The 56,012-nt window shown below is 66.2% G+C and carries 51 protein-coding genes, 1 tRNA gene and 1 pseudogene (2 of these 53 cut by a window edge); 20 read left to right on the top strand and 33 right to left on the bottom strand.

The annotated features are described in order from the left end of the window. The 3 genes from NGM29_RS04965 to NGM29_RS04955 all read right to left on the bottom strand — a co-directional run. Positions 1–294, bottom strand: the 5' portion of a protein-coding gene (locus tag NGM29_RS04965; RefSeq protein ID WP_254159326.1) for a DUF7853 family protein. 3 nt of this gene lie to the left of the window's left edge; 294 of the gene's 297 nt are visible here — the first part of the coding sequence; the start codon lies at positions 292–294; its stop codon lies beyond the left edge, outside the window. Positions 295–386: 92 nt separating this feature from the next. Continuing rightward, complete coding sequence (locus NGM29_RS04960) at positions 387–953, bottom strand: NUDIX hydrolase (protein ID WP_254159325.1); 567 nt, start codon at positions 951–953, stop codon at positions 387–389. Positions 954–1,047: 94 nt separating this feature from the next. After that, entirely contained in the window at positions 1,048–2,031 is a 984-nt protein-coding gene (locus NGM29_RS04955) for a diacylglycerol/lipid kinase family protein (RefSeq protein WP_254159323.1), read from the bottom strand. A gap of 53 nt (positions 2,032–2,084) precedes the next feature. Here NGM29_RS04955 and NGM29_RS04950 point away from each other — a divergent pair, with 53 nt between their 5' ends. Beyond that, complete coding sequence (locus NGM29_RS04950; protein WP_254159321.1) at positions 2,085–2,786, top strand: PHP domain-containing protein; 702 nt, start codon at positions 2,085–2,087, stop codon at positions 2,784–2,786. A gap of 16 nt (positions 2,787–2,802) precedes the next feature. Here the strand turns inward: NGM29_RS04950 and NGM29_RS04945 are convergent, their stop codons facing one another. Beyond that, positions 2,803–3,216: an Lrp/AsnC family transcriptional regulator gene (locus NGM29_RS04945; protein WP_254159320.1), complete on the bottom strand. Its 414-nt coding sequence runs from the start codon at positions 3,214–3,216 to the stop codon at positions 2,803–2,805. Positions 3,217–3,318: 102 nt separating this feature from the next. Here NGM29_RS04945 and carA point away from each other — a divergent pair, with 102 nt between their 5' ends. After that, positions 3,319–4,398 (top strand): glutamine-hydrolyzing carbamoyl-phosphate synthase small subunit, encoded by a 1,080-nt coding sequence (gene carA, locus NGM29_RS04940; RefSeq protein ID WP_254159319.1) that lies wholly within the window; start codon positions 3,319–3,321, stop codon positions 4,396–4,398. Positions 4,399–4,526: 128 nt separating this feature from the next. After that, positions 4,527–5,159 (top strand): annotated as a pseudogene (locus NGM29_RS21410) (maltose acetyltransferase domain-containing protein). Here NGM29_RS21410 and NGM29_RS04930 read toward each other — a convergent pair. The 5 genes from NGM29_RS04930 to NGM29_RS04910 all read right to left on the bottom strand — a co-directional run bounded on the left by NGM29_RS04930 (position 5,160) and on the right by NGM29_RS04910 (position 11,269). Then, on the bottom strand, positions 5,160–6,941 hold the full coding sequence (locus NGM29_RS04930) for a hypothetical protein (protein WP_254159318.1): 1,782 nt from the start codon (positions 6,939–6,941) through the stop codon (positions 5,160–5,162). Continuing rightward, positions 6,938–8,212 carry a DUF58 domain-containing protein gene (locus tag NGM29_RS04925; RefSeq protein ID WP_254159317.1) on the bottom strand — a complete coding sequence of 425 codons (1,275 nt, stop codon included), beginning with the start codon at positions 8,210–8,212 and terminating at the stop codon, positions 6,938–6,940. The genes NGM29_RS04930 and NGM29_RS04925 overlap by 4 nt, the downstream gene beginning before the upstream one ends. Next, positions 8,209–8,892 carry a DUF7269 family protein gene (locus tag NGM29_RS04920; protein ID WP_254159316.1) on the bottom strand — a complete coding sequence of 228 codons (684 nt, stop codon included), beginning with the start codon at positions 8,890–8,892 and terminating at the stop codon, positions 8,209–8,211. Before NGM29_RS04920 ends, NGM29_RS04925 begins: the two co-directional genes overlap by 4 nt. After that, positions 8,889–10,679 (bottom strand): DUF4129 domain-containing protein, encoded by a 1,791-nt coding sequence (locus NGM29_RS04915; protein WP_254159315.1) that lies wholly within the window; start codon positions 10,677–10,679, stop codon positions 8,889–8,891. The genes NGM29_RS04920 and NGM29_RS04915 overlap by 4 nt, the downstream gene beginning before the upstream one ends. 119 nt (positions 10,680–10,798) lie before the next feature. Further along, a complete protein-coding gene (locus NGM29_RS04910) occupies positions 10,799–11,269 on the bottom strand; it encodes a TRAM domain-containing protein (protein ID WP_254159314.1) in 471 nt (156 codons plus the stop codon). Between the two features lie 214 nt (positions 11,270–11,483). Between NGM29_RS04910 and NGM29_RS04905 the strand changes: the two genes are divergently transcribed. From NGM29_RS04905 to NGM29_RS04895, 3 genes are all read left to right on the top strand, one after another. Beyond that, positions 11,484–12,269 (top strand): electron transfer flavoprotein subunit beta/FixA family protein, encoded by a 786-nt coding sequence (locus tag NGM29_RS04905; protein ID WP_254159313.1) that lies wholly within the window; start codon positions 11,484–11,486, stop codon positions 12,267–12,269. Beyond that, positions 12,266–13,222, top strand: coding sequence for an electron transfer flavoprotein subunit alpha/FixB family protein (locus NGM29_RS04900; protein WP_254159312.1), 957 nt, complete (start codon positions 12,266–12,268; stop codon positions 13,220–13,222). Before NGM29_RS04905 ends, NGM29_RS04900 begins: the two co-directional genes overlap by 4 nt. 203 nt (positions 13,223–13,425) lie before the next feature. Beyond that, the gene (locus NGM29_RS04895) at positions 13,426–14,370 is read left to right on the top strand and encodes a formyltetrahydrofolate deformylase (protein WP_254159311.1); all 945 of its coding nucleotides are present in this window, start codon (positions 13,426–13,428) and stop codon (positions 14,368–14,370) included. Between the two features lie 55 nt (positions 14,371–14,425). Here the strand turns inward: NGM29_RS04895 and NGM29_RS04890 are convergent, their stop codons facing one another. Continuing rightward, complete coding sequence (locus NGM29_RS04890; protein WP_254159310.1) at positions 14,426–15,826, bottom strand: MATE family efflux transporter; 1,401 nt, start codon at positions 15,824–15,826, stop codon at positions 14,426–14,428. 394 nt (positions 15,827–16,220) lie between these two features. Here NGM29_RS04890 and ilvA point away from each other — a divergent pair, with 394 nt between their 5' ends. Beyond that, positions 16,221–17,432, top strand: coding sequence for a threonine ammonia-lyase (ilvA, locus tag NGM29_RS04885; RefSeq protein ID WP_254159309.1), 1,212 nt, complete (start codon positions 16,221–16,223; stop codon positions 17,430–17,432). Positions 17,433–17,518: 86 nt separating this feature from the next. On the opposite strand, the gene NGM29_RS04880 is transcribed toward ilvA, so the two are convergent. Then, a complete protein-coding gene (locus tag NGM29_RS04880; protein ID WP_254159308.1) occupies positions 17,519–18,514 on the bottom strand; it encodes a radical SAM protein in 996 nt (331 codons plus the stop codon). A gap of 252 nt (positions 18,515–18,766) precedes the next feature. Here NGM29_RS04880 and NGM29_RS04875 point away from each other — a divergent pair, with 252 nt between their 5' ends. Beyond that, positions 18,767–19,021: a DUF5789 family protein gene (locus NGM29_RS04875; protein WP_254159307.1), complete on the top strand. Its 255-nt coding sequence runs from the start codon at positions 18,767–18,769 to the stop codon at positions 19,019–19,021. Here the strand turns inward: NGM29_RS04875 and NGM29_RS04870 are convergent. Next, complete coding sequence (locus NGM29_RS04870; RefSeq protein WP_254159306.1) at positions 19,000–19,212, bottom strand: hypothetical protein; 213 nt, start codon at positions 19,210–19,212, stop codon at positions 19,000–19,002. The two genes, NGM29_RS04875 and NGM29_RS04870, sit on opposite strands and share 22 nt — an antisense overlap. A 48-nt stretch (positions 19,213–19,260) precedes the next feature. On the opposite strand from NGM29_RS04870, the gene NGM29_RS04865 reads away from it, so the two are divergent. Then, positions 19,261–20,445, top strand: a complete 1,185-nt coding sequence (locus NGM29_RS04865; RefSeq protein ID WP_254159305.1) for a sugar phosphate nucleotidyltransferase — start codon at positions 19,261–19,263, stop codon at positions 20,443–20,445. Beyond that, the gene (gene glmS, locus NGM29_RS04860; RefSeq protein WP_254159304.1) at positions 20,445–22,250 is read left to right on the top strand and encodes a glutamine--fructose-6-phosphate transaminase (isomerizing); all 1,806 of its coding nucleotides are present in this window, start codon (positions 20,445–20,447) and stop codon (positions 22,248–22,250) included. Before NGM29_RS04865 ends, glmS begins: the two co-directional genes overlap by 1 nt. Before the next feature lie 233 nt (positions 22,251–22,483). Here glmS and NGM29_RS04855 read toward each other — a convergent pair whose 3' ends face one another. The 4 genes from NGM29_RS04855 to NGM29_RS04840 all read right to left on the bottom strand — a co-directional run bounded on the left by NGM29_RS04855 (position 22,484) and on the right by NGM29_RS04840 (position 28,093). Further along, complete coding sequence (locus NGM29_RS04855) at positions 22,484–24,685, bottom strand: dipeptide ABC transporter ATP-binding protein (RefSeq protein WP_254159303.1); 2,202 nt, start codon at positions 24,683–24,685, stop codon at positions 22,484–22,486. A 2-nt stretch (positions 24,686–24,687) separates the two neighbouring features. Next, complete coding sequence (locus NGM29_RS04850; protein ID WP_254159302.1) at positions 24,688–25,593, bottom strand: ABC transporter permease; 906 nt, start codon at positions 25,591–25,593, stop codon at positions 24,688–24,690. Continuing rightward, positions 25,590–26,540, bottom strand: coding sequence for an ABC transporter permease (locus tag NGM29_RS04845; protein ID WP_254159301.1), 951 nt, complete (start codon positions 26,538–26,540; stop codon positions 25,590–25,592). Before NGM29_RS04845 ends, NGM29_RS04850 begins: the two co-directional genes overlap by 4 nt. Before the next feature lie 218 nt (positions 26,541–26,758). After that, positions 26,759–28,093, bottom strand: a complete 1,335-nt coding sequence (locus tag NGM29_RS04840; protein WP_254159299.1) for an aminotransferase family protein — start codon at positions 28,091–28,093, stop codon at positions 26,759–26,761. A 176-nt stretch (positions 28,094–28,269) separates the two neighbouring features. Here NGM29_RS04840 and NGM29_RS04835 point away from each other — a divergent pair, with 176 nt between their 5' ends. Further along, positions 28,270–29,739: a CoA-acylating methylmalonate-semialdehyde dehydrogenase gene (locus tag NGM29_RS04835; protein ID WP_254159297.1), complete on the top strand. Its 1,470-nt coding sequence runs from the start codon at positions 28,270–28,272 to the stop codon at positions 29,737–29,739. A gap of 40 nt (positions 29,740–29,779) precedes the next feature. On the opposite strand, the gene NGM29_RS04830 is transcribed toward NGM29_RS04835, so the two are convergent. The 9 genes from NGM29_RS04830 to NGM29_RS04790 all read right to left on the bottom strand — a co-directional run bounded on the left by NGM29_RS04830 (position 29,780) and on the right by NGM29_RS04790 (position 41,947). Further along, a complete protein-coding gene (locus NGM29_RS04830) occupies positions 29,780–30,301 on the bottom strand; it encodes an Lrp/AsnC family transcriptional regulator (RefSeq protein ID WP_254159295.1) in 522 nt (173 codons plus the stop codon). A 78-nt stretch (positions 30,302–30,379) separates the two neighbouring features. Then, positions 30,380–31,165: a hypothetical protein gene (locus NGM29_RS04825; protein WP_254159293.1), complete on the bottom strand. Its 786-nt coding sequence runs from the start codon at positions 31,163–31,165 to the stop codon at positions 30,380–30,382. Then, positions 31,162–32,127 carry a hypothetical protein gene (locus NGM29_RS04820; RefSeq protein WP_254159291.1) on the bottom strand — a complete coding sequence of 322 codons (966 nt, stop codon included), beginning with the start codon at positions 32,125–32,127 and terminating at the stop codon, positions 31,162–31,164. Before NGM29_RS04820 ends, NGM29_RS04825 begins: the two co-directional genes overlap by 4 nt. Further along, on the bottom strand, positions 32,120–33,385 hold the full coding sequence (locus NGM29_RS04815) for an ArgE/DapE family deacylase (protein WP_254159290.1): 1,266 nt from the start codon (positions 33,383–33,385) through the stop codon (positions 32,120–32,122). Before NGM29_RS04815 ends, NGM29_RS04820 begins: the two co-directional genes overlap by 8 nt. Before the next feature lie 2 nt (positions 33,386–33,387). Next, on the bottom strand, positions 33,388–34,137 hold the full coding sequence (locus NGM29_RS04810; protein ID WP_254159289.1) for an SDR family NAD(P)-dependent oxidoreductase: 750 nt from the start codon (positions 34,135–34,137) through the stop codon (positions 33,388–33,390). Positions 34,138–34,275: 138 nt separating this feature from the next. Further along, a complete protein-coding gene (locus NGM29_RS04805; protein WP_254159288.1) occupies positions 34,276–35,865 on the bottom strand; it encodes an ABC transporter substrate-binding protein in 1,590 nt (529 codons plus the stop codon). Positions 35,866–36,052: 187 nt separating this feature from the next. Continuing rightward, complete coding sequence (locus tag NGM29_RS04800) at positions 36,053–37,534, bottom strand: aldehyde dehydrogenase family protein (RefSeq protein WP_254159287.1); 1,482 nt, start codon at positions 37,532–37,534, stop codon at positions 36,053–36,055. Positions 37,535–37,676: 142 nt separating this feature from the next. Further along, positions 37,677–40,322, bottom strand: coding sequence for a heavy metal translocating P-type ATPase (locus NGM29_RS04795; protein WP_254159286.1), 2,646 nt, complete (start codon positions 40,320–40,322; stop codon positions 37,677–37,679). A gap of 188 nt (positions 40,323–40,510) precedes the next feature. Next, complete coding sequence (locus tag NGM29_RS04790) at positions 40,511–41,947, bottom strand: hypothetical protein (protein ID WP_254159285.1); 1,437 nt, start codon at positions 41,945–41,947, stop codon at positions 40,511–40,513. A gap of 466 nt (positions 41,948–42,413) precedes the next feature. On the opposite strand from NGM29_RS04790, the gene hisG reads away from it, so the two are divergent. The 4 genes from hisG to NGM29_RS04770 all read left to right on the top strand — a co-directional run bounded on the left by hisG (position 42,414) and on the right by NGM29_RS04770 (position 46,636). After that, the gene (gene hisG, locus NGM29_RS04785) at positions 42,414–43,268 is read left to right on the top strand and encodes an ATP phosphoribosyltransferase (RefSeq protein ID WP_254159283.1); all 855 of its coding nucleotides are present in this window, start codon (positions 42,414–42,416) and stop codon (positions 43,266–43,268) included. 109 nt (positions 43,269–43,377) lie between these two features. Next, a complete protein-coding gene (locus NGM29_RS04780) occupies positions 43,378–45,036 on the top strand; it encodes an MATE family efflux transporter (RefSeq protein ID WP_425499226.1) in 1,659 nt (552 codons plus the stop codon). A gap of 45 nt (positions 45,037–45,081) precedes the next feature. Next, positions 45,082–45,154, top strand: a tRNA-Arg gene (locus NGM29_RS04775). Positions 45,155–45,439: 285 nt separating this feature from the next. Then, a complete protein-coding gene (locus tag NGM29_RS04770; RefSeq protein ID WP_254159281.1) occupies positions 45,440–46,636 on the top strand; it encodes a sensor histidine kinase in 1,197 nt (398 codons plus the stop codon). Positions 46,637–46,734: 98 nt separating this feature from the next. Here the strand turns inward: NGM29_RS04770 and NGM29_RS04765 are convergent, their stop codons facing one another. After that, the gene (locus NGM29_RS04765; RefSeq protein WP_254159279.1) at positions 46,735–47,052 is read right to left on the bottom strand and encodes an AzlD family protein; all 318 of its coding nucleotides are present in this window, start codon (positions 47,050–47,052) and stop codon (positions 46,735–46,737) included. Beyond that, positions 47,045–47,779 carry an AzlC family ABC transporter permease gene (locus NGM29_RS04760; RefSeq protein ID WP_254159277.1) on the bottom strand — a complete coding sequence of 245 codons (735 nt, stop codon included), beginning with the start codon at positions 47,777–47,779 and terminating at the stop codon, positions 47,045–47,047. The genes NGM29_RS04765 and NGM29_RS04760 overlap by 8 nt, the downstream gene beginning before the upstream one ends. Positions 47,780–48,091: 312 nt before the next feature. On the opposite strand from NGM29_RS04760, the gene NGM29_RS04755 reads away from it, so the two are divergent. The 4 genes from NGM29_RS04755 to NGM29_RS04740 all read left to right on the top strand — a co-directional run bounded on the left by NGM29_RS04755 (position 48,092) and on the right by NGM29_RS04740 (position 50,957). Then, a complete protein-coding gene (locus NGM29_RS04755; protein WP_253432329.1) occupies positions 48,092–48,730 on the top strand; it encodes an Era-like GTP-binding protein in 639 nt (212 codons plus the stop codon). Positions 48,731–48,732: 2 nt separating this feature from the next. Further along, positions 48,733–49,131, top strand: a complete 399-nt coding sequence (locus NGM29_RS04750) for a DUF2073 domain-containing protein (protein WP_254159275.1) — start codon at positions 48,733–48,735, stop codon at positions 49,129–49,131. A gap of 9 nt (positions 49,132–49,140) precedes the next feature. Next, entirely contained in the window at positions 49,141–50,070 is a 930-nt protein-coding gene (locus tag NGM29_RS04745; RefSeq protein WP_254159273.1) for a Zn-ribbon domain-containing protein, read from the top strand. 71 nt (positions 50,071–50,141) lie between these two features. Next, positions 50,142–50,957: a CPBP family intramembrane glutamic endopeptidase gene (locus NGM29_RS04740; RefSeq protein WP_254159272.1), complete on the top strand. Its 816-nt coding sequence runs from the start codon at positions 50,142–50,144 to the stop codon at positions 50,955–50,957. An 18-nt stretch (positions 50,958–50,975) separates the two neighbouring features. On the opposite strand, the gene NGM29_RS04735 is transcribed toward NGM29_RS04740, so the two are convergent. The 3 genes from NGM29_RS04735 to NGM29_RS04725 form a co-directional block, all read right to left on the bottom strand. Continuing rightward, a complete protein-coding gene (locus NGM29_RS04735) occupies positions 50,976–51,602 on the bottom strand; it encodes a DUF7411 family protein (protein WP_254159271.1) in 627 nt (208 codons plus the stop codon). A 1-nt stretch (position 51,603) separates the two neighbouring features. After that, the gene (locus NGM29_RS04730) at positions 51,604–51,981 is read right to left on the bottom strand and encodes a DNA-binding protein (protein WP_254159270.1); all 378 of its coding nucleotides are present in this window, start codon (positions 51,979–51,981) and stop codon (positions 51,604–51,606) included. Between the two features lie 155 nt (positions 51,982–52,136). Next, the gene (locus NGM29_RS04725; protein ID WP_254159269.1) at positions 52,137–52,592 is read right to left on the bottom strand and encodes a 30S ribosomal protein S19e; all 456 of its coding nucleotides are present in this window, start codon (positions 52,590–52,592) and stop codon (positions 52,137–52,139) included. A gap of 151 nt (positions 52,593–52,743) precedes the next feature. Between NGM29_RS04725 and thiL the strand changes: the two genes are divergently transcribed. Then, positions 52,744–53,694, top strand: a complete 951-nt coding sequence (gene thiL, locus NGM29_RS04720) for a thiamine-phosphate kinase (protein ID WP_254159268.1) — start codon at positions 52,744–52,746, stop codon at positions 53,692–53,694. Between the two features lie 75 nt (positions 53,695–53,769). Here thiL and NGM29_RS04715 read toward each other — a convergent pair whose 3' ends face one another. The 3 genes from NGM29_RS04715 to NGM29_RS04705 all read right to left on the bottom strand — a co-directional run. Then, on the bottom strand, positions 53,770–54,894 hold the full coding sequence (locus NGM29_RS04715) for a site-2 protease family protein (protein ID WP_254159267.1): 1,125 nt from the start codon (positions 54,892–54,894) through the stop codon (positions 53,770–53,772). A 394-nt stretch (positions 54,895–55,288) separates the two neighbouring features. After that, positions 55,289–55,528, bottom strand: a complete 240-nt coding sequence (locus tag NGM29_RS04710; RefSeq protein WP_253432306.1) for a DUF7123 family protein — start codon at positions 55,526–55,528, stop codon at positions 55,289–55,291. 236 nt (positions 55,529–55,764) lie between these two features. After that, a protein-coding gene (locus NGM29_RS04705) for a molybdopterin synthase (RefSeq protein WP_254159266.1) crosses the window boundary here: on the bottom strand, positions 55,765–56,012 show its 3' portion. It continues 586 nt past the right edge of the window; the window shows 248 of its 834 coding nt (coding positions 587–834); the start codon falls outside the window, past its right edge; the stop codon is at positions 55,765–55,767.

The raw sequence follows: 56,012 nt of genomic DNA, 5'->3' as shown, positions 1-56,012 counted from the left end.
GACCAGCGCGGCCTCGAGTTCGACGAGCACGCCGTCGACGGCCTCCTGGTCCGCGTCCGGAATCGAAACGCAGTCACCCCGGAGGAGCGAGATGAGTTTCTGGCCCTGTCTGACCGTAATTGTGTCGTGGTCGGCCTCGATGCTCTCGACGACCTGGACGAGCCACGCCGGGACGGTTCGCTCGTCCTCGAGATACGTGTCGGCACGCTGGACGAGGGCGTGGTGAACGACCCAGCGCTCTTCACGCGTGAGGTCGACAGTGCGGCTATCGGCTTCCTGTGGAGGTGTACTCATCGTGTCACGGGTCGGCTCTACCGACCGCTGGCCGACAGTAAGTCCCGTCCCCTAATAAGCCTTGTCAGTTGTTAACATACCTTTCTGGTCAATCACCGGGTGTCCCGTCGCATCGCGATCTCGAACCAGGGACACAGGCGAAGCTGTCGGTACCACTCGGGATGGGTCGAGAGTCGCTCGTACGGCACCCACATGAGCCCCGCGACCTCCTCCTCGTCCGGATCGAGCGTCGTGTCGTGGAGCGTCACCTCGAGGACGGCACAGACCTCGTGCTCGACGCCCGCGTTCTCGAAGTATCGCTTGTACTCGAAGCGGTCGGTGAGGCGGACGTCCTCGTACTGATCCGGTGTGATGCCGAGTTCCTCCTCGAGACGCTGGCGCGTCGCGTCCTCCTGGCTCTGGCCCTCGACGGGGTGGGAGGCGACCGTCCCGTCCCAGTAGGTCCCCCAGAGGCGCTTTCCGGGGGCTCGCTGGGCGAGCAGGATGTTGTCGTCCTGGTCGAACACGAGCGACGTAAAGGCCCGGTGGCGCGTCCCCTCGCCGGTGTGGGCCTCGAGGCGGTTGACCAGGCCGAGTTCGGTGTCGTCGGCGTCGACCGCGATCACGTCCTGGGCGGCGTTCTTGTGTGGCAGTTCTTCGGAATCCGTCGAATCGTTCATACGACAACTGAACGGGGCGTCCGTAAAACCAGTATCGGCTTTCGAGAGGAGGAATCCCTCGAGATTTGAGGAGAGGAGACCCTCGAGGCCGACCCTACAAGCCCGCACCCTCGGCGTCCGGGTTCGACTCGTAGTCGTCGCCCACGACGACCGAAATCGCCCCCGGGAGGGTCTCGAGATCGAGTTCCTCGGCCGCGAGCACCTCCCCGTCGAGGCTGTAGGTGATCGGCTCGTCGTGGAGACTCTCGATCGTTACCCGCGGCACGCGGTGACGGACGATCCCGTCTGCATCCAGGTCGAAGAGGTGATCGAGCGCCGTCGCGCCGACCATCGACGGCATCGATGCGTTCTCGACGAGGGTCACCTCAAGCAACCCGTCCTCGGCGTGGGCCTGCGCCTGGCGCCGGCCGAACCGGCGACAGTTCCCGATGAACGCGAGCGCGACGTCCCCCTCCCAGACGACGGACGTCGCGACGTCGGCGTTCTCGAGGGTGACCCGCAACGGCGCCCCGTCGTAGTTCGTCGCCGTCTCAATCGTCTTGAGCACGTACGCGAGCACGCCGAACCGCCGTTTGCTCTCGGAGTCGGTCTCGAGGCTGGCTTCGGCGGTCAGCCCGCCGATACAGGAGTTGAGAAACGCGCGGTCGTTGGCTCGACCGAGGTCGAGGCGCCTCCGTCGGCCTGATTCCGCCAGCGAGAACGCCTCGCCGATGCTCTCGATGCCGAGGTTCGACGCGGTGTTGTTCCCCGTTCCGGCAGGGACGATCAGCAGCGTCGGCCAGTCCTCGACCCCGGAGTCGACGAACCCGTCGACGACCTCGTTCACCGTCCCATCGCCCCCGGCCGCCGCGACGAGTTCCGTCCCACTTTCCGCCGCTTCGCGAGCGTATTCGCGGGCGTCGCCTTCGGCTTCGGTCACGCGCAATTTCCACCCGCCGTCTGCCGCGAGGCCATGAACCTGCTCGAGGTGGTCCTCGCTCCCGCTCACCGGGTTGCAGATCACGACTCTGTCGGTCGATTCGGCGGCCCCGGAACCGTCTGCTCGGACCGATCCAGGAGGGACCATCGGGACGTGCATGCCAACACAACCTTTCCCCAAAACAAAAACCCTCCCCCATCGTTGTCCAGAGTATGTTCGCCGTCGATTTACACGCACACACCCGGTTCTTCCACGGGCATCGAGGGCTCGGGGACCGATACGATCCAATCGGCGTCTCGCTCCTCGCTCGAACCGCCCGCTGGCGGGGACTCGACGGCGTCGCGACGACCAATCACGACTATTACACACCCTTCGAGCGCGAGGCCGCCACGATCGTCCCCGGCATCGAGGTCACGACGACGCGCGGCCACGTCCTCGTCGTCGGTCCGGATCCGCCAGAGGAGACGGTCCCGCTCGAGTACACCCCCGCGGAGGTGGTCGACATGGCCCACGAGAGAGGCTGTGCGGCCATCGTCGCCCACCCGTTTCGAAACAGCACGGTGACCGACGTCCAGGACCTCCCGTTCGACGCCATCGAGATCAACGGCAAACACCCGCGGACGCAGCCACTGGTCGAGCGGCTCGCGACCGAACACGACGTCCCGCTCGTCGCCGGGAGCGACGCCCACTACCCGGTTGAAGTCGGGCGAGCGTACACGCGAATCGACGCCGACGAACTGACGCCCGAGTCGGTCGTCGAGGCGATCCAGGACGGTCGGGTCGAAGCGGTCGTCGACCGACGGCCAGTCGACCGATTCATTCGACGCTGGTACCGAGCAATCCACAGCCGAAAGCACCCGAACGATCTGCTCTCGAAGCCGACGCCCGGCGTCGGTGAACCACCGCAGAGTTAGTCTGGTTTCTCGAGGATTAGCCCAATTTCTCCTCGAGAATCAGCCGCGTCTTCGTACTCACGACCTCCTCCTGCTCGCGCGCCTGCGTGATGAGTTCGTTGACGCTGCGCGTGTCGGCGGCGTCGACGACCAGCACGACGTCCTGTTCGCCCGAGACCTGCCAGACGAAGTCGACTTCCGCCCACTCGGCCATGCGCTCGGCGATGCTCGCGGTGTCGACGTCGACGGCGACGCTGATTTCGATCATCGCCTTGACGTTCCCCGTGCGCGTGGTGACGGTGAATCGTTCGATCACGCCGTCGGCGTTCATGCGCTCGACGCGGTTTCTGACGGTCCCCTCGCTCGTTCCAACCTCCTCGGCGATCTCCGTGTACGGCGTGCGGGCATCTCGCCGGAGAATGTTCAGGATGTGTCGGTCGAGATCGTCCATTGAGATCTAACCGTTCGTGCGGCACCTACTTGGCGATTACGAATTTCGTAACAATACTTCGAAGGCAACACTTATGGTGGGCCGTACAATACGTATCTCGTAATGAACCCGGCCTACGTTGCGCTGGAGAGCGGTCACGTACTCGAGGGACGTGCTCGTGCTCCGGGTACCGCACGCGGGGAACTGGTTTTCACAACAGCATACACCGGCTACGAGGAGAGTCTCACCGACCCCTCCTACGAGGAACAGATCCTCACCTTCTCGTACCCGCTGATCGGCAACTACGGCGTCCGCGAGGACCGCTTCGAGTCCGATCGAATCCACCCGCGAGCCGTCCTGGCCCGCGAGCTCACCGACGACGTCGCCGACTGGCTCGCGTCCGAGGGCGTTCCAGCCGTCGACCACCTCGACACCCGCGACGTCGTCACCGATGTCCGCGAGGGCGGCGCCATGAAGTGTGGCATCGCCGTCGGCGAAGACATTACCCCCGACGACGCCCGCGCGGAACTCGAGCAGTGCGAGGCGATGAGCGACCACACCGAGATCGGCGCCCAGGTCAGCGTCGACGAACCCGTGGTCCGTGGCGCCGACAACGACGGCCCGACCGTCGCGCTCGTCGACTGTGGCGCGAAGGGATCGATCGTCGACTCGCTGCTCGCCCGCAACGCCACGGTTCACGTCCTCCCCCACGACGTGAGCACCGCCGACGTCGAGGCCGTCGACCCAGACGTCCTGTTCGTCTCGAACGGCCCCGGCGACCCGGTCAACTTCGAGGCCGCGATCGACCTCGTCCAGGCGTTCGTCGAGGACACGCCCGTGGCCGGCATCTGCCTCGGTCAGCAGATCGTCGCCGAGGCCCTGGGCGGGGTCACCGAGAAGATGACCTTCGGCCACCGCGGCGTCAACCAGCCCGTCCTCGACCTCGAGTCCGGACGGGTCGTCATGACGACCCAGAACCACGGCTACACGGTCGCCGAACCCGGCGATCACCTCGAAGTCACCCAGATCAACGTGAACGACGACACGCCCGAAGGTCTCGACGGCATCGAGTACGACGTGCTGACCCGTCAGTACCACCCCGAAGCGAACCCCGGCCCCGAGGACACCCTCGACTTCTTCGACGACGTCCTCGCGATGGCGACCCCTCGACGCTCCCCTCGTGCGATCCCGGCTGACGACTGAGCGACCTCGTCAGCCGTAGGTCGGTTCGCCCCCGCCGAACCGGTCACGACGACCGTATTCTGAACGCCTAATCGCCGTACACAGACACCGTATTCTGGTCACCGTCGAATCGACGTCCACACGACAGTATGCCTACTGAAAAGCAGAAGATGGTAGCCGGGGACCTGTACGACCCCGCCGATCCCGAACTCGTGGCCGACCGCGAGCGCGCTCGAGCGCTCACGCGTCGCTACAACCGGATGGCCGAGAGCGGTGGCGACGACGGTGACGGCGACAGCGACGGGACGGCCGACAGCGACGACGGCAGCGGCCACCGACGACAGGTACTCGAGGAACTCCTCGGATCGACTGGCGACGAGTGCCAGATCTAGCCACCTTTTCGCTGCGATTACGGATACAACGTCCACGTCGGCGAGGGCTTCTTCGCGAACTACGACTGCGTCGTCCTGGACGTCTGTCCCGTGGAGTTCGGCCGAAACTGCCTGCTCGGGCCCGGCGTCCACGTCTACACGGCGACACACCCGCCCGAGGCCGCCGTGCGGCGGGAGGGCCTCGAGTACGGAAAGCCGGTCGCGGTCGGCGACGACGTCTGGATCGGCGGCCGGGCGGTGCTCACCCCCGGCGTGACGGTCGGCGACGGCGCCGTCGTCGCGGCCGGCGCGGTCGTGGTCGACGACGTGCCGGCGGGCGTCGTGGTCGGTGGGAATCCCGCGCGGGTGATCAGGGAGGTGCCGTCGGCGGAGGGAGCGGAAGAGGAGTAGTCACTTGCGAAGGACCCAGGCGACCAGCACGACCGCCAGCAGCGCTGCCCCGAGCGCCGCCGCCGCGAGACGACGGTCGACGACGAGGACATCGCTCGCCGCCCAGCGGTAGAGGCCAGCGGTCCCGAGTGCGACCGCGGCACCGGTCGCGACCGCGCCGAGCGCGTGGACGAGTTCGGCCCGCATCATCGCCGCGTCCCGTCCGAGTTCGGCGCGGAGCCCGTCCGCGTACTCACCGACGTCCCAGACGACGAACGCGCTGGCGGCCGTCCAGATTGCCGCCTCCGGCCGGCCGATGACCGCGAGCGAGCCAGCGAGGCCGAGGATCGCCGTCGCCGCCAGCGCCGAACCGATCGCCCGCGGCGGCAGGAGCCGAATCGCTCGAAGCAACGAGACCGTCCCAAACAGCGACGAGAGCATCCCCAGCGCGACGAGCAGAACGGCGACGACGAGCGCGATCGGCGGGAACTCGAGCAACAGGTCCGCGACCACCTGCGGTTCGATCCGGCGAACCAGGGCCTCGAGCGACGCCTCGACGGTGGGCGTGGCGAGCACCGACGCAAGCGCGAGCGTCAGCACGACCCCGCCGACCATCGGAGCCAGGACTCGAGCGAGTACCGCGGCCAGGCCGCGGCGCAACGCCCGTCGAGTCCACTCGAGGGCAGCCACGAACGCGGCGACGGCGAAGACGACGAGCAAGAGGGTTCGGAGCTCCCGCGCGATGACGACCGTAGCCAGCGCCTCGCCGGCCGGTGCCGGCACGGTCGCCGTGAGTTCCCGGGGCGAGAGCGGAACGTCCGAGAACTGCTCGAGCAGCGCCGGAAGCATCACGGCCCCGGAAAGACCGACCAGCGCCACACGGATGGCGACCGAGTTGCCGTGGCGAACGGTACCGACGGCCCGCGAGACGGTCTCGCGCCGATCGGGCGGGGCGAGGCGTTCGATCGGGACGTAGCCGACCGTCACGAAGACGGCCCCGGCCGTCGCCAGGACGAGCCCGAAAAACGAGACGGTCGCCAGGGTCTTGCCTGGCTCGAGGAGAACGCCACTGGCGGCCCCCGTCACTTCGGCGACCGCCGGCCCCGCACGCTCCCTGACGCCGGCCTCGGGGAGCACGCGAACGACGACCACTACCACGACCCCGAGCGCGGCGAGCGTCGTGGCCCTGGCGGCCGCACGGACCCCGCCGTCGCCCAGTCGGTCCCACGACGCCAGCGTCCCAGCGAGGGCGGCGACGACGAGCGACCAGACGGTCACCGCCGCGAACGGGCCAAAGCCGGCGACGCCGACGGCGAACGCCCAGGCGACCGTCACGGGAACGGCGACCAAGACGGCCGCGGGGACGGCGAGCGCTCCGCCGACGGCGCGACGTACCGGGCGGTCGCTCCCGAGCAGGATGGCGACCAGCGCCGCACCGACGCCGCCGACCGTCGCGACGGCCGCGAGTCGGGTGCCGATCAGGGACCCGCCGACGGCGAGACAGATCGCGAGCGTGAGCACGAGGGTTGCGACGTCACTCGTCGTCGGCTGCGCCAGGGCGCTTCGAACGGTCCCGAGTACGGCACTCGTTCCACGTTTTCCGACCGAGCTCGCCGCGTTTCGGGCCGACTCGAGGCGCGAGTGGTCGCGCGTCCCGTGGTCGTCGCTCGAGACAACGGTCGGACCCGAGCGCGGACTGCCGACTCGAGTCGACGAACCTGGTTCGGTTCCGCCGTCCGACCGAAACGGCGTCGACTTCTGGTCGCGTCCGTCCGTTCCCGGTTCCGGGTCGGACGCCGTCATCGGGCACCCCCCATCGCGCGGATCGCCCGGGTCAGCTCGACCGACAGCGGATCGGCCAGGTCCCAGTCGACGACGACCGAGCCGAGTCCCTGGAGGTCGTCGACGCGATTCCGGCGCTCGATGCCGGCAATTGCCGTTCCCGGCGACAGGTCGCCGCCGGACACGCTGGTCGTCATGTCCGGGCTCACGACAGTCACCGTCCGCCCGCGGAGGCGAAGCTGTTCGACCAGGTCGACCGCCGCGTCGTCCGTGAGCGGGCTACAGAGGACCACCTGCGCGTTCCGGGGGAGACGCGTCTCGAGATCGGTCGCGAGCCTCCCGCCGTCGGCGGCAAGGCCGGTGGGGGTGCTGTCGCCGGCCGATTCGCCGACCGCGTCGTCCACGCGACGGCGAACGTCGTCGCCTCCGCCGGGGTCGATCCACACGTCGTCCTCGAGCGTCGCGAACCCGGTCCGGTTGCCGTCCCCGAGCGAGGCGAGTACGCCGCGCGAGGCGGCGTACAGCGTCAGGTCGTGCGAGTCGGGGCCGCCGGAGCGCGACTCGCGGTAGACGTCGGCGCGGTCGTCGACGAGGAAGACCATCGTAACGGCTCGCTCCTCGCGGTGTTCGATCGTCGCGAGATCGCCCGTCCGAGCGAGACGGTGCCAGTCGATCCGGTTGATCGGATCGCCATGGCGGTACTCGCGGGCGGCGTAGAACTCGATCCCGCTCCCGCCCTCGTCCGTCGGCGTCCGCCCGACGAAGCGGATCGTCCGGTCGCGAACGGCGAACGAGTCCAGGAGCGTCTTGCAGGTTAGCGAGCCGTCGCCCTCAGCGTCGGGCTCGAGCGTCTCGAGCGCGCTCGCGGCCAGGTTCCGGACGCGAACGCGGGGTGTGCCGAACGCGTACTGGCCTCGAGGCGGCAGCACCTCGTACTCGTGGCTGACGGTTTCGCCGGGCCGAATTGCGGTCGCGAACGCGCTCGAGCCGGCGACCACCGGCACGTCCTCGGGGACGGCATCGACGATTCGTACGTCGGGGAGCACCCGGTCGCCCTCGTTGGTCACCAAGAGGGTGACGGAAACCGGCTGGCCGGGTCGCGGTCGATCGTCGTCGAGGGTCCGCTCGACGGCGAGGTCGGTCGACGGCGCGCCGCTCGAGACGCCGACCAGGACGTATCCCAGCGGAACGACGGCCACCACGAAGAGCGCGGGCGCGCCCAGCACCACGGCGAGGAGGCAGATGGCGAGGGCGACGACGACCGCACCCTGCCAGCGGGGGACGCGACTCATCGCGGGCCCTCCCATCGCTCGCTCTCGAGGGGATGCTCTCGAATCGCCTCGACCGCCTCGATCGCGTGCTCGAGCCCGCGCGTGAAGGGATCAGCCGTGCTGCAGAGGTCGATCAGCCAGAGCGACAGCGGCGTCGACGGGCCGTCCTCGTCGGCGAGGAAGGCGGCCGCTCGCCGGTCGTCGGTCCAGGTACCCGCCCGGATCGCCGCCAGCGCCTCTGTCCGGTCCAGTCCGGCACGAGTCGCGTAAGTGTCGGCCGCGAGCGAGCGAAGCGCCTCGACGAATTCCGTCCGGGCCTGGTCGCGAACCGGGCGAGGCTCGTCGTCGTACGCCGTCGCGCGGTCGATCCAGTCGTCGTAGACCGCACCAGGGAGTCGAGGCGAGGTATCGGCCAACGAACGCGAGCCGGCGAACGGCTCGGTCGAACTCGCACCGAGTGGCCGCACCGCGTCAGTCCGGAACCGGCCAGCGGCCGTGATCGTCGGGGCGACGATCAGGAGGACGAGCGCGAACGCCAGCACCAGGTGAGTCGGGTCCAGCGTCGAGAGCGCCGCCTCGAGTTCGGGAACCGCCTCAAGCACGGTCGCCGGGCGGTACAGCAGGCCCGCACCGAGTGCGAGCAGTCCGGTCGCGAGGGCGGTTCCGGCGAGCAGGCCGAGCGTCGACGGGCGACGGCTCACGGGTCACCCGTCGGGTTTTCGTTCGCGTCGTCCACCGATTCGTCGTTCGTTGCGTCTTCCGCAGAATCGTCGTCCGCCACCGACGACCGAATCGTCGCTCGAGCGGCCGTCGTTCGCTCGAGTCGCCGTTCCGGATCCCGGCCGCCGTACTCGACGTCGCGGAAGGCGTCCGTAATGGTCTCGACCGGTTCGGCGGGCACGCCCCGGGCCTTCGCCCCCTCGGCGACGTCCGTGGGGGTCGCGACCCGCAGTCGGGACACGGTCGAGACCGTGGCCACGTCCGCGAACGCCTCGCGGATGCGTATGCGAGCGGTCGGTCGGTCATCTGGCGTGGCGGTCCTGGCGTCGGTTCCGGTTGCCTCGTCGCCGACGAGCGGGAGCGACGCTCGCACGGAGCGAGCTTTCGTCCTCACCCCGGCGAGGATCCCGGCGACCGCTCCGAGGAGGAGTCCCGGCAACTCGGCAATCGATCGAAGGCCGCACAGCGCCTCGTAGGCCCGCTCGAGCGCCCGCGAGCAGGCGACGACGACGCCCATTGCGAGCGCCAGCAGGTGACTAGGGAGTGCTCGGAGTGTCGCGATTGGATCGTCATTCCGCAGGAAGACGTAGCCGACGACGACCGCCAGCGCGACGGCCAGGAGCGTCAGGATCGGTCGCTCGCCGGCCGGTCCCAGCGAGTCCTCGAGCGAGTCGGTCACGCTGTTCGTCTCTTCCTCGTCGCTGTCCGTTCCGTCGTCTTCAGCGCCGTTTGTCTCGTCATTCGAAGCGTCCGAAGCGTCGGTAGCGCCGGTGGCGTCGCTCGCGCTCGAGTCTTCGGTTCCGCCCGGCGTCTCGGCATCCGACTCGCCGCCGCCACGACTCGCGTCCAAGTCGTCGGTTGGAGCACCGCTCGAGCCGTCGTCGGGAACAGCACCCTTGTCCCACGCTCCGTCGTCGGCGTTCGCGTCGAACCCGTCGCCTGTACTCGAGCCGTCGGTCGCCTGGTTGGCGCCCCACGGGGACTCGCTATCGAGGCTTCCACCACCGTGACTTTCGCTGTCGATACCTCCCTCAAAACCGTCCACCGCCCTCTCACCGCCGGCCGCATCGCCCTCGAGCGAAATCGACCGGGCACGCTGGTCGGTCACGAGATCGCCGTAGCCGCCCTCGAGTCCGTTCGCCGAGGTCGGGACGTCGAGCAGTCCGCCGGACGTCGTCGGCTCGTCGACCGTCGTATCCGCGTCTTCCGGAGCGGTTCCCTCGAGGTTCTCGGGGTCATCGAACGCATCGGGATCGGAACCGAAATCGGAGCCGGGACTGGTTCCGGGATCGGAACCGGCGGCACCGGCGGCGAAATCCCCCGGTGACCCACCGATGACGGCGTAAATACCCGCGAGTCCGAACAGCGCGTCGCTCACGGCGGGGTTCGTCAGGAGGTCGTGCTGGCTCTCCATCGCCGAGAGAGCCCCCGCCTGTACGAGTTGGTTGTCGAGGGCGCCAGTGCCAGCACCGGCACCTCCACCACCAGAACCACCCATTCCGGGGCCATCGCCGTCCCCACCGGCTGTTTCGAGTTCGCCAGCCCGCTCGGCCAGGTCTCCGTCGCCCTCCGCGGCCGCCTCGAGCATCGCCTCCTGGATCGCCCGGTCGCGCTCTGCACTCGTCTCACTGTCGCCGAGCGCGGTCGCCACCGGAGAATCCGCGGCGAGCATTGGCATCGCGCTCGCGGCCAGGACGATCCCGCCGATGGCACAACCGACGGCGAGAACGGCGAGGAGGCGAGACGTTCCGTCCGATCCAATCGTCATTCACGTATGACATACCAGCAGGTCTACTTACGTCTTATTGCAGTTTGCAGCGTGCAAGCGACGACCGTAGAATACGTGGCGACGGCTCTGCGAAGGGTCTGTCCACCCTGGCGGCCCGCTCAGGAGCCCCAGAAGTTCTCGCGACTGCCGAGTTGCTCGCGCTGTGGGCGACGCCCGCCTCGCTCGGAAGCGTCTTCCTCGTCGTCGGCGTCCGCCTCGTCGTCATCGTCGCTTTCGTCGTCGGACTCCTCGGGCTCGAGTGGCAATCGCTCAAGGACGTCCGCGCGTGCGTGATTGCTGTGGACGCGGGTAATTTCGGCTTTGACCCGGGCCTCCGGCAGGACGCCGTCGATCATGACGATGAACCCGTCCTCGGTTCGACCGACGCCGGCGCCGCTCTCGTGCATGTCGACGACGTCGACGACCACTTCCTCGCCGGATTTGACCGGCTGGGTCTTGAGGTCCTGGATCGGCTGGTTGTAGTGGTTACACCACTCTTTGCCGCCGCGGTCGCCGTAGTGCGTACACCCCATTCCGCTGATTCGCTCGGTAAAGCTGGGGCAGTCGTCTGCGAGTGGACAGTCCGCCATGGACCCTAGTACCTGTGGTATCGTTAAACCGCTTCCGGAACCGGCTTCCAGAATCGAGTCGAACGCCGGGAAAACCCACCGTAGACGCGTCCGGAAGCGTGATACTCTCGGGTAGTGAGAGACCGTCACGAGTCCAGGCGATCCTGAATCAACTGAATGCCCGCGACGCGCGGTTTCGAAAACGTTTACGCCCGGGGGAGCGCAACCAACGATGATGAAGGTACTCGTACCGGTCAAGGAGGTTGCGACCGTCGAAGACGAGTTCGAAATCGACGGCACGACCATCGACGAGCGGTATCTCGGCGCCGATCTCAACGAGTGGGACGACTACGCCATCGAGGAGGCCGTCCAACTCGAAGAAGACGGCGTCGTCGACGAGGTCGTCACCGTCACCATCGGCAACGAAGAGACCGAACAGACCATCCGCCAGGCGCTCGCGAAGGGCGCCGACCGCGCCATCCGCGTCTGGGACGACGCCCTCGAGGACGTCGACCTCCTGGACGTCGGTGCGAAAGTCGCCATCCTCGAGGCGGTCGTCGAAGCCGAGGACCCCGACCTCGTTTTGACGGGCGTTCAGTCGGGCGACGACAGCTTCGGTGCGACGGGCGTCGCCCTCGCCGAGGCCGTCGGCTACCAGTGGGGCGCCGTCGTCAACCAGCTCGACCTGGAGGGAGAGACCGCGTCGGTCCACCGCGAACTCGAGGGCGGCATCGAGGAGCTGACCGAAATCGACGTCCCCGCGGTGTTGACGATCCAGACGGGGATCAACGAGCCCCGCTACGCCAGCCTCCGGGGCATCCGGATGGCCCAGCGCAAGGAGCTCGACCACCAGACGCTTGCCGACCTGGGCGTCGAGGCCGACGCCGTCGCGGGCGACCTCCGACTGACGGCGATGTACGAACCCGAGAGCGAGAGCGACACCACCGTCTTCGAGGGCGGGGCCGACGAGACGGCCGCGCAATTAGCTGATCTCCTGCGGGAGAAGGGGGTGGCCCAATGAGCGATATTCTGGCCGTCGCCGAGCACCGCCAGGGCGAGCTTCGGGACGTCAGCCGCGAGGTCGTCACCGCGGGCGCCGAACTCGCCGGCGAAACCGGCGGCGACCTCCACGTAGCCGTCGTCGGCGGCGACGTCGAGACCTTCGCCGACGCGCTGAACCTCGAGGGCGTCGACACCGTCCACACCGTCGCCTATGGCGAGGAGTTCAACCACGATGTCTACACGCAAGCGATCACCCAGCTGGCGGACGCGCTCGAGCCCGCCTACCTGGTGATGCCCAACAGCGTCAACGGGCTGGACTACGCCCCTGCGGTCGCCACGCGACTCGATGTGCCGCTCGTCACCGACGCCGTCGGTCTCGCGACCGAGGGCGACACCCTCGTCGGCACGCGCGAGATGTACGGCGGCAAGGTCGAGACGACCACCGAGGTCGACGCTGACCAGGTTGCCATTACGATCCGCGGCGCCGAGTGGGAACCCACCGAGGCGGCGGGCGACGCCACCGTCGAGGCCTTCGACGCTGACATCGACGAGGACGCTATCGGCTCGACAGTGACGGGCTTCGAGGAAGTCGCCGGCGGCGACGTCGACATCAGCGAGGCGGACCTGCTGGTCTCCATCGGTCGTGGTATCGAAGAGGAGGAGAACCTGGACCTGATCCGCGAGCTGGTAGAGGCGCTGGACGCGACGCTCTCGTCGTCGCGACCGATCGTCGACGCGGGCTGGCTGCCCGCCAACCGCCAGGTCGGCCAGTCCGGCAAGGTCGTCACGCCCGACGTCTACATCGCCATCGGCATCTCCGGCGCCGTGCAGCACGTCGCCGGGATGAAAGGCTCCGAGACCATCGTCGCGATCAACACGGATCCGAACGCGCCGATCATGGACATCGCCGATTACGCGATCCACGACGACCTCTTCGACGTCGTGCCAGCGCTGATCGAGCAGTTCTCCTGAGCACCCGCGCGAGCGATGCGGTTTAGATCGAGCGCGATTTTTCAGCTCGTATTAAAATTACACTTACTATAGCGTGAACTCGAGTTCGCGACCCGACGTCACCTCGACCGAGACCAATATTACGCGGATGGCAGGGCTTTTCCCCGCTCGAGACGTGGAGGAGAGGTAATGTCTACTGCAGTTCTCGAGCGGTGGTGGTGTCGATGACGACCGATCTGACCGAAATCACGGTCGTCGGAGACGACGACACCGGCCTGATCGCCAACGTCACGACGCTCCTGTTCGAGCGCGGGTGCAACATCGAGGACCTCGACCAGGCGGTTCGCGACGGCGTCTTCCGGATGAACCTCGCCATCGACACGTCGGGGATGGTCTGTACGGAGGCCAAACTGCGCGCCGACCTCGAGGACCTGGGCGACGACCTGGGACTGGACGTCCAGGTCCGGTTCCCGACAGACCGCGACAGCCAGCAGATCGCCGTCCTGGTCACGAAGGAGAGCCACTGCCTCGAGGCGCTGTTCGAGGCCTGGGCCAACGACCGCCTGGGCGCCGACATCGGCGTCGTGATCGGCAACCACGACACCCTCGAGCCCCTGGCCGACCACTACGACGTGCCCTTCCACGACGTCGGGACGGAGAACGGCCAGCAGGACGAAGACCGGTTGCTCGAGTTGCTCGCCGAGTACGACGCCGACCTAATCGTCCTCGCCCGGTACATGCGGATCCTGAGCCCCAACGTCGTGTTCCGCTACGAGGATCGCATCATCAACGTCCACCCCTCACTGTTGCCGTCGTTCCCCGGCGCTGAGGCCTACCGACAGGCCATCGAGGAGGGCGTCCGGGTCGCCGGCGTCACCGCTCACTACGTTACGACGGACCTCGACCAGGGGCCGATCATCACCCAGCGGGCCTTCGACGTCCCCGACGACGCCGACCTCGCGGAGATGAAAGCACGCGGGCAGCCACTCGAGGCCGAGGCGCTGCTCGAGGCCGTCCAGCTCCACCTGAACGGCGACGTCTCGGTCCACCGCGGCCGGACGACGGTGCGGGAAAACGGCGACGCCTATCAGCTCGGATTGCCCAGGGAACTCGAGGACGTGACGCCCGACCGCCCGGTCGACGGGATCACGAGCGCGCTCGACGACTGAGACCACCGTGAGTCGCGTTCGGTTCTCCGTCACTCGTCACTCGTCACTCGTTCGCTCACTCACTCGAGCGACTGCCGCGCTCGGCCATCATCCGGGCCGCTTTGGCCGCCCAGTCGCGCTCGAGGTAGGCCCAGGAGACGACACACAGCGCCCAGAGGTAGTACAGGAAGACGCCGGCCGCGACGCCGAGGACGCCCCAGTCAAGCGAGATGGCGGCGACGTAAGAGAAACAGAGGTAGAACAGGAACAGGCCGCTCGAGCGCGCCAGCAGGGGGTAGATCGTCTCGCTCGCACCCTGGAGCGCGCCCGCGATGGCGACGTAGACGACGAGGAACGGCGCACTGAGGCCGTAGGCTCGAGCGAAGGTGACGGCGTGGCTCGCCGTTTCCGGATCGTCAGTGAAGATCCGGACGAACTGGGGCGCGAAGACCGCGAGGAACAGCCCGATGACGCCGACCGTCGCCAGCCCCAGGCCGGCGATCGCCCAGCCGTCGTATCGAGCCGTGTCCGGATCGCCTTCCCCGAGGTGCTGGCCGACGACGATACTCGCGGCGACGTGATACCCCCGGGAGAGAGGACTCGAGATCTGCTGGTAGACCCGACGGCCGATCTGGTAGGCAGCGTTGGCCTCCGTGCTGATCAGGAGGAGGATCGAGTTGAACGGGAACTCGATGGCAGTCGCGATCAGGCCCTCGGCGATGCGCGGCGCGCTCACCGCGAGCAGTTGCTTCGCGACGATCCAGTCGGTCGGCCTGACGAGCGAACTCTCCCGCCAGGGGCCCGCAAGTATCCCTAACAACGCCAGGGCCGTGAACACGTTGGCGCCAGCCGTCGCGAGGCCGACACCGACGACCTCAAGGCGCGGAGCGCTGAGCAGGCCGAGTCCCAGCACGACCGACCCGGTCACGTTGAGGACGTTGGCGAGGACGTTGACGACCATCGGCGAGATCGTGTCGCCGGTCCCCTGGAGGGCTCTCGCGGCGATGATGCCGACGTGGCGAGCGGGCGCCGTGGCCATGATGATCGCGAGGTACACCGATCCGTACGTCACGACCGCCGATTCGGCGCCGAGGACCGCGATCGCGTACTCGCTCAGCAGGACGCCGAAGAGCACGAACGGGACGCCGGCGACGGCCCCGAGAAGGATCGCCTGAGTGATCGCCTCGTCGCGGGTGCCGGTCGCACCGCTGCCGGTGTCCTGGCTCGAGAGCGCGATGGCGCCGCCGCCGAGACCGAGGCCGATCCGGAGCGGCAGGCGGGCGTAGAGGTCCGCGAGGCCGATGGCGGCGATGGCGGCCGGCGAAAAGAGGCCGGTCACGATGATGTCGACGGTCCGCATCAGCGTCCGCGTCGTCTGCTCGGCCATGATCGGCCACGCGAGTGCGAGGACGCGTTTCCAGACCGAGAGCACCCGCTCGCGCCCCGATGGTTCACCTGCGGAGCCGCTCGCGCCCATACGGCCGAACCGTTCCCGGGACCGTTTATACCTCCGAAAGGAGCAAGCTGCGCGATATTTAGTTCACGCGGTAGAAGTGGCAAGAAGGGGTATCTGACGTGTCACCGAGGCACGAACGACAACCGTCTGCTACCCGTCAGACGCCAGTTTCACCTCGCTCCAGTCTATCGATTACACTTTCGCTCCGGCTGCATGAGATTTATATATCTCCGGTCCTCCTATACAGTCGCACGTCACACGCCGTGCATACCCTGTATTCCCTGTCGTGCTGTCGCTTCTGACAGCACGTTTTCCACACGAGACCAGCAGCACTGCTGTGCCTATCCCCGCTGAGTGAGTGCTCGCCCCGTCGCCAACAGCAATCCTTTACAATACTTGCCCGATACTCGCAGGTATGCTCGAGCTTGCTGACGTCCTCGAGGCCCGCGAACGGGTTCGAGAGACCTCGCGTCACACTCCGCTGACGTACTCACACACCTATTCCGACATGACCGGCGCAGCGGTCCACCTGAAACTCGAGAACTTCCAGCGGACCGGTGCGTTCAAGATTCGCGGGGCGACCAACCGCGTTCAGACGCTCTCGCCCGAAGAGCAAGCCGCCGGCGTCGTCACGGCCAGCGCGGGCAACCACGCCCAGGGCGTCGCGCTCGCAGCAACGCGAGCCGGGGTCGACTCGAAGATCGTCATGCCCGAGCAGGCTCCGATCGCGAAGGTCAAGGCGACCCGGAGCTACGGCGCCGAGGTCGTCCTCGCAGGGGCCGACTACGACGCGGCCGCCGAGCGCGCTCACGAGATCGAACGCGAGGAGGGACGAACCTACGTCCACGCCTTCGACGACGAGCACGTGATGGCTGGCCAGGGGACGATCGGCCTCGAGATCCTCGAGGACTGTCTCGACGTCGACACCGTGGTCGTCCCTATCGGCGGCGGCGGCCTCATCGCCGGCATCGCGACGGCCATCAAGGCGAAGCGACCCGACGTCCGCGTGATCGGCGTCCAATCGACGGGCGCCTCGAGCGCCGCGGCGTCCCTCGAGAAGGGATCGGTCGTCACCATCGACGGGGTCGACACGATCGCCGACGGAATCGCGACCAGGAGCATCGGCGAGAAGACGTTCTCGGTCATCCAAGAGCGCGTCGACGAGGTCGTCACCGTCACCGATGAACAGATCGCGATGGCCGTCGCCCACCTCCTCGAGCGCTCGAAGACCGTCGTCGAGGGTGCGGGCGCCGTCCCGCTCGCGGCGATCCTCTTCGAGGCGTTCGACTACGACGACGGGGAGGTGATCGTTCCGCTCCTCTCGGGAGGGAACATCGACCTCAACATGCTCACCACGGTAATCGTTCGTGGGTTGATCGAAACCGGCCGCTACCTGAAGATTCAGACCGTGCTCAAGGATCAGCCAGGAGCACTCGAGGAACTCCTGGCGATCATCTCGGGCCACCGGGCGAACATCTACGCGATCCAGCACGACCGCACCTCCCGGGACATCAAGATGAGCGACACTGAAGTCGAGATCGACCTCGAGACGCGCGGCCACGACCACGTCGAGGAGTTGCTCGAGGCTATCGAGGATCACGGGTATGCGGTCGAGGTTCTGGTGTAGTCCCGCCAAAAGGGAATCGGCGTTCGAGGCCCCCGATCCGTTCACCAGGAGACTCGCCTCGAGGGGGTCGACGGCGTGTTGAACACCTACGCTAGCGGCGTCCGCTCGACCACCTGGCCGTCGTATGTCGGATACTGCTCGACAATCTCGCCGTCGTCGACGTCACCCGCTTCGATCATCTCCTCGAGCAGCCACCAGGCGACCTCGACGTGGTTCGACTTCACAGTGTAGAACTCCTCGGGGACCCCGAGCGCCTCGAATCTCGAGGGGGCGACTCGCGTCTTCCCATAAACCAGGGTCCCGTCGTCGGTGACGTCGTCGAACTCGCGGCGCACCGTCCGGGCCATCCGCTTGAGTCGCCGCCGGTGCTGGGCCGCGTCCTTGAACACCGAGGTGCAGAAGTAGACCTTCGGGTGGTCGCCCATCACCTCGAGGATGCCGTCCCGGTCGTTGTCGACGGCGCTCATGTGTCCCTCTTTGAGTTCGAACCCTTCCGCCTGCATCCGGCGGTAGTTGCCGTGGGACATCTCAAACTCGTTGACGTTACAGAAGTCGGCGGCGCCCTCGTCCAGAAAGTCGAGGAACTCCGTCTCGGGGCGAATGCCGGGGATCTCGAACGCCGGCGTCAGCCCCTCCTCGCGGGCGACGTAGAGGATGCCCTCCCACTCGGTGCCGTGGAGGTCCCCCCACTGCTCGAGCGGTGGGTGGAAGCGAATCTCGTCCAGGCCGGCCTCCGAGAGTCGTCGCATGTTCTCTCGTCCCCCCGGAATGCCGGTGTAGAGGTGAGTATGGTGGTCCTCGCCGAACTCGTCTTTCAGCAGGGAAAGGTAGTGACAGGTGCGCTCGAGGGCCTCCTGGGGTTCGCCGCCGGTGATCGAGGTGCCGAGGGCGTCCATCCGGTGGGCCTCGGTGAGCACGTCCTCGTCGGACTCGACGAGGCGCTCGTTGGCGTAGACGTCCGTGACGTTCTTGCGGTTCTCGCCGAGCGGGCAGTAAAAGCAGTCGCGCTGGTCGCAGTAGCCGTAGACGAATAGTACCATCTTGCCGCCTTTCGCACACTGCTCACAGCCCTTCGAGATCATTCGATAGCACCGATTCGGTCTCGAGGGCCAAAAGCGGTGCGAATCGCCGCGTGCGAATTGTTCTCGTGCATTCTCCACAATCTTACCGACCGTCTCCGGGAAGAGAGTCGAGCGGACCGACGGGAGGTTTGGCCGACGTACATCGTGAATTTCGCGATTTTATCAACTACCGTGTCCACGTTCGCGTCACTCGAGCGGACACTCACCGAAAACCTCGCAGAAATTCAAGCCGTTCGCCGATGTCCGAGGCGTATGGAGGAAGTCAAACTCAGCCGCGTCGAACACGAACTCTCGGAGCTCTCGTACCCGATCACGCGAGCGGACGCCGCCGTCGAGTTGAACGACGTGACGCTGTTGCTCGCCGACGGGGAAGCCAACCTCGGGTCGCTCGTCGAGGACACGCACAGCGAGGAGTACGACTCCGCGGACCAACTCGAGGATTCGCTGTACAACGTCCTGCCGATGGAAGCCGTCGGTGAACCTTATCAGTCCGAGGGGGAGGGATAGATCGCTCCGTCCTGGTTCCCGCTTCCGCTCTCGTCCGCCGTCGCTCCCGTCCACGTCCGGTGTTCGCGTCCACGTCCGATCACCCGCTCGCACACCGCCGACTCGAGCCCACTGGACCCGCCGAATCGGGGACGCTCGAGGACGACTCGACACCCGCCGTGAGAATCGACCGAGATACTAAAACCGTGCAAATGAGTACATCCAAAAGACTGACGTCGCCAGACGGAGGTTCGAATAGTATGACCGAACGTTCCGCGATCGTGCTCGCGGCCGGGGAGGGAAGCCGTCTCAGACCGTTGACCAAACATCGGCCGAAGCCGATGTTGCCGGCGGCGACGAAGCCGATCCTGGAGCACGTCTTCGACGCGCTGATCGACGCGGGCGTGACCGAGATCACGACCGTCGTGGGCTACCAGCGAAACCGCGTCCAGTCGCACTTCGGGCCGACCTACCGCAACGTCCCGATCAAGTACGTCAAACAGGAGAAGCTGCTGGGAAGTGGCCACGCGCTCCTGGCCGCAGAAGACGACCACCGGGACCACCAGGGGCCGACGCTCGTCGTCTACGGCGACCAGCTCGTCGACGGCGACATCGTCGCGGACGTACTCGAGTCCCACGACGAGGACTCGGTGGCGACGCTCGGCCTGATCCCGACCGACGACGTCGGCGAGTACGGCGGCGTCCTCACGGACGACGGCGAGGTGACCGAGATCGTCGAACACCCGTTCGACGACCGCGAGTACACCCTCAACGCCGGCGTCTACGTCTTCGACGACCTGATATTCGAGGCGATTCGCGGCGTCGACCCGCGTGTGGGTGAACAGTCCCTCATCGATGGCATCTCGAGCCTGGTCGACGACGAGACCGCCAGCGTTCGGGGCGTCGTCTCCGACGGCCTCTGGGTCGACGCGACCTACCCGTGGGACCTGCTGACTATCGCTGAAGACCTCCTCGCCAGGGGCGGCGTCGACAGCCAGGTGTCAGCCGACGCCTACGTCCACGAGTCCGCGACGATCGTCGACCCCGTCGTCGTCCCCGCCGATTGCGTCATCGGGGCGGGGTCGGTCGTGGGACCGAACGTCTGTCTCGGCGAGAACGTGACGGTCGGTTCGAACGTCTCGCTCACGCACGCCGTCGTCGACGCCGACACGCGAGTCGAAGACGGGGCGACGGTCCGCGACTGCGTCACCGGCCGCGGGGCGCGAATCGGCCCCGGGTCGACCGTCGTCGGCGGGCCGAGCGACGTCCAGATCAACGACGCGGTCCACCGAGACGTCGACTTCGGCGCGCTGTTCGCCGACCACGCCCACGACGAGGGCGGATCGACGTTCGCCCCCGGCGTGATCGTCGGCGCCGACGCCTACGTCCAAGCGGGGGCGACGCTCCGTGGAACCGTGAAGGACGACGTGGAGGTGCGTTCCTGATGTGTGGCATCATCGGCTTCGTCGGCAACGGCGAGCACGAGACCGACGCGCTCGACGTTCTCATGACCGGCCTCTCGGGCCTCGAGTACCGGGGGTACGACTCCGCCGGCGTCGCCCTCGGGGATACGGACCTCCGCGTCCACAAGCGCCAGGGCGAGGTCTCCTCGCTCGAGGAGACCCTGGAGGCGAACGAACCAGGCGGCGAGTCCGTCGGCATCGGCCACACCCGCTGGAGCACCCACGGCCCGCCCTCGGACGTGAACGCTCACCCGCACACCGACGCGGAGGGCCGGGTCGCCGTCGTCCACAACGGCATCATCGAGAACTACCAGTCACTCCGGACGGAACTGCGCGAGGTCGGGGTCACGTTCCAGAGCGACACCGACACCGAGGTCGTTCCCCACCTGATCGCCCGCGGCCTCGAGGACGGCCTCGACCCCGAGTCGGCGTTTCGGGCGGCCATCGAGCGCCTCGAGGGCAGTTACGCCATCGCCGCCGTCTTCGAGGGGTCGGAGACGGTGTACGCGGCCCGCCACGAGTCGCCGCTCGTACTCGGCCTGGGCGAGGACGGCCACTACCTGGCGAGCGACGTCCCGGCGTTCATCGAGTACACCGACCGCGTGATCTACCTCGACGACGGTGAGTTCGCGACGCTCACCGGCGACTCGATCCGGATCACCGATTCGGACGGCGAGGTCGTCGAGAGCAGCGTCGAGACCATCGAGTGGGACGCCGAGGACGCCGGCAAGAGCGGCTACGACCACTACATGCTCAAGGAGATCCACGAACAGCCCACTGCGATCCGGGAGTGTCTCCGCGGGCGACTCAACGAACTCACCGGTCGAATCGAACTCGAGGAACTGGCGGACATCGCCTTCGACGGCCCCGTAACGTTCGTCGCCTGCGGGACCTCCTATCACGCCGCGATGTTCGGCGTCTCGCTGTTGAACCGCTGGGGCGTCCCCGCCCAGGCTTCCCTGGCGAGCGAATTTACGGCCGAGACGATGCCGCTCACGGACGACTCGCTCGTCGTCGGCGTCACCCAGAGCGGCGAGACGGCCGACACGATGCGCGCCCTCCGGGAGGCGAACCGGGCGGGCGCGACGACGCTCGCCGTGACGAACGTCGTCGGCAGTTCGGCCGCCCGCGAGACCGATCACGTCCTCTACATCCGGGCCGGTCCGGAAATCGGCGTCGCTGCCACGAAGACGTTCGCGAGCCAGCAGGCCGCCCTCACCATGGTCGCCGCCGCACTGAGCGACCACCGTTCCCGCGAGTTGATCCAGTCGCTCCGATCGATCGCCGACGCCATCCAACAGGTGCTCGACACCTCAAGCGCCCGGGAGGTCGCTCACGCCTACCGCGACGCCGACGCGTACTTCTTCATCGGTCGCAGCCTCAACTACCCCGTCGCGCTCGAGGGGGCGCTGAAGCTCAAGGAGATTTCCTACGAACACGCCGAGGGCTTCGCGGCGGGCGAGTTGAAACACGGCCCCCTCGCGCTGGTCGGCCCGAACACGGCGGTCTTCGCGCTCGTGACCGGCGACGGCGAGGAAGCCGAGAAGACCATCGGCAACGTCAAGGAGGTCGAGGCTCGCGGCGTCCCCATCGTCGCGGTCACGGACGGCCAGTCGGACGTCGAACGATACGCCGACCACGTCCTCGAGATTCCGGCGCTCGAGGACGTCGCGAGTTCGGTCGTAGCGAACGTCCAGCTCCAGCTGGTGTCGTACTGGATCGCCAACGAACTGGGTCGCTCGATCGACAAGCCCCGGCATCTGGCGAAGAGCGTCACCGTCGAATGATCGGAGAGTGCGTCACTGGCGAGTGATCGGACGATCGCTGCCGGAAAAGTGCGAGATTTGTGGTGGTTCGTTGGTGGTGGTGGAACAGTTCCAAATCTCGCAACCGTAGTATACAGTTATTCACATATATTACTATTGGATGAACTTTGTTCGGTTAATTTGTAAGGTCACAGACCGCCGTTCAGTATGGAATCGGTCGGGGGGCTGTAGCCGTCGATTCGGCGGTGTCCGGCTCAGTCGCTGCCACGGTGGGTCGCCTCGAGAACGTCCTCCGGCGGCTCCTCGTCGCCCCTGGTGGCCGTCGAGTGGAGGAAACAGGCCGCACGCTGATCGCCGTCGACCGGGACGAGCGCCGGGTCGTGTTCGCGACACTTCGGCATGACCGCCGGACAGCGGCTGGCGAAGTTACACCCCGTCGGCGGGTATCGCGGGTCCGGAATCTCGCCCTCGAGAGTGATCCGCTCGCTCGACCGCTGCGGATTGGGATCGGGGTCGGGGTCGGGAATCGCGCTCAGCAGCGCCTCCGTGTAGGGGTGTTTCGGATCGGCGAAGAGCGCGTCGACAGGCCCGGTCTCCGCGAGTCGGCCGAGGTACATCACGGCAACGCGGTCGGAGACGTGGCGGATGACCGAGAGGTCGTGACTGATGAAGATCATCGAGAGGTCGCGTTCGGCCTTGATCCGCTCGAGGAGGGCCAGGATCTGGCCCTGGACGCTCACGTCGAGCGCGCTGGTCGGCTCGTCCGCGATCAGGACGTCCGGATCGACCGCGAGCGCCCGGGCGACGCCGACGCGCTGTTTCTGCCCGCCGGAGAGTTCGTGGGGGTGGCGGTGACGGGTCTCGGCGTCGAGACCCACCTCCTCGAGCAGGTCGATCACGCGGTCGGTGACCGTCTCGTCTGGCGCCAGCGTCGCGTGTTTCTCGACCGCGAACCCGAGGATGCGCCCGACTCGCTGGCGCGGGTTGAGCGACGAACTGGGGTCCTGGAAGACGAACTGGACTCGCTGGCGGAGTTCCTCGTCGGGAGTCTCCGCGAGGGAGACGCCGTCGAGCAGGATGTCGCCCTCGGTCCGCTCCTCGAGAGCGATGCAGAGGCGCCCGAGGGTCGTCTTACCGGAGCCGCTCTCCCCGACGAGTCCGACGGTTTCGCCCGCGCGAAGCGAGAGCGAGACGCCGTCGACGGCCTGCACCGGCGGCGATCCCTTCGGGAGCAGGCGATCGAGCAGCGAGGTCGAGGTGTCGAACTCCTTTCGCACGTTCTCGATCTCGAGGATGGGGTCGCCGACGTCGGTCGTCCGCGACCTAGCCGTCTCGGAGGCCTCGGCGGGAACGGGCTCGAGGACGCCGATCTCGTCGGTTCGAATGCAGGCCGCTCGCTGGACGGCGCCGTCGTCGGTCGGCGACGGTGCGGTTCCAGCGGCGGTTTCGGCCGTAATTTCAGCGGCGGTCTCGGAGGTCCCCGCTGGGACGCCGTCGCCTCTCTCGACCGGCTCGAGCGGCGGATCGTCCGCCTCGCAGGCCGCCGTCGCGTACGGACAGCGTGGGGCGAAGTTACAGCCACTCGGCCGGTTTCCGGGCTGGGGAACGGTTCCCTCGAGCAGTTCGGGAACGTGGTCGGTCAGCCGCGGCATCGATCGGAGCAGGCCTGCCGTGTAGGGATGACGGGGTTCGGTGAACACTCGGTCGGTCGACCCCTGCTCGACCATCTGTCCGGCGTACATGACGCCCACGCGGTCGGTCGACTCCGCGACGACCCCCAGGTCGTGGGTGATGAGGACGACGCTGAGGTCGCGGGAGTCCCGGAGGTCCTCGAGCAACTCGAGGATCTGGGCCTCGATGGTCACGTCCAGCGCCGTCGTCGGTTCGTCGGCGATCAGCACCTCGGGATCGCAGCAGATGGCGATCGCGATAAGGACCCGCTGGCGCTGACCCCCGGAGAGTTCGTGCGGATAGGACTCGAAGACGTCAACGGGGTCTGGCAGGCGCACCTGCTCGAGCAGGGAGAGCGCCGTCTCCCGCGCTTCCTCGTCGGACAGCTCCCGGTGCTGGTGGAGCGTCTCGAGGAGTTGCGTGCCGACGGTCAACACCGGCGTGAGCGAGGTCATCGGATCCTGGAAGACCATGGCGATCTCCGATCCGCGGATCGACTGCAGCGTCGAGTCGGACATCGTCGTCAGATCGGCGCCGTCGAACGTGACCGAGCCCGACGCGATCCGGCCGTTGTCCTCGAGTAGCCGCATAATCGAGTGAGCGGTGACGCTCTTGCCGGAACCGCTCTCTCCGACGATGCCGAGGGTTTCTCCGCGCTCGAGGGTGAAGCTCACGTCCTCGATGGCGCGAATGCCGCCCTCATCGGTCGCGAATTCCGTCGTCAGTCCGTCGACCGATAGCAGTGGGTCACCCGTGCTCGTATTCGTGCTCGTGTTCGTACTCATCCTCAGAACCTCCGTTCGGCGTTTTCGTGTGGATCGAGCGCGTCGCGCAGCCCGTCGCCGACCAGGTTGAAGCCCAACACGGTGACGAAGACGGCGACCCCCGGGAACACCGAAATCCAGGGGGCGTTGCTCATGTAGCTACTCCCGTCGGCGACCATCTGCCCCCACGAGGCCTGGGGCGGCTGGACGCCGAGACCGAGGAACGAGAGGGAGGCTTCCGCGATGATGGCGAACGCCATCAGCAGGGAGGCCTGAACCAGCAGCGGCGAGAGGCAGTTCGGTAACACCTCCCAGAAGACGATGTGACGCCTCGAGTAGCCGAGGGCTTCGGCGGCCTCGACGTACTCCTCCTCGGTGACCGAGAGGGCGCTGCTGCGGGCGATGCGGGCAAACTGCGGGATGTAGACGATTCCCAGCGCGATGATGACGTTCTGGAGGCTGAATCCGAGTGCGGCGACGACGCCGATCGCGAGGATGAGCGCGGGGAACCCGAGCAGCACGTCCACCCCGCGCATGATGACCGTCTCCGTGTACCCCTTCGCGTACCCGGCGAGTACGCCGAGCAGCGAGCCAATCACGGCGGCCACGGAGACCGCCGTGAGCGCGACCTGCACCGACACCTTCGCGCCGTAGATCGTCCGCGACAGGACGTCGCGACCCAGTTCGTCGGTCCCGAACGGGTGGTCCGCGCTCGGCCCCTCGAGCGGGGTGAACGCGGGGTCGTTCGGGTCGTGGTGGACGGTCTCGATGATCGCCCCGCCGAAGAACTGTTCGTCGACGAACGCGAGCACGCCGACGACGACGATTACCGACACGACCGCGAGCCCGGCGACCGCCAGTTTATGCGCCGCGAAACTCCGAACGAACCGGCGTAATCGATCCCGACGGGCGCTCGAGACGACGCTCATTGGGCGCTCACCCGCGGGTCGAGGTAGCCGTACGTGAGGTCGACGAGCAGGTTGATCGCGACGAACAGGGTGGCGACGACGAGGACGGCCCCCTGTACCGCCGGGTAGTCCTGCTGGAGGACGGCGAACCAGATCAGTCGCCCCATGCCGGGCCAGGCGAACACCTGCTCGACGACGACGGTGGCCGAGAGGAGGTAGCCGAACTGCAATCCGGCGACGGTGATGACGGGCAACAGCGCTCCTTTCAGGACGTGGGCGGTCATGATCCGGCGCGCCGAGAGTCCCTTCGCCTTTGCCATCCGCACGCTATCGGAGCGGAGGTTCTCGAGGACGGCCGAGCGTGTCTGGCGCGTCAGCAGAGCGGCGTAGGCGGTTCCGACCGTCACCGCCGGCAGGAAGACGCTCTCGAGCGCGCCGACGGGGTCGTCCATCGGCGAGACGTAGTTCCCCGCGGGAAAGAGGTCGATCGACGTCGCGAAGAAGAGAATTAAGAGCAGACCGAGCCAGAAGTTCGGGATCGAGATGCCCGAGAGCGCCCCGAGCGTGACCGCGAAATCGGTCTTCGACCCCTTGCGGACTGCACTCACCATACCGGCGGGAATCGCGATGAGTATGGCGACGACCATCGAGGAGACGGCGAGGAACAGCGTCGCTGGCAGACGGCTCACGATCAGGTCCGAGACGGCCCGGCCCTGGACGAGCGATCGGCCGAAGTCGCCCTGGAGCACGTTCGAGAGCCACGAGAAGTACTGGATGTACAGCGGCTGGTCCAGTCCGTGGGCGGCCCGGACCGCCTCGATGTTCTCCTCGGTCGCCTGAATGCCGAGCATGTTGACGACCGGATCGCCGGGTGCCGCGTGGACGATCAGGAACACGACCGCGGAGACCCCGGCCAGCACGGGGACCGTCTGGAGCGTCCGCACCGCGACGTAGCGAAGGAAATTCATCGAGCGATCAGGCCACCTCCGGTGACGCGAGACGTAAAAACATGGGTAGGTCGTACTCGTCCGATCGCTTAAATGTTGTGTCGGATTCGTGGGAATCCCGAGTTACCTGAAATTCATTCATTATATCGATTGTGGGTTGGATAGTGTTAATCGACTGGTGACTCGACGCTCCGGGGGCTCTCCCAGCGGTAGCCGCTCGAACCCCGCGCCGGTTCGGGTTACGCCTCCATCGCCGCGTCGGCGACCTCGAGGGCCGCGTCGATCGCCGCGACGGCCTCGTCGATCTCCGCCCGGGTGATCGTCAGCGGCGGCGCGACGATGAGCGTGTTGATCATGTTGGCGACGTAGGTCCCGTGCTCGAGCGCGCGGGCAGCGACCTCGTCGACGACGGTCGACCCCTTCGAGAGTTTGTCCTCACGCGTTCCGAAGGGGGCCCGCTCGTCGGTCCGTTTCGTGAGTTCGATCCCGTGGAACAGCCCGGTTCCGCGGACGTCGCCGACGCTCGGGTGGTCGACGGCGAGCGAGGCGATTCGGTCGCTCAGGTACGAGCCGACCTCGTCCGCCCGCTCGATCAAACCCTCGGACTCGTAGGTCTCGACGGCCGCCAGTCCCGCCGCGCAGGCGACCGGGTGGCCCGCGTAGGTGTGGCCGTGAGTGAACATGTTGTCCTCAAAGTGAGCGGCGATGTCGTCGGTGACGACGGTCGCCGCAAGAGGCTGGTAGGCGCCCGTGAGCCCCTTCGCCATCGTCATGATGTCGGGAGTCACGTCGAAGAGGTCGCTGCCGAACCACTCGCCGGTCCGGCCGAACCCGGTCATCACCTCGTCGCAGACGAGCAACGCGCCGTGGTCGTGGGCGATCTCCTTGAGCCGCGGGAGGTACTCCGCCGGCGGGACCAGGATGCCGTTCGAACCGACGACCGGTTCGACCAGCACCGCCGCGACGGTGTCGCCCTCAAGCATCAGCATTTCGTCGATGTACTCGAGGCTCTCCATGGGGTCGAGTGTCGACCCGTAGGCGTAGGGGTCGGGCGCCTTGATCGCGCCCGGAATGCCGGGTTCGGCGGCGAGTCGGCGGGGGTCGCCGGTGACGCTGATCGATCCCGCTGTCGCGCCGTGGTAGGAGCGGTACCGGGAGATGATCTTGTCCTTGCCCGTGTAGAACTTCGCAATCTTGATCGCAGCCTCGATGGCCTCGGTGCCGCTAGTCGAGAAGAACGTCTTCGAGAGGTTTCCCGGCGTCACCTCGGCGAGTTTCTTTCCGAGTTCGGCTCGTGCCTCGGTGGCGAACCCCGGCGCGAAGTACGCACCCTCTCGAGTCTGTTCGGCGATGGCCTCCTCGACCGCCGAGGCCGAGTGGCCGAGGTTCGAACACATGAGTTGCCCGGAGAAGTCGACGTACTCGTTCCCGTCAGCGTCGGTGAACCGGGCGCCGTCGCCACCGACGATCTGGGTCGGTGAGACCTCGCTCTGGTAGGCCCACGTCCCGAAGACGTACTCCCTGTCCATCGCCTCGACGGCGTTCAGCCCGTCGCTCGAGTTATCCGTTACCATGTCCCTATCACGGCTATCGGACTCTATTGATTAATATTTATCCCTTAATCAGATTTCTCGGACAAAATTCTACACTCCATGGTGACACAGCATTCAGTCCATATTTTCTATGTATAGGGAGTACAATATTCATAATATCAGAAGCCTTATAGTGACTGGCGGACAGCCCTAGACGAATGCCACACGATACCACCGAACGGTTCGGGACGGTGAAAAACTACGTCGACGGGGAGTGGGTCGCCCCGGGCGCGGACGGCCAGAACGTGGTGAATCCGGCGACTGGCAACGCCCTCGGATACGTCGGCTTCAGCACCGGCGAGGACGTGGACGCAGCCGTCGAGGCGGGGCTGGCCGCCTTCGAGGACTGGCGAGAGACGCCCGTCGAGGCGCGCATCCAGCCACTGTTCGAGCTGAAACGCCTCCTCGAGGAACACCTGGACGAACTCACGGAGACCCTCGTCCGCGAGCACGGAAAGACGATGGGCGAGGCTCGAGGGGAACTCCGTCGAGGCATCGAGAACGTCGAAGTCGCCTGCGGCATCCCGACGCTCATGCAGGCGGGACACGTCCAGCACGCCGCCCCCGACATCGACGAGACGGCCGTCAGGGAACCCCTCGGCGTGTTCGCCGCCGTTACTCCGTTCAACTTCCCCGGCATGATCCCGCTATGGTTCCTCCCGTACGCGGTCGCGACCGGGAACAGCTTCATTCTGAAACCGAGCGAACGGGACCCGCTCGTGACCCAGCGGCTGTTCGAACTCATCGACGAGGCCAGATTCCCTGACGGCGTCGTCCAGCTCGTCAACGGGAGCGTCGACACCGTCGACGCCCTCCTCCAGCACCCTGACGTCGCCGGCATCTCCTTCGTCGGTTCCACCCCCGTCGCGAAACACGTCTACGAGAAGGCGGCCGCCCACGGAAAGCGCGTTCAGGCCCAGGGCGGGGCGAAGAATCACGTCGTCGTCTCCGCGACCGCCGACCTCGAGTTCGCCGCCGAGAAGACGGTGAGTTCCGCGCTGGCGTGCTCGGGCGAGCGCTGCCTCGCCAACGACGTCGTGCTGGTCGAGGAGAGCGTCTACGAGGAGTTCGTCGACCTCCTCGCCGCGGAGACCGAGAAACAGGTCGTCGGCGACGGCCTCGACCCCGAGACTACCGTCGGCCCGCTGATCACGCCCGAACACGAGGAGCGAGTACGAGAGTACGTCGAAACCGGCCTCGAGGAGGGGGCCGAACTGGTCGTCGACGGCCGGGACGTCGGTCGCGACGGCGAGGGCAACTTCCTTGGTCCCTGTCTCTTCCGGGACGTGACCCCCGAGATGACCATCTGCCAAGAGGAAATATTCGGCCCCGTCCTCGGCGCGATGGCAGTCGAGAGCGTTGCGGAGGGAATCGAGGTCATGAACCGCAGCGACTTCGGCAACGCCGCGAGCCTCTTCACCGAGAGCGGTTCCGAGGCCCGGCAGTTCCGCCACCGAGCGGAGGCGGGCAACCTCGCAGTCAATGCGGGAACGGCCGCACCGATGGCCTTCTTCCACTTCGGTGGGCAAAAGGACTCGTTCTTCGGCGACCTCCACGCCCAGGCGGAGGACGTCGTCCGGTTCTACACCGACGAGACGGTGTACATCGAGCGCTGGCCGAACGCGTAGCCCCGTCCTCCGTCCGAAGCGCCTCGAGTCGAGACGTCGATCAGCGATCCCCGTCCTGGACGACCCGCTTCATCTCCTCGGACATCACCGAGACGACCCGCGGAGTGCTCTTGATTTCGTCCATGACGAACCGCGAGGACGTCTCCTTGACGCCCTCGATGCCGACGATTTCGTCGATGACCTCGTTCATCTGCTCGCGGTCCTGGACGCGCACGATCGTCACGAAGTCCACGTCGCCCATCGTGTAGTAGACCTGTTCGATGCCGTCGATCGCCGCGAGTTCGGTCCCGATGTCCTCGGAGTATCCCTGCTCGTGGGTGACCGAAACCTCCGTCAGCGCCACCATGTCCAGCCCGAACGGCACCGGATCGAGGTCGGCCGTGATCCCGCGGATAACACCCCGGTCCTTGAGTTTCTCGAGTCGATAGTGGATCGCGGATTTCGACAGGCCGAGTTCCTCCGAGAGGACGTTGAGGTTGACGTCGAAGTCATTCTCGACGTACTCGAGGAGGTCGACGTCCGTCTGATCGAAGGTTTCGCCACGAGGGCGCGTGTTCGACATACCTCACGTAGACCGCCGTCTCACATAAAAACGTGTGTCTTCACGAGTATTTGATAGGTTCCACGGGTATCTGACAGGTCACCGGTCCGCCGCCGGGCGTTCGAGCCCGGTGACGGCCCCCTGCTCGCGGGCACGTCGCGCTACACCAATCGTCTCGGCGTGGTAGGCCCCGCCCAGGCTCGCCTCGATGCGGACGTCCTCGAGGCCGCCGAGCACCACCACGTCCGAGAGTACGTCGGCGGCGGCGTGCGTGACGGCCACCTCGGCGTCGGGCGCGAGGTACGGCGTCGTCGCGGTGGTGATCGCCTCGATCACGTCGCCTCGAGCGCCGTCGTGGGGGACGTCCGCGCCGAAGCGCGCGCCGGCGTATTCGAGGTCGAGGGAGACGCCCGATCCCGTCTCGGCGGGTGAGACGGTGATCGAGCCGACATCGGTCTCGCGGGTCACGGACTCGGAGAGCGTCGCGCGGGTCTCGCCGTCGATCGGTTCCGTGCCGACCTCGCGTACGGCCTTCGCGAGCGCGGGATTCGGGAGTCCCGCGGGGTGGCTCACGACCGCGTCGGGGCCGAGCGCCGTCGCGTAACAGAAGCGGTGTTCCGGCCGGGAAAAGTCCCACTCGCTGGCGATTCCGGTGACGGACGCGGCGGTGACACCACAGAGGCGGAGGGGGCCGAGGACGTGTTCGACCACGAACGCGCGGCCGTCGTCGGTGCAGACGGCGTCCGGATCGACGAGGTCGACGCGCACGTCCGCCTTGCGAACGCACTCGAGAGTCGCCGGGATGCCGTTGACCTCGATGCCCGGTTCCGACCGGGATTCGACGCGAACGTACTCGCCCTCGACGGGCGCGACGACCGTCCTCACACCGATCCCTCCACGCGGGCGAGCGTCTCCTCGAGGAGTCGCGTCCCGATCGTGAACGCGTCCGCGTCGAACGGTTCGCCCGGCGCGCCGGTTCCGAGCGCAACCTTCTCGGGGGTTGGCACGGCCTCGAAGATCGATCCGGGCGCCAGCCAGTCGTACGCGCAGTCCCCGAGCACCGCCTGGTGGGCGCCCTCGACTGCTGTCCGCGTCGCTCGAGACGGTCGGGCGCGGTCGACGTCCGCGACGCGCTCGAGGCGAACCGCTTCGACACCCGGACAGGATTCGAACCGGGATTCGACCTCGGCGAAGGCGGTCGTCGGCGTCGTCGCCGCCTCGAAGACGACCGTTAGCCGTTCGCTGCTGGCCTCACCACTGGCGGTCAGCCGGTCGTCACCGGCCTCGACGGCCGTCAGCGAGAAGGTGGTCATTCCGGTCGTGAACACCCCGTCCCGGTCGTCCTCGATCGGATAGTGGGGGTGGGACGGCTTCGCGGCCTCGAGGACGGCCGACAGTCGGTTCTCGTCGGTCTCGAGTCGCCGGTAGTTCGCGCTCGCCTCCGGTGCGCGCTCGAGGTCGACCGACACCCTCGCTTGACCCCGCACGACGGTCGAAAGTCGTCCGTCGAGAGGCTCGAGGACGAGCCAGGGCCCGTCTGCGGCGAGGTCCGCGTCGGGGTAGTACAGTCGGGCGGCCGTCTCCTCGTCTGTGGCAACGGTTCCCGCGACGGCGAGCAGTCCCGCCCGGGCCGCCCGTGGTCCGCGATAGACGGCCCCGCCGGTTTCGGGATCGATCGCGACCTCGAGGTCGGCCAGCGGATCGGTGTCGTCGAGCGGGCCGACGAGCAGGTTGACGCCCCGATCCCGTCCGCCGCGGGCCGCTTCCTCGTCGGAGCCGTCCGAACCACGTTCGCCCGCCTCGAGTGCTCGCTCTCGAATCGTTTCCGGCGACGGCAACTCAGCCATCGAGATGTCCCATCAGGTCCGCCGTCGCGGCGGCCATCACCTTCGCAGCCGTGACGACCTCCTCGACGGGCACGTACTCGTCCTCGACGTGGGCCTGCTCGAGCAGACCCGGCCCGTAGACGATGCACTCCTCGATGCCGGCGTCGTTGACAACGAAGCGCTGGTCGTCCGACCCCGGCGAGACGACGTACTCCGGCGGCCCGTGGTGGGGTTCGATCTCTCGGGCGAACGTCTGGGCGACGGTGCAGTCACGCGAGACGAGCGCGGGTTCGGCGAACATAATCTCCTCGTAGCCGACCCGCGCACCCGTCGCAGCCTCGGTCTCGGCCATCAGCGCCTCGAGTTCCTCGCGGGCGCCATCGACGCTCTCCTCGGGGACGAGCACGCGGTAGAACGTGGCCGTACAGCGGTCGGGCACCACGTTCTCGGAGTAGCCCGCGTCGATCATCGTCGCGGAGACGTCCGCCCGGGCCGACGCCGCAGGGACGACCGGTTCGTCCGTCGTTCGTCCGTGGAGGGTCTCGCGATACTCGCCGATCCGGGTGAGGAAGTCGTTCATCGCCATCACGGCGTTCTCCCCGCCGTGGGCCATGCAGCCGTGGGCTTTCTCGCCGTGGGTGACAACCCGGAACTTCAACACGCCGCGGTGGCCCAGGCAGATCCGCGAGGAGTCGAAGCACTCGGTGTAGATGCAGTAGTCGGTGTTCTCCCGGGAAATATGTCCCTCCCGGACCAGTTCGCCGAGGCCGGTGAAGCCCCCGGTCTCCTCGTCGACGGTCATGCTCTGGGTAATCGACCCCTCGATTGGTACACCCAGCTCGCGAAGCGCGTCGACGGCCAGCACGCTCGCGGCGATGCCGGATTTCATGTCACTGGACCCGCGGGCGTAGAGGTTCCCGTCCTCGAGGGTCGGCTCGTAGGGGTCGGTGGCCCAGTCCTCGCCCGCGGGGACCACGTCGTAGTGGCCCGTGAAGTGGACGTCCGGCCCCTCTCGGCCCTCGTCCAGTCGAGCGAGGACGTTCATCCGGTCATGATCGGTCCGGTTGGGGTAGTGCTCCTCGACGACCTCGTCGGGAACGTCGATCACGTCTACGTCGTACTCGCGGGCCTCGAGTTGCTCCCGGAGGAACTCGGCTCCCTCGCGGTAGTTTCGACCGGGCGGGTTCTCGGTGTCGATCCGGAGGAACTCCGTCAGGAACTCGAGGCCGTCCGCCTGGCGCGACTCGACGGCGTCGTCGATGGCAGTTCGGGTCGTCATGGTCAGATGTCGCGCCCCCCGTCGACCTCGAGGGCGGTGCCGGTGATCATCGAGGCGTCCTCGCTGGCGAGGAAGACAGCCGCGCCGGCGACGTCCTCTGGTTCGCAGAGCCGCCCGAGCGGGATGGTGTCGTGCATCGATTCGACGCTCAGGTCGCCGGCAGCGAAGTCCTGCAGCATCGGCGTGTCCGTCGCGACGGGGCAGATGGCGTTGACGCGAATCCCATCGTCGGCGAGCTCGTACGCCAGTTGCTTCGTGAGGCCGACCATCCCGGCCTTGGAGGCGACGTACGCCGAGAGCCCGGTCCGCGGGCGAATCGCGGCGGTCGAGGCCGTGTTGAGGATCACGCCCGCGTCGCTCTCCCTGAGTTCGGGCACCGCGTACTTCGCCCCGAGAAACGCGCTCTTGAGGTTCACGTCGACGGTGGCGTCCCACGTCTCCTCGGTCACGTCCTCGACGGGCGTCGACTCCTGGGGCACGCCCGCGTTGTTGTGGAGCACGTCCAGCCCGCCGAACGCCTCGGCGGCGCGGTCGATCATCCCCTCGACGGCCGCTGGATCGGACACGTCCGCGACGTGACTCCGGGCGGTCCCCCCGTCGGCCTCGATCGCCCCGACCGTCGCCGCGGCCCCCTCTTCGTCGAGGTCGACGACCAGCACGTTCGCACCCGTCGCCGCGAACCGCCGGGCGGTGGCTTCGCCCATCCCCGACCCGGCCCCGGTCACGAGGACGCTTCTGTCACTGTCAGACATACTCGAGGGTCAGTTCGAACGGACATGAAGTTTTGGGATGCGGGGGTCGATATCGGGACTTTGTTCCGACTTTGGAAGAATTATAGAACAGAGTTCAACGAGATCCGTTGATAGAATAATCCGTTCAGATATTTCGACTCACTCGTAAGTCGCCTCGTGGAGCGACCGGAACGAGCCGTGGGGATACTGTTCGAATCCCTCTATGCGGTCCGAAACGCCCTGGAGCCGCTCGGGGTAGTAAGTGTAGACGGAGTACGCTTCCTCGTAGATGATCTGCTGAATCTCGTCGAGGAGTTCCTGTCGGGCCTCCTGGTCCGTCGTCTGGCGCTGTTCCTCGAGCAAGCTGTCGAGTTCGTCGTTGCTGATGTTCCAGACGTTGAGGCCATCGGTGTGGTGGAGGTAGAGCAACTCGTCCGGATCGGCGAACGACTCCCAGTTAGAGACGGCAATCTCGAAGTCACCCTCCTGCTCGCGGGTCCAGAACGTCGAGCCGTCCAGCGTCTGCACGCTCGCCTCGACACCGATGTCCTCGAGCATGCTCTGGACGAGCGTCGCCGCCTGTTCGTGCTGGGTCGTCGTCGAACTGATGATCTCGAGCGAGAGATTCTCCTGGCCGGCTTCCGCGAGCAGGTCCTGGGCCTGCTGTGGGTCCCCGTTCGGGTGATTGAAGTCCGAGAGGTCGCCGTTATAGGCCGCGAAGGAACTCGGGAGGATCGACTTCCCGGCCTCGCCGTACCCCTGCAGGACCGTCTGAACGATCTGTTCCTTGTCGATCGCCCACGCGATGGCCCGACGGACCCGGCGGTCGTCGAGCGGTTCGACGTCGGTGTTGAAGTCGACGCGACCGGAACTGACGTCCTCGGTTCGCAGGACCGAGATGCCGTTGGCACTCTCGACCTGGTCGACGTACTGGGGTGACATCTGGTCGACAGCCTGGATCGACCCCGTCTCGAGCTGGGAGATCATCGACGACTCGTCGGGGAGGATACGGAACTCAATTTCGTCGATGTTCGGCAGGTCGTCCTGCCAGTAGTCGTCGTACTTTCGGAGGATCGCGTTCTGTCCCGAGTTCCACTCGACCAGTTCGTACGGCCCGGTCCCGACCGGGTTCGAGTTGTAGTCCTCGCCGTGTTCGGTGACGGCCTCCTCCGAGAGCGGCCACATCACCTTCTCGATGTTGTCGAGGAACGGCGCGTGGGGGTGTGCGAGGTCGAAGCGGACCGTGTAATCGTCCTCGACGACGACGTCCTCAATCGCGCTTACGTAGTTCTTCCGGGGGTTCTCCTCGGTCTCGATCCAGTCGTAGGTGTACTGGACGTCCGAGGCGGTGAACTCCTCGCCGTTGTGGAACGTGACGCCCTCCTCGAGGGTGAAGACGTACTGGGTGTCGCTCTCGAGTTCCCAGTCGCTCGCCAGCTGCGGGACGTACTCCCCTTCGGGGGTAATGTCCACGAGGTTGTTGTAGATCAGCGAGTACACTTTGTTGGAGTCGAAGTCGGTGTCGCGCGCGGGAATCAGGTCCCACGCGCCCCGTCCGATGCCGAGCGAGACGCTGGTTCCGCCGCCACCGTTCCCGCCACCACCGTCCCCGCTGCCACCGTTCCCACCGTCACCGTTCCCGTCGTCGCTGGTACACCCCGCGAGACTCACCCCGCCGGCCGCCGCGATCGCCGTGAGGAGCCGTCGCCGCGACGCGTCGATCGCACCTTGTGTGGAAATGTCAGTCATGACGCTCGTATCACTATTATCGCTCGATGATAAAACAGTTTCCATAACCAGCATGATAAATGTGGAAAATTTTCTCCCATGTGGGAAATATCCGGATTTGTTACACCACATCCGATCGGCAACCGATCAAAACTGCCTTCAGCGTGGAGTCGCCGAACGACGTTCTCCCGGTACGAGGACCGAACGATCACGCACCCGGAAGGTTGCCGCCGCCGTCCTCGAGCGCGATGGCGACGTTCTTGGTCTGGACGTAGGACTCGAGGGCCTCCAGGCCCTTTTCGCGGCCGATACCGCTCCGCTTGTACCCGCCGAAGGGCGTCTGTTGGGTGTCGACGAACCAGTCGTTGACGTAGACGTTCCCCGCCTCGAGACGCCTCGCCAGTCGACCTGCTCTCGAAACGTCCCCGGTGAAGACGCCGGAGACCAGCCCGTAGTCGACTCCGTTGGCGATTTCGAGGGCCTCGGTCTCGTCGGCGAACGGAACGACGCAGAGGACGGGGCCGAAAATCTCCTCCTGTTCGATGCGCATCCCGGGTTCGACGTCGGCGAAGACGGTCGGTTCGACGAAGTAGCCGGGCCGATCCGGCGTCCCGCCGCCGGCCGCGAGCGTCGCGCCCTCGCGTTGCCCGAGGTCGACGTAGCTCGTGACCTTCTCGAACTGTTCCTCGGAGGCCAACGGACCCATGTCGGCGTCCTCGGCCCCGGGGGCGAGCTCGTAGTCCGCGGCCAGGTCGACGATTCGTTCGACGAACTCGTCGTAGACCGACTCGTGGACGAGCGCCCGGTCGGCGGCCGAACAGACCTGTCCGGCGTTCGTGAAGATAGCCGTCGAAATGGTCTCCGTCGTGGCCTCGAGGTCGGCGTCTGGAAACACGATCGCGGGGTTCTTCCCCCCGAGCTCGAGCGTGACTGGCGTGATCGAGTCGGCAGCCGATCGCATGATAGCCTGCCCTGTCGGGACGCTGCCCGTGAAGGTGATCGTGTCGACATCCTTGTGACCGGTGAGCGCGGCCCCCGTCTCCCCGCCGCCCGGAACGACGTTGACGAGACCGTCGGGAACACCCACCTGCGCGCACAGTTCGGTCAGCCTGAGCGTACTCAGGGGCGTGTTCGGCGCTGGTTTGACGACGACCGCGTTCCCGGCGACCAGCGCGGGGGCGGTCCCACGCGCGAAGAGATTCCCGGGGAAATTCCACGGCGTGATCTGCGCGCTCACGCCGTAGGGTTCGCGAATCGTGAAATCGAGGGTGTCGGAACCGAGCGGGATGCTCTTGCCCTCGAGTTTGTCGGTGAACCCGGCGTAGTACTCGAAGTAGCGGGCCGCACTCTCGACGTCGCTTCGCGCCTGCGATAGCGGCTTCCCCTGATCCAGGCTCTCGAGGGCGGCGAGTTCGTCGACGTGTTCGCGGATGATGCGTCCCATTTCGTAAACCCGTCGACCCCGTTCGTCCGGGGGCGTCTCTCGCCACTCCGCGAAGGCTCGCCGCGCCGCTCGCACGGCGTCGTAGACGTCGGCCTCGGTGCAGCTGGCGACGCGCGTGAAGGGTTCCTCGCTCGCCGGGTCGATCAGGTCGCTGTAGTCTCCCCCGGCCGGCGGGGTCCGTTCGCCGTCGATGTAGGCGTCGTACGCCGACGCGATCTCGAGGTCGGCGTGCGTGAACTGGCCCATGTGTGTCACTGACGCCCCAGCTATATTATGTCTGTGAATAGCACCCGATATCTGAGTATTGTTCTACCACAGGGATAAATTCAGAACTCTGTTCGTCGAACAGCCCCAATTCGAAAATTTATTCGTTGGCTGGCCGATCGTCCTACCGCCGAATCCACTCGAGCGGCCGCGTGACCAGCGGCCGGTGGTCCTCGTGGGGATCGTAGGCGGCGAACGAGAGGCTGTTCGTCATCACGCTCACGCTCGAGGTCGCCATCGCCAGGCCGGCCAGGGCGGGGTTGAGCAGCCCGAGCGAGGCGATCGGGACCAGCGTGGTGTTGTAGATCAACGCCCAGAAGAGGTTCTGTCGAACCTTCCGCAAGGTAGCCTCCGAGATGCGGATCGCCTTGAGCACGTCGGCGGGGTCGTCGCGCATCAGCGTCACGTCGGCCGATTCGATGGCCACGTCGGTCCCGGAGCCGATAGCGACGCCGACGTGGGCCGTCGTGAGCGCGGGAGCGTCGTTGACGCCGTCGCCGACCATCATCACTCGCGTGCCGTCGCTACCGTCGTCGCCGGCCGACTGCAGGTCCTCGACGTGGTCCGCCTTGTCCTCCGGCAGGACGCCTGCCCGGACGTTCCCGGGCTCGATGCCCACCCGCTCCGCGACCGCTCGAGCCGTCCGCTCGTTGTCGCCGGTCAGCATGACGACCTCGATGCCCCGCTCCCGCAGGGTGGCCACGGTCTCCGTCGCGCTCTCGCGGACCTCGTCGGCCACCGCGACGACGCCCAGCAACGTGCCGTCGACGGCGACCGGGATAGCGGTCTTCCCCTCGCGCTCGAGGCGCTCGAGGACCTCTTCGGCTGGCTCGGGGTCGATCCCCTCGTCCTCGAGCAATTTTCGCCGACCGACCACGACCGTCCCGCGGGCCGTCTCCGCACGGATCCCGTGACCGGGGACGTTCTCGAAGTCCTCCAGTTCTCCTACTTCGACGCCCCGGTCGGCGGCGCCCTCGACGACGGCGCGCCCGATGGGGTGTTCCGAGCCTGATTCGGCGGCCGCCGCGGCTCCCAGGACGAACGATTCGAGGGACTCCTCGCGCGTCTCGAGGACGCCGCCGTCGGCGCGGGGGTCGGTCCCCCCGTCGGCCGCGACTCCGCTCGCTTCGTCGTCCAGGACAACCACGTCGGTCAGCGTCATCTCGCCGTGGGTCAGGGTCCCGGTCTTGTCGAAGACGACGGTATCGATTCCCCGGACCTGCTCGAGGACGTCGCCACCCTTGAATAGGACGCCGTTGGTCGCACTCAGCGTGGAGCCGACCATCGTCGCCGCAGGCGTCGCCAGCCCGAGCGCGCAGGGGCAGGCGATCAACAGTGCGGAGGCGAGCACGACGACCGAGAACTCGAGGACGGGTACGCCGCCCGCGACCGGGCCGCCGCCGACCGGCTCAAGCACGGGAATCCAGGAGCCGAGCCAAGCCGAGGCGCCGTAGAGAGCGTCGGGGAACAGCGCCCAGAAAACGGCCCAGATCACGGCGTTGACGATCACCGCGGGGACGAAGTAGGCGCTTACAGTGTCGACCACCCGCTGGATATCGGGCTGGCGCGACTGGGCCTCCTTGACCCGGTCGACGATCTGTTGGAGCGCCGTCTCGGAGCCGACTTTGGTCGCCTCAACCAGCAGGACGCCGTTCTCGTTGATCGTGCTCCCCACGACGTCGTCGCCCTCGCCCTTCTCGACCGGGACCGATTCGCCGGTCAACATCGACTCGTCGACGGCGCTCTGGCCCTCGAGGACGACGCCGTCGGTCGGAATCCGCTCGCCCGGGCGGACCTTGAGCACGTCGCCGACCTGGACGTCCTCGAGGGGCACCTGTACTTCAGTCCCGTCCCGCACGACCGTGGCGTCCTCGGCCTCCATCTCGAGGAGTTCCCGCAGGGCATTGCCCGCTCGCGCCTTCGAGCGGACCTCGAGCCAGTTGCCCAGCGTGATGAACCAGAGGATGAACGCGACGGCCTCGAAGTAGAGGTTGCCGGTCAGCCCGACCGTTAGCACGGCCGTCGAGTAGACGTAGCCCGCGAGGGTACCGACGGCGACGAGGGTGTCCATGTTCGCCCGCCGGTTGTGCGCGAACGCACGATAGGCGCCGACAAGGAACTCGCGGCCGAGGGTCGCCATCATGACCGTCGCGATGGCGAACTCGGTCCAGTCGACGACTCCCTCGCCGATCCCGAGCACCTCGTGGAGCGGCGGCACGAGTCCGAGCATCGCGAGCATGATCGGCACGAACGGCAGCGTGAGCAGGCCGCCACCGATCACCAGCCGTCGCTGCCGGGACAGTTCGCGCTCGACGGCACGCTCGCGCTGGCCCTCGTCTTCCTCGTTCTCGCCGCCAGCGGGTTCGTATCCCGCCTCCTCGATCGCGCGTCGGATTTCGGCCAGCGAGACGTCCGACCGATTGTACCGGATCCGGGCCTCGTCCGAGGCGAAGTTCACGTCCGCCGAGACGACCCCGGGGAGAGCCTCCGTCGCCTCCTGGACGGTTCCCGAGCAGGTCGCACAGGACATCCCCATCACGGGAATCGAGGTGGTTTCGGTCGCGACCTCGTAGCCCGCGTTCGATACCGCCTCGACGACTTCCTCGAGGCTGACCTCGTCGGGGTCGTAGGCGACGACTCCCTCGTCGGTCGCGAAGTTCGCGCTCGCCTCCTCGACCCCTTCGAGATCCGCCAGCGCACTCTCGACGGACCCCGAACACGTCGCACATGACATCCCGGTTATCTCGAGGTGGGCGCGTCGTTTCGTCATGGTGGATACTACGGGCTACGGGTTCAAGCGAGTTGTGCCTTTCAAAATGAGAGTATCCTGCCATCCGAATTTCGATTGGAAAGTATCACGACCGATGGATCGATGAAGTGAAAGTGGATGAGCCGCTCGTCGTCTCGAAAAAGAACCCGCCGCTCGAAGAACACAGCGGGCGAAATTACGCGACCGGGTTACATCGATTTCTCGTCCGATCCGAGCTCCTCGGCTCCTTTGAGTACTACCTGGTCGTCGGTCACGTGCTCGATTTCGTTGGCCTCGACGGGAAAGTCGTCGTCGTTGACGTTGCCCCAGTCGAGCGCGGCTTTGATCTTCTCGGTGATCCCCGGATGGGCATCGACGTACATCGTTTCGCCGCCCTCTTCGACGTCGGTAACCATCCCGAGTTCCTCGCCCGCGGTGTCGACGACCGCTTTTCCGATTTCGTCGTCGGAGAGCGTTACTCGCCCGGCCCCTTCCGTGGCCTCTATTGGCTCCTCTCCGGTGGCACCCATTGACTCCTCTCCGGTGGCTCCCATCGGTTCCGCTTCGGTAGCACCCATCGATTCCCCGTCGGCGCCCTCAACAGCGCCACCTTCGGTCGTGCCGGTCGGCATCGTTCCGGATTCCTCGGTAACGACGTCCTCGGTGTGAACGGTCTCCATCGCCAGGAGTTCGCCCCCGGTCACGTCAGCGTCCAGGCGCTTCCGGTCGACTACCTCGTCCTGGACGACGTGTTCGCGGGTGAAGTAGGTGTGAATTCGGTCGTCTTCGCTCACCTCGGATTCGACCTCGTACTCCGTGAGCACGTTGTCGGTCGACACGTCGACGTCGAGAAGGTCGCTCTCGGCGATCGTGCGCTGGAGTCCCTCGACGTCGATGTCGCGGTCCTCGACGGTGTCGGTTTCGACCACGTCGGTGCCCGCGACGTGGCTCTCGACGGTGAACCGTTCGGTGAACTCGCGAGTAACCGACCACATCTCCTCCACCTCGAGTTCGGCGGAGTACGGGACGTCGGTAGTGGACTCGATGGAGCCGACCCCGGTGTCTGCGGGCACGGGCTCTGACCCCGTACGGTCGACCGCGTCGTAGTAGCGGTCCTCGTCGAACCAGTCCGCGTGATCACGATCACTCCCTCCCTCGTCGACGAGCGTACAGCCCGTACACTCCCGTTGCAGGAGTTCGACGTCGACCACGCTCTCGTCGATCACCTCGGTGTCGACGAGTTCGCTCTCGATGCTCGTCTCCTCGACGACGACGCTCTCGACGACGGTGGTCTCGGTAATCTCCGTCGTCACCGTCTCGCCCTCGAGGAGGCGCTCTTTCAGGTCCTCTCGATCGACGTTGCTTCGCGTGAGGGCCTCTTCGCGACGGGTCACTTCGAAGGGTTCGGACGCCTCCGCACCGTGGTAGATTACCACCTGGTCGCCCTCCTCGAGTCGGCCGAAGAACTCGTCCCACTCGACCGTCTCGTGGGATCCCATCGTCTCGGACTCCGGGAGGATGCGGTAGCGATCCGGTTCGTCCTCGTGGCGAGCGGGCGTCGCAGCGTGTTCGTCCGCCCAGCGGCGGATCGTCTCTCGGTCTGCCGACAATCGACTCTCCCCGGGTTGATCTGTGGGTTCGTCCATAACACCTTCGAGATGCACGGTCGGACGTAAAGCGAGGCGGATCGTTTCACCCACAGATTGACATTAGAAAGTGGTAACTGACGGGTGTAATCGACCACGAACGGGTAAAAGTACGCTTACCGATCTGGAACTGGGAGATGGAGTCGCTGGAGCGGCCGTACCGGTGCCTGCTTCGAAACGGACGAACCCGACTGATCGCCCACTGCGCTCGAGTATTTCCGAGACCATTTAGCGGAATTGCGACCGCGGAGCAGTTCCCAGGTCGTCGATAGTCGCTTGTACACCTTCGACTCACTTCTCACTCAGTTTCCGTTAACCGTTCAGTAATCGACTATCGAGTACGTCGATTGCTGGAATCAAACGTTTGCTCGATCGACTCGAGATGAAGCGACCTCACCTGGATCGAGCAAACGCGGTGCAGTTGCGATGGAAAGACAGTTCCCGCTACGCACCCAATGGCCCGTCAATGCGTCTCGCCGTCCCCAACAAGGGCCGCCTGCACGATCCGACGATCGACCTCCTCGAGCGGGCCGGCCTCCACCTCGAGAACGGCGCCGCCAGGAAGCTCTACGCCGACACCGTCGACCCCGAGGTCACCATCCTCTTCGCCCGGGCCGCCGACATCCCCGAGTACGTCGCCGATGGGGCGGCCGACCTCGGGATCACTGGCTACGACCAGTATCGGGAGGCCGACGTCGCCACCGTTTCGGAACTGCTCGACCTCGAGTTCGGCCGCTGTCGACTCGTGCTCGCGTCGCCCGAAGACGGCGACATCGACGCCGTCGAGGACCTGGCGGGCAAGACCGTCGCCACCGAGTTCCCGACCGTCACCCGGCAGTTCTTCGACGAACGCGGGCTCGAGCCCTCGATCGTCGAGGTCACGGGCGCGACGGAGTTGACGCCACACGTCGAGATGGCCGACGCCATCGTCGACATCACGAGCACGGGGACGACCCTGAAGATGAACCGCCTCGCCGTCATCGAGGAGGTCCTCTCGAGTTCCGTGCGCCTGTTCGCCCGCGAGGACGTCCTCGAGGAGCCCAAGGTGCAAGAGATTCGAACCGCGCTCTCCTCGGTGCTGGCCGCCGACGGGAAGCGGTACCTGATGATGAACGTTCCAAAAAACCGGCTCGAGGACGTCCGCGAAGTCATCCCCGGCATGGGCGGCCCGACGATCATGGACATCGCCAACGGAGGCGGCGAGTCCGTCGCCGTCCACGCCGTCGTCGACGAGCGCGAGGTGTTCGAGACCATCACCGAAGTGAAGAACACCGGCGCGAGCGACATTCTCGTTACCGAAATCGAGCGACTGGTCGAGTAGGGTTCCTCGAGCGTAACCGATAGCGGGGACACCGCTCGAGGCGTGCGTCGACGGAGGATGTCGGGACAGGTTCAGAACGTTCATTGTCCCGCTCCCACATCCTCAACCAGTGAGCGACGAGTCAGACGCCTCGAGCGACCAGCCAGCCCCGGACGGCGATACCGACGTCGACGCCGACGTCGATGGCAACGGCGACGACGCCCCAGCCGACCCCACCCCCGTCGACACCAGCGCCTCGATCACCGAGGGGAGCCTCGTCCGACCACTCTTTCGCCTCGCCTGGCCCATCGTCGTCATCCAGTTGCTGCAGGTCACCTACAACGTCGTCGACACCCTCTACCTCGGACGCCTCTCCGCCGAGGCCGTCGGCGCGATTAGCCTCGCCTTTCCGCTAATATTCTTGCTCATCGCCATCGCCGGCGGCTTCACCACCGCGGGCGCGATTCTCGTCGCCCAGTACACTGGCGCGAAAGGGAATCGATCCGCGGGTCTCGTCGCCGGCCAAACCCTCTCGTTCGTCGGCCTCCTCTCGGTGTTCATCGGCATCGCCGGTTACTTCTACACCCGCCCCGCCCTCGAGCTCCTGCCCAGCGACCAGGAGACCGCCGCGTCGGTGATTCCGCTGGCCGCTGACTACATGGAGGTCATCTTCCTGGGCATCCCCCTCATGTTCGGCTTCTTCGTCTTCTCGGCACTCATGCGCGGCTACGGCGACACCCGAACCCCGATGCTCGTGATGGTCGTCTCCGTCTTCCTCAACGTCCTGCTCGACCCGTTCTTCATCTTCGGGTTCGCCGACAACCCCCTCTTCCTCTGGCTCAACCTCGAGGGCCTCGAGGCCGCCCTCTTCGCCTGGACCGGCTTTTCTGGCCTGGGGATCCAGGGCGCCGCACTCGCGACGATCGCCGCCCGCGGCGTCGCGACCGTGATGGGCCTGTGGATCCTCTTCACCACCGCGAGCGGGCCGGCCGTGAGCCTCGAGCACCTCCCGCTGGACCGCCAGATCATCGAGGACATCGTCCGTCTCGGCGTGCCGAGCACGGTCGAACAGACCACGAGCGCGATGGCGATGATCACGCTCACCGCCATGATCGTCACGTTCTCGCCGCCAGTGGTCGCCGCCTACGGCCTGGGCAACCGACTGATCTCCCTCGTCTTTCTGCCCGCGATGGGGCTGGGTCGCGCCATCGACACCATGGTCGGCCAGAACCTCGGCGCCGACCGGAGCGACCGCGCCGAGCGCTCGGTCTGGCTCGCCGCCTCGACCGGCGCCGGGGTGATGCTCGTCGTCGCTGTGATCGCCGTCGCCTTCACCGAACCCATCGTCAGCGTCTTCCTAGGCGACGTCCCCGACGCCCCCGCGACCATCGCCTACGGCGTCGAGTACGTCCGCATCCGCTCCGTCGAGTTCGCCTTCATCGGCGTCTCGCAGGTCATCCTCGGCGCCTTCCGCGGCGCCGGAAACACGAAGACGGCGATGGTCATCTCGATGCTCACCCTCTGGGTCGGTCGCGTCGTGAGCGTCCTCGTGCTGGCGTTCTCCTGGTCGGTCACGATTCCCGGCGTCGAGATCACCCTCGCCGCCCTCGGCTGGGGCGAAACCGGCGTCTGGACCGGCATGGCCCTCGGAAACGTCCTCGGCGCCACCGTGGGGGTCGCCTGGTTCACCCGCGGTACCTGGAAGGAGAAGTACATCGACGACGCGGACGTGGGCGATGTCGGGGAGGAACAGGACCTCGAAGCGCCGACCGCTCGAGGCGAAGACTAGCCACGACAGAAACGTTATACGGCCGTAGTCAATCTGTACCGACGAGGGCGCGTAGCTCAGTGGACAGAGTCCCTGGTTCCGGACCAGGATGTCGCGGGTTCAAATCCCGTCGCGCCCGCTACGTTTCGTCACGGTTCGAATCCACTAGCCGACGGTATGGCATATATAAACCCACTGCCGCCACCTTGGCTGGAGCTCGTCACGATTCGTGTTCCAGTCGCCTCCGTCATGCGATTCGTTAGAGCCAATATGCTCCGGGGCCAGCGTTCCTGGTCCGCACCATCATCTGCCAGTGTATCGAGAGCAGCGAAAAAGTAACAGTACGGATCACCGCCGGCCGTGAAATCGAACCCAATGTGTATTGGACAGAAACTTATGCGGGTTCAGAATAATGGCTGCCACGATGAGTTCACCGTCCGACTCGGAGACGGAACTTCACACCCGCATTCATCAGCAGAAAGTCATTTCTTCGCTGGGGAGACGGGCGCTCGAGACGGACGACATCGATCGACTCATGCACGACGCGGCGGCGACGGTCGCGGAGACCCTCGGCTGTGACTACTGCAAGGTACTCGAGTTGCTCCCCTCCGGAAACGTCTTCCTGCGACAGGGGGTGGGCTGGCAGGAGGGGATCGTCGGGGAGGCGGAGATTCCGACGGATACGAACTCGCAGGCCGGGTACACGCTCCTCTCGGAGGAACCGGTCGTCGTCGACGACCTGCGGACTGAAGAGCGATTCAGTGGGCCGGACCTCCTCATCGATCACGACGTGGTGAGCGGCATCAGCGTCATCATCGGCACCATCGACGATCCGTGGGGGATCCTGGGCGTCCACACGACGGACGAGATCGCGTTCACCGACCACGACGTCGACTTCGTCCAGAGCGTCGCCAACCTCCTCGCCGCGGCGATCGAGCGCCACACCTACCAGGACGAACTCGAGGAGACGGTCGCGGAACTCCAGGCGTTAAACACGCGCCTCGAGAAGTTCGCCAGCATGCTCGCCCACGAACTCCGGAACCCGGTGACGATCGGCCAGATTTACGCCCAGCACCTGCCGGAGGAGGCCGCGCCGAAGGCGGTCGAAAACGTCGTGGAGTCGTTCGACCGGATCGAGAACATGATCGACGTGATGCTCGTGTTGACGCGGCGTGGGGACGCTGTCGGGGAACGTGCACCCGTATCTCTCGCCGAGATGGCCCGGGACGTCTGGGACGACGTGGATACCCGTGAGGCGACTCTGGTGGTCGACATCGACCTCGTGATCGAAGCGGACGAGGTGTACGTGCGACACCTGTTCAGGAACCTGTTCGAGAACGCGATTCGACACGGCGGGTCGGACGTGGTGATCGAGGTCGGAACGGTGGCGGGTGGGTTCTACGTGGCGGACGACGGGAACGGCATCCCGCCCGAAGACAGGGAGATGGTGTTCGAGCCGGGGTTCACGACGACTGCCGACACGGACGGGACCGGACTGGGACTCGCGTTCGTCGACCGACTGGCCGGCATCTACGACTGGGACCTGCAGTTGACCGAGAGCGACGCCGGTGGGGCGCAATTTGAGTTTCGAAATGTGGCCATGAGCGACCAGTCGGATTAACCGGCTGGCTCGCGGGCGATGGATCGTGAATCGGTGGGAGTGCCGATAGTACTAGATCGCTACTCGAGCGAGAAGGTTACGCGCGTTTCGCCTCGACGCTACACCAGCCCGCGAAACGCCACGACCGCGAGGATGCCACCACACAGCGCCAGGAGGATGCTCTCCGTTCGCCACGCGAGTGCCAGGACGACGGCTCCGGCGGCCCACTCGGCCGGCCCGCCCGACGCCAGTTCCGGGCCCAGGATCGCGACTACGATCGCCCCCGGGAGCACCGACAGTCCGGCCTCGAGGCGGTCGCTCACCTCGAGTCGGCTCAGGACCCAGAGCCCGCCGACTTTCGTGAGGTAGGTGAGGACGGCCATCGTGAGGACGAGGGCGACGACGAGCGGGTCGAGCGAGAGCCATCCCTCACGCATCGTAGCGGATCACCTCGAGTGCCGCCGCGGCGAGTCCGCCGAGGAGGATGTACCAGCGGCCGGGAAGCACCGACGAGGCGACCAGCGCCGTGGCGAGGGCGACGAGCCAGGGGACGAACGTCGACCGGCCGTCCCACAGGTCGGCCGCGAGCGCGAGGAAGACGGCGGCGAGGATGAAGTCGAAGCCGTACCTGGCCGGATCGCCGATGACGCCGCCGGCGAGGACGCCGACGACCGTCGAGGCGACCCAGAAGGTCCAGATCGCGATACCGCTACCCAGGAGGAAGGCGCCGCGGCCGCTCCCGGTTTTCAGGTCGCGAACGGTCAGCGCCCAGTTCTCGTCGGCCATCAGGAAGAGGCTACCGTAGACCTGGGTGGGCGAGAGGTGACGAAACCAGCGCTCGAGGGCGGCGCCCATGAGCGAGTACCGGAGGTTGACGGCGACGGTCGTCACGAGAATCGCGGTCACCGGGAGAGGATCGGCCCAGAGCTCGACCGCGATGAGCTGAGAAGCCCCGGCGACAACCGTCGCGCTCATCAGTGCGGCTTCCGCGACGCTGAGGCCGGCCTGGTTCGCGACGACGCCGAAGGCGACGCCGTAGCCGGCGACTCCGAGCGCGACCGGGATACAGGTCAGAAAGCCGGTTCGGACGCCCTCGAGGGAAAAACTGACGGCGGAATCGGGGGCGGCATCTGCCGATGTGGAGGGGTCGTGGGATGGAGCCATTGAGCAGTCTACTGTACGTTCGAGTAGAGGGTGCTGAGCGCGAAAACCGTCTCGGTTCCCCCAACAACTGACCGCTTTCTGTGACTCGGGAATCCGAATCGACGACAGCGGTTCTCGAAGCGCCCAGACGTCGTGGAGCGCCTCGAGTCGGTTAGAACTCGAGTCGCCCACCACTAAAATCGCGGGAGGGGATACGGTCTCGCGGTCGAAACCGTCGCCCGTGTGTGACAATCCCTCTGTCTGACGTAGACTTAAGTGAATTCGGTTCTGTAGTACGTTCAGACACACTTGCAAGTGTGGAGGATCTCCAGGATGGGATTGTTTACAGGACTCAAAGATAGCATCTCTCGCGCGACGGATCGGCTCTTCTCCGAGCAGGAGCCAAAGCGGATCGGCATCTACGGCCCCCCAAACGCCGGGAAGACGACCCTCGCGAACCGTATCGCCCGTGATTGGACCGGTGACGCCATCGGCACCGAAAGCCACATTCCTCACGAAACCCGGCGCGCTCGCCGGAAAGAAGACGTCGAAATCGAGCGCAACGGCAAGTCGGTGACCATCGACATCGTCGACACTCCCGGCGTGACGACGAAAGTCGACTACGAGGAGTTCACCGACGAAATGGAGAAAGACGACGCGATCAGACGCTCTCGAGAGGCCACCGAGGGAGTCGCCGAGGCCATGCACTGGCTTCGCGAGGACGTCGACGGCGTCATCTACGTGCTCGACAGCGCCGAGGACCCGATCACCCAGGTCAACACGATGCTGATCGGCATCATCGAATCGCGCGACCTGCCCGTACTCATCTTCGCGAACAAGATCGACCTCCCCGAATCGAGCGTCAAGCGGATCGAGGACGCCTTCCCCCAGCACAAGACGGTCCCGCTGTCGGCGAAGGAAGGAGAGAACATGGACGAAGTGTACGAAAACATCGCGGAGTACTTCGGGTAATCATGCCGGAAGCAACCAAAGCCGACGACGACCGCCGCAACGGCGTCCAGATCGACCTCATCAGCGGAGAGCGCATGGAGGGTCTGGCGAGCATGGAAAAGATCCGAATGATCCTCGACGGCGTCCACGACGGCAACATCGTCATCCTCGAGGAAGGCCTCACCCCGGACGAAGAGAGTCGCCTGATCGAGGTGACGATGGCCGAAATCAGCCCTGACGAGTTCAACGGCATCGAAATCGAGACCTATCCGAAGTCCGGCACCCGCGACTCCTCGCTGCTCGGTCGGATCATGGGCAACGACGAGTCGCCGAAGAAACTCACCGTCATCGGGCCGGCGAACCAGATCGAGACCCTGCACAAAGACGAGACGCTCATCAGCGCGCTCGTCTCCCGGAGCTAGCGACGACGAATGCCACACCAGTGTACCACCTGCGGTCGGACGTTCCCCGACGGATCCAAAGAGATGCTCTCGGGGTGTCCGAACTGTGGCGGCAACAAGTTCCAGTTTGCGCCGGCGTCGTCCAGCAGTGCGACCTCGAGTGGGACCGACACCGACACCGAGTCAGCCACCGGCGGTCAGTCCGGCGGTATCACGCGAGCGTCCGAATCGGCGTCCTCGAGTGAGAGTGACGGCGATGGTCGCGGGATTACGCAGTCGGGGTCGGGGTCAGTGTCCGAATCGGCATCCGGGTCCGAGTCTGGGACTGGATCTGGGCCCAGGGCCACGTCGACGTCTACGTCGACGTCACCATCGACGTCCACCTCGACATCGGAATCGACGTCCACGAACCGTACCTGGCCCCAAACTGCGAGCGAACCCGCCTCGTCCGGGCAGGACGACGCGCCGGCGGAGTTCACCGAGTGGCCCGAATCGGCGCGGCGACCCGACGACCGGGAGCGAGCGGAGAAACACACCGAGCGGCCCGCGCCTCGAGCGGACGACTCGACCGTCGAAGCCGGTGACACCCACACCGAACCCGAAGGAAGCGATGGGGACGAGGACGCCGCCCAGGCGAGCGCGCGGAGCGACGTCGTCTCGAGCGACGAACTCCCCGCCTCGAGTGCGACCGGTCCGGCTGACGAGAAGGCAGGCCCCGACGTCGAAAACGGCCGCGTCGTCAGCGAACCGACCGACGACGAGCGCCCGTCGCTCGAGGACCTTCGTGAGGAACTCAACGAGCAGTTCGAGAGCATCAAGATTCTCAAGCCCGGCCAGTACGAACTCAATCTGATGGAACTCTACGACCGCGAGGAGTACATCGTCTCTTTACAGGAAGACGGCCGGTACGTGATCGACGTGCCGGATTCCTGGCGCGACGGCGGCGACTCCGATCAGTGAGTCCGGTCAGCGACTCCGGTCAGTGAACCCGGGAAGGCAACGCCAAAGGAGCCCGGACACGAACGTGCACTATGGATACCCTGGACCGGACCAGCGGGTATACTCGCTCGCTCGTGGTAGCCGCCCTGTTGACAGTTGCCGGGATACTGACGGCGGAACTGATGACGTTGCCAGCGTTTCTCGCAGACCCGTCACTGCTCGAGTCACCGACGGAGACGTCCTACGAGGTCAGGACGCTCTTTTTCGTCCTGAACTTCACCGGATTCGTCGTCGCCGGGGCCGCCTACCTCTGGTGGACCGATCGCGGCTGGTCGTTCGTCGACCTCTCGATCCCGGACCGCCGCGGCTGGATCGTCGGTGGAATCGGCGTCGTCGCGAGCATTGCGTTCGTGATCATCGCTGGCGTGATTCTGACTACCTTCGGCATCGAGTCGACGTCGAACAGCGTCCTCAACTTCATCGGGACGGACTCGACGATGGTCCTGATCATGATCGTCATCGTCTTCCTGTTCAACGCGCCCGCCGAGGAGTTCCTCTTCCGGGGCGTCATCCAGAAGCGCCTCTACGAAGCGTTCACGAAACGCCAGGCCGTCGTCGTGACGAGCGTCATCTTCGGGCTCGTTCACCTTCCCGTCTACGCCATCGGCGACCAGCTCTCGTTCGGCGTCTTCGCCTCGCTGCTGGTCGTCACCGGCGGCGCGATCATCTTCGGGTACCTGTACGCGATCACCGACAACCTCTTCGTGCCGATCGCCGCCCACGCCGGGTTCAACGCGTTCCAGTTCGGCCAGCTGTACATCGTCCTCGAGTACGGCTCCGACGAGATGATCGAGGAGGTGACCTCGATTGCGTCGGTGGCACTCGAGGTGCTTCAGACCCTCCTATAGGTGAAAACGCCGCTCGAGTCAGCGATTCCAGTCCTGCACGCCCGTGACGTGCGTCTGTTCGTGAGCCGGGAAGATCGACCCGAGCGCCGCCTCACCGTCGCGCTCGGCGATGAGCGCTCGCAACTCGGCCTCGTAATCCGCCCGCGTGATCTCCTCGCTCGGTCCGACCGTCACGTCGAGAGTCGACTCGACCAGCCGATCGACCGCCTGGCGGCCGAACCCCGACAGCGGTGCGATGTAGTCGACGTCGTAGCGATCCTCGAGGCTCTGGGCCTGGGCACGCGAGACCGTCGGCACTCGATCGTCGCGTCGCGTTCCGTCGGCGATGGCGTCGAAGTCCATCCCCGCCAGGCGCTCGAGGGCGTGCTGGTGGACCCGCTGGATTCCGTTTCGCGGGAAGCCGTCGGTTCGAATCGTCTCGACGGCCTCGGTCGCGACGTCTGGATCGAGCTCGAGCTTCTCGAACGTGAAGCCGAGCGAACGAGCCGTGTCTCGCGCGTAGGTCCAGTCGTCGGTGACGCCGAAGGTGGCCGTCGTCAGCGTCACGTCGTAGAAGTCCTCGAGCAGGAGTGCGGCGAGTGTCGAGTCCTTGCCGCCGCTGTAGAGGAGGCCGAGACGGAGTGACCGGGGCGTCGACTCGTCCATCCTAGCGGCGCTTGATGTCGAAGCTCTTCTTCTCGGGCTGGAGTTCCTTGAGCAACTGCTCCATCTTCTGGTCGTCGATCTTGCCCTGGATGCGCCCGCTCTGGGCGAGGGCGACGACCTGGCGTTCAACCTGCTCGCCGAACTGCTGTTTGCTCATCTTGACGGTGTTCAGGCGCTTTCGCGCGTCGTCGGTGAGGTACTGGCGCAGGAGGGCCTGGCGCTGGGCGTCGGCCTGCTGCTGGGCGGCCTCCTGGGCTTCGGCGTTGGCCCGTCCCTGTCCCTGGCCCTGCCCACCCTGGGACTCGGCACGGTCCTGGAGCTGCTCGAGTTTCTTCCGGCGCAGTTCCTCGAGGTCGTCGTCAGATTGTCCGCCGTTCATAGACGCGTGTTGTCGGCCAACGGAGAAAATGATTACGGACGCGTACGGGTCGTGCAACTGGAGTCGAAAACCGATTAGACGGGTCGTCGCGCCGTGTTACCGTCGACTACGCATCACTTGACCGATCGGCGATAGAAAATCACAACGGGGCCGTCTCAGGCGTAACGCTCGAGTTCCGGACGGTCGAGATCCGAGAGGACCTCTCCGGCAGTCTCGTCCAGGCGGCTGCGTCCCTCGGCGGTAATGCGGCGCCCCTCGCCCTCGGCGGTCTCGACGAGGGCGAGGTCCTCGAGTTGCTGGAGGATCGTCCGAATCACGTTTCGCGAGCCGTCGGCGCGCTTGTCGGGGGCGACCTGGTAGCGGTTGGAGCCGCGTTTGGCGCCGCCGTACTCGGTCGCCAGGCGCTCGACGCCGATGGGACCGTTGTCGGCAATCTTGCGGAGCAGGCTTGCCGCGCGGACCGCCCAGAAGTTCTCCTGCTCTGGGGGAAGGTCTCGGTTGACGCCGTTTTTCGCGAACGCTGCCCACTCCGGTTGCTCGAGGTCGTCTTCGAGGTCGTCGGCGAGCGCCTCGATGAGCGCTTCCGCCGGGACGTCGTACATCGTAGCCATTGGGTTCTGGTTCCCGCTTGCGCCATTTAAGCGCATCGTTGTCCCTTCGGCGGCTGACCGGCCCGCCTCGCCGATTCCGGGTGTCAGAGCCCCGCACGGGTCGGGCCCGTGGATCCGGATGGTTTTTCGCCCCGCCGTCGAAAGGACCGGTATGGACGAACGGGCCGCGCTGGCGTTGCTCGAGAACCGGCTCGACCCGGTAGGCGACGACGCTGCCGTCGTGAACGACCTCGTCATCACGACGGACATGCTCCACGAGACGACCGATTTTCCGCCGGGGACGACCCGGTACACGGCGGGCTGGCGCGCCGTCGGCGCCTCGCTCTCGGACGTCGCCGCCATGGGTGCCGAAGCGACGGCGGCCGTCGCCGCCTACGCAGCCCCCGACTTCGACGCCGCAGCCCTCGAGGCGTTCGTCGACGGTGCGATCGCGGTCTGTGCGCTCGTCGACGCGAAGTACGTCGGCGGGGACCTGGACACCCACCAAGAGTTTACGGTGGCGACGACCGCCGTCGGGCGAGCAGACGAGCCAGTGTTTCGCGATGGGGCCTCCCCCGGTGACGTCGTCTGCGTGACGGGGACGCTCGGGCGGACCGTGGCGGCTCTCGAGTTGTTCGAGGTCGGTAAAGATGAGAGAAACGGAGACGAGGGTAGAGATAGCAGAGACGAAGACAGCGCCGAAGAGGGAAACAGCGTCCTCGAGCGAGCCAACGACCTCTTCCAGTTCGAGCCGCGCGTCCGTGCAGGCCGCGTCCTTGCCCCCCACGCAAGCGCGATGATGGACTCGAGCGACGGTCTCGCCCGTTCGCTCCACCAACTCGCCGAGGCCAGCGGCTGCGGGTTCGCCCTCGAGCGCGAGTCGATCCCCGTCGCGCCCGAACTCGAGGCCGTGGTCGATGATCACGAAACCGCCCTCGAGCGAGCGATCACGACCGGCGAGGACTTCGAACTCGTCTGCACCTTGCCCGAGGCGGCCGTCGAACGCGTACGAGGTGAACTTGAGTGTCCGCTGGCGGTCGTCGGACGGGTCGTGGACGCCGACGCGGGGGTCAGCCTCGACGACGAAGCGCTGGTCGATCGGGGGTACACACACGGCGAGTGACCGCACACACAGTAATAAACGTACGACGAGTGAGCGATCGTCTCCGGCGCCCTCGAGCACGGCAGTCTCGAGCAGTCAGTTGATCACGGCGATCGGCGCGGGCATGAAACACAGCAATCCGAGCCCGAACGTGACGACCCCGAGAGCGAACCGTTTGCGGTCCAGTCGGTCGTCGTCGATCGGGACCGCCGGGCCGACCGCCGCGAGCAACCCGGTGAACAGTCCCCAGAACACCCAGATGAACACCGAGTTTCCGCTGTAGTCGCCCACGTAGTAAAGGTAGCCCGCGAGCGCGAACAGGACCCCGGGCACCAGCGCCGCGATGGTCTCCTGGAGGTCGCCGGCCATCGCCCGCAGGATGTGGCCGCCGTCGAGCTGGCCCACCGGGATCAGGTTCAGGAACGTGATGAACATCCCGACCCAGCCGCCGATGACGACCGGGTTGACGTTTCGAGTCGGGTCGTCAGCGTACAGCGGCTGGTCGACGGCGGCCGCGATCAACTCGAGCATCGGCGGGAACCCCAGTCGAATCTGGGTCGCGTTCGGGTCGGTCGCCCCCTCGGGAACGGGCACCGGCGGGAGGTGGAGGCCGACGACGGTGACGACGACGGTCGCGACGAGCCCGGCAATCGGGCCCGCGACGCCGATGTCAAACAGCGCCTTGCGGTCGGGCATCTGGCCTTTCATCTTGATCACGGCACCCATCGTCCCGATGAGCGTCGGCACCGGCAGGAAGTACGGCAGCGAGGCGTCGACCCGGTGGTAGCGACTCAGCACGTAGTGGCCCATCTCGTGGACGCCGAGGACGCCGAGGATAGCGACGGTGAACGGCCAGGCGCGCCACATCTCGGCTGGGTTGGCGATCGGGTCGATGCCGTACCACATCGTCCCGGCGAACAGCGTCGAGACGACCGTGGCGAGCAGGAGAAAGACGTTCGTCCAGGGAACGCCGTCCGGGCCGAGTGAGAGCGGTTCCGCGACGAGCACGTACTCGCCGCGGCGAACCGTGAGCTGCACGTCGTAGCCGGCGTCTCGAAAGTCCCGCCAGAGTTCGCGCATCATTCGCTCGGGGGCCATTTGCGGCGTGCCGTAGTAGCGAATCTCCTCGTCATCCACGGCGATCTCGTAGACCGAAAACGCCGGTTCGATCGACTCGAGGGGCGGGCCGTCGACGGGGTCGGTCGGGTCCGCCGGATCCATTACCGGTTCGTTGACCGCCTGTGCGTATAAATCGACTGTCGGCGGCGAGCGCTGGTGGAAACCGGGTGAGTGGGAGCGGGAGCGGCTATTGCGGTCGTTTCTGACCCAGTCGACACTCGAGGCGTGGAGACGATCGAACACGAGTCGCCACTCGAGACCTGGGGACAATGGAAGGGGAACGCCCGGCGCCGACGGGTACGACAGGGTCGGCGCCGGAACGTGTGTGCGTGTTGGGTGTCCGCTGTGCGTTCGATCACGCCCCCGTCCGGTTGGCGAGGGCGGCGGTACGTGGGTGGGCGATACAGATCGCCCGGGTCCGGCAATGATCGCCGTGTGCGCCTTGGAGGAACGCACACGCGTCGGGGCCGTTCAGGGCGTCAATGGCACGACGCGATCAGGCGGGGGCGACGCGCCAGGTCGTCGCGCTCGTGTACGACCACTTCTCGATCTCGAGATCGGTCGCCGAGTCGGAGAGTTTGACCATCAGCGCGCCGATTTCCTTAGGAGAGAGACCGACGTCGTCGGCGATGAACTTCCCTTTGAAGTACATCTCACCGTCTGCGGCACGGTCGCGCAGGTACTGCTTCAGGCGGAGTTCTTTGCGGTCGGTGGAGGGTTGGGCTGTCGTGCTCATCGACAACTACCTCTACAGACCGGATACTGTTATAAAGGTCAGTTACTTAGAACCGTTTCAAATCGCTTCAGGCAAACGAGGGGTAATCCTCGTTTTATCCGTGTTTTACGAACCGTTAAAGGCTCCACCAGATCCGCTTAGACGTTTTAAAACAGCTACTAACATATTATTGGTCGAATCTCATCGAGGGTCGCAAACGGTCGTGGAAATAGTATTACAATGTCACTTTGATCGTCTCACGAGCGTTCGTGAACCCAGAATTCGTCCTCGACCGTCACTTCCTTCTTGAATAGCGGCACCTCGTCTTTGAGTCGATTGATCCCGTCTTCGACCGTCCGAAACGCCTCCTCGCGGTGGCCTGCGAGGACGACGACGTACACGATGTCCTCGCCGTCGCGAACGACGCCCGTTCGGTGGTGCAACTCGACGCCGAAGACGCCCTCGCGCGCCTCGAGTTCCGCCTGGATCGTCGCCATGCGCTGCT

The sequence above is a fragment of the Natronosalvus rutilus genome, from assembly GCF_024204665.1.
Lineage (GTDB): Archaea > Halobacteriota > Halobacteria > Halobacteriales > Natrialbaceae > Natronosalvus > Natronosalvus rutilus.
The sequence above is the reverse complement of the archived record's forward strand: the minus strand, read 5'-3'. Positions and strand labels throughout refer to the sequence as shown.

Bases quoted from the DNA above. Each gene is read 5' to 3' on its own strand.
- NGM29_RS04960 (WP_254159325.1), bottom strand. From the start codon at position 953: ATGAACGATTCGACGGATTCCGAAGAACTGCCACACAAGAACGCCGCC.
- NGM29_RS04955 (WP_254159323.1), bottom strand. From the start codon at position 2,031: ATGCACGTCCCGATGGTCCCTCCTGGATCGGTCCGAGCAGACGGTTCC.
- NGM29_RS04950 (WP_254159321.1), top strand. From the start codon at position 2,085: ATGTTCGCCGTCGATTTACACGCACACACCCGGTTCTTCCACGGGCAT.
- NGM29_RS04945 (WP_254159320.1), bottom strand. From the start codon at position 3,216: ATGGACGATCTCGACCGACACATCCTGAACATTCTCCGGCGAGATGCC.
- carA (WP_254159319.1), top strand. From the start codon at position 3,319: ATGAACCCGGCCTACGTTGCGCTGGAGAGCGGTCACGTACTCGAGGGA.
- NGM29_RS04930 (WP_254159318.1), bottom strand. From the start codon at position 6,941: ATGACGGCGTCCGACCCGGAACCGGGAACGGACGGACGCGACCAGAAG.
- NGM29_RS04925 (WP_254159317.1), bottom strand. From the start codon at position 8,212: ATGAGTCGCGTCCCCCGCTGGCAGGGTGCGGTCGTCGTCGCCCTCGCC.
- NGM29_RS04915 (WP_254159315.1), bottom strand. From the start codon at position 10,679: ATGACGATTGGATCGGACGGAACGTCTCGCCTCCTCGCCGTTCTCGCC.
- NGM29_RS04910 (WP_254159314.1), bottom strand. From the start codon at position 11,269: ATGGCGGACTGTCCACTCGCAGACGACTGCCCCAGCTTTACCGAGCGA.
- NGM29_RS04905 (WP_254159313.1), top strand. From the start codon at position 11,484: ATGAAGGTACTCGTACCGGTCAAGGAGGTTGCGACCGTCGAAGACGAG.
- NGM29_RS04900 (WP_254159312.1), top strand. From the start codon at position 12,266: ATGAGCGATATTCTGGCCGTCGCCGAGCACCGCCAGGGCGAGCTTCGG.
- NGM29_RS04895 (WP_254159311.1), top strand. From the start codon at position 13,426: ATGACGACCGATCTGACCGAAATCACGGTCGTCGGAGACGACGACACC.
- NGM29_RS04890 (WP_254159310.1), bottom strand. From the start codon at position 15,826: ATGGGCGCGAGCGGCTCCGCAGGTGAACCATCGGGGCGCGAGCGGGTG.
- ilvA (WP_254159309.1), top strand. From the start codon at position 16,221: ATGCTCGAGCTTGCTGACGTCCTCGAGGCCCGCGAACGGGTTCGAGAG.
- NGM29_RS04880 (WP_254159308.1), bottom strand. From the start codon at position 18,514: ATGATCTCGAAGGGCTGTGAGCAGTGTGCGAAAGGCGGCAAGATGGTA.
- NGM29_RS04875 (WP_254159307.1), top strand. From the start codon at position 18,767: ATGGAGGAAGTCAAACTCAGCCGCGTCGAACACGAACTCTCGGAGCTC.
- NGM29_RS04865 (WP_254159305.1), top strand. From the start codon at position 19,261: ATGACCGAACGTTCCGCGATCGTGCTCGCGGCCGGGGAGGGAAGCCGT.
- glmS (WP_254159304.1), top strand. From the start codon at position 20,445: ATGTGTGGCATCATCGGCTTCGTCGGCAACGGCGAGCACGAGACCGAC.
- NGM29_RS04855 (WP_254159303.1), bottom strand. From the start codon at position 24,685: ATGAGTACGAACACGAGCACGAATACGAGCACGGGTGACCCACTGCTA.
- NGM29_RS04850 (WP_254159302.1), bottom strand. From the start codon at position 25,593: ATGAGCGTCGTCTCGAGCGCCCGTCGGGATCGATTACGCCGGTTCGTT.
- NGM29_RS04845 (WP_254159301.1), bottom strand. From the start codon at position 26,540: ATGAATTTCCTTCGCTACGTCGCGGTGCGGACGCTCCAGACGGTCCCC.
- NGM29_RS04840 (WP_254159299.1), bottom strand. From the start codon at position 28,093: ATGGTAACGGATAACTCGAGCGACGGGCTGAACGCCGTCGAGGCGATG.
- NGM29_RS04835 (WP_254159297.1), top strand. From the start codon at position 28,270: ATGCCACACGATACCACCGAACGGTTCGGGACGGTGAAAAACTACGTC.
- NGM29_RS04830 (WP_254159295.1), bottom strand. From the start codon at position 30,301: ATGTCGAACACGCGCCCTCGTGGCGAAACCTTCGATCAGACGGACGTC.
- NGM29_RS04820 (WP_254159291.1), bottom strand. From the start codon at position 32,127: ATGGCTGAGTTGCCGTCGCCGGAAACGATTCGAGAGCGAGCACTCGAG.
- NGM29_RS04815 (WP_254159290.1), bottom strand. From the start codon at position 33,385: ATGACGACCCGAACTGCCATCGACGACGCCGTCGAGTCGCGCCAGGCG.
- NGM29_RS04810 (WP_254159289.1), bottom strand. From the start codon at position 34,137: ATGTCTGACAGTGACAGAAGCGTCCTCGTGACCGGGGCCGGGTCGGGG.
- NGM29_RS04805 (WP_254159288.1), bottom strand. From the start codon at position 35,865: ATGACTGACATTTCCACACAAGGTGCGATCGACGCGTCGCGGCGACGG.
- NGM29_RS04800 (WP_254159287.1), bottom strand. From the start codon at position 37,534: ATGGGCCAGTTCACGCACGCCGACCTCGAGATCGCGTCGGCGTACGAC.
- NGM29_RS04795 (WP_254159286.1), bottom strand. From the start codon at position 40,322: ATGACGAAACGACGCGCCCACCTCGAGATAACCGGGATGTCATGTGCG.
- NGM29_RS04790 (WP_254159285.1), bottom strand. From the start codon at position 41,947: ATGGACGAACCCACAGATCAACCCGGGGAGAGTCGATTGTCGGCAGAC.
- hisG (WP_254159283.1), top strand. From the start codon at position 42,414: ATGCGTCTCGCCGTCCCCAACAAGGGCCGCCTGCACGATCCGACGATC.
- NGM29_RS04770 (WP_254159281.1), top strand. From the start codon at position 45,440: ATGAGTTCACCGTCCGACTCGGAGACGGAACTTCACACCCGCATTCAT.
- NGM29_RS04765 (WP_254159279.1), bottom strand. From the start codon at position 47,052: ATGCGTGAGGGATGGCTCTCGCTCGACCCGCTCGTCGTCGCCCTCGTC.
- NGM29_RS04760 (WP_254159277.1), bottom strand. From the start codon at position 47,779: ATGGCTCCATCCCACGACCCCTCCACATCGGCAGATGCCGCCCCCGAT.
- NGM29_RS04755 (WP_253432329.1), top strand. From the start codon at position 48,092: ATGGGATTGTTTACAGGACTCAAAGATAGCATCTCTCGCGCGACGGAT.
- NGM29_RS04750 (WP_254159275.1), top strand. From the start codon at position 48,733: ATGCCGGAAGCAACCAAAGCCGACGACGACCGCCGCAACGGCGTCCAG.
- NGM29_RS04745 (WP_254159273.1), top strand. From the start codon at position 49,141: ATGCCACACCAGTGTACCACCTGCGGTCGGACGTTCCCCGACGGATCC.
- NGM29_RS04740 (WP_254159272.1), top strand. From the start codon at position 50,142: ATGGATACCCTGGACCGGACCAGCGGGTATACTCGCTCGCTCGTGGTA.
- NGM29_RS04735 (WP_254159271.1), bottom strand. From the start codon at position 51,602: ATGGACGAGTCGACGCCCCGGTCACTCCGTCTCGGCCTCCTCTACAGC.
- NGM29_RS04730 (WP_254159270.1), bottom strand. From the start codon at position 51,981: ATGAACGGCGGACAATCTGACGACGACCTCGAGGAACTGCGCCGGAAG.
- NGM29_RS04725 (WP_254159269.1), bottom strand. From the start codon at position 52,592: ATGGCTACGATGTACGACGTCCCGGCGGAAGCGCTCATCGAGGCGCTC.
- thiL (WP_254159268.1), top strand. From the start codon at position 52,744: ATGGACGAACGGGCCGCGCTGGCGTTGCTCGAGAACCGGCTCGACCCG.
- NGM29_RS04715 (WP_254159267.1), bottom strand. From the start codon at position 54,894: ATGGATCCGGCGGACCCGACCGACCCCGTCGACGGCCCGCCCCTCGAG.
- NGM29_RS04710 (WP_253432306.1), bottom strand. From the start codon at position 55,528: ATGAGCACGACAGCCCAACCCTCCACCGACCGCAAAGAACTCCGCCTG.